Genomic DNA, 57671 nt, shown 5'->3' on the forward strand with positions numbered 1-57671 from the left:
CTTACCGGTCAGCAGTTTAGTTAGATTGTCCTGCGAAATCCGGATCGTGCAATCGGTTTCCTGATCCTGCGTGGTTGCTTGACTATCGGCCAGTACGATAACGCCCGCCTCGCCGCAATCGAACTTGAGCGATCCATCAAAGCTTTTGCCGTTCAGCCCTTTTTGAATTCCGTCGGCGATGTCTTGCAGCATTGAGCGTCCCTTTTTGGTTGACGTATGCGTAAAGATATCCAGGCGAAACTGGCAAGCCTGACCCTACGGGAAGTAGTGTACAAAAAAACCCGGCATCCAAAGGACTGCCGGGTTTTTAAATCGCTTTGGGGATTGCTTACTTCCTCAGCCGCTTGTCGCGCGCGGCCAGCAGTTTCAGGCGCAGCGCGTTTAGCTGGATGAAACCTGCCGCGTCTTTCTGGTCATATGCGCCGGCGTCTTCCTCAAAAGTTACATGCGCCTCGGAATAGAGCGAGTGATCTGACCAACGGCCCACCGTTGAGGCCAGACCTTTGTACAGCCTCACCCGCACGGTGCCGGTGACATGTTCCTGAGACTTGTCGATAGCCGCCTGCAACATTTCGCGTTCGGGTGAGTACCAGAAACCGTTATAGATCAGCTCTGCATATTGCGGCATCAGCTGGTCTTTCAGGTGCATCGCGCCACGGTCCATGGTGATGGACTCGATCCCGCGGTGTGCTTCCAGCAGGATGGTGCCGCCGGGGGTTTCATAGATGCCGCGCGATTTCATACCGACGAAACGGCCTTCGACCAGATCGAGACGTCCAATGCCGTGCTTGCCGCCATATTCATTCAGCTTGGTCAAGATGGTCGCCGGGCTCATCGCCTCGCCATTGATGCTGACCGCGTCGCCTTTTTCAAAGCCGATCTCGATGAATTCGGGCTGATCGGGCGCGTCTTCGGGGTGGACGGTGCGCTGATAGACATAGTCGGGTGCCATATCGGCGGGGTCTTCCAGCACTTTGCCCTCGGATGAGGTGTGCAGCAGGTTTGCGTCGACAGAGAACGGAGCTTCGCCGCGTTTGTCTTTTGCAATCGGAATCTGGTTCTGTTCGGCAAATTCCAACAGCCTGGTGCGGCTGGACAGGTCCCATTCACGCCAGGGCGCAATGACCTTGATGTCGGGGTTCAGCGCGTAAGCTGCCAGCTCGAACCGCACCTGATCGTTGCCCTTGCCGGTTGCGCCGTGAGCGACGGCGTCAGCACCAGTGGCCTCGGCAATCTCGACCAGACGTTTCGAAATCAGAGGCCGCGCGATCGAGGTGCCCAGCAAATACAGACCTTCGTATTGCGCATTGGCACGGAACATCGGGAAGACGAAGTCGCGGACAAATTCCTCGCGGATGTCCTCGATATAGATGTTTTCGGGCTTGATCCCCAGCAGCTCGGCCTTCTGGCGAGCGGGTTCCAGCTCCTCGCCCTGACCTAGATCGGCGGTGAAGGTCACAACCTCACAGCCATACTCGGTCTGCAGCCATTTCAGAATGATCGAGGTATCAAGGCCACCGGAATAGGCCAGAACAACTTTCTTGGGCGCGGACATCTGATTTCCCTTTATGCGTAGAACGACTGGCCCCTAGCGGGTTTTGAACGCGGGGGCAAGTTATGTGCGTTGACCGCGCGTCGGAATTGCAAAGACGCACCCAAAAACGGTGCCTGGACGGGGTAGGATACCTATTTTGAACATACGAGGTCGAACACGTCGTACACATATGTATTCCTTGCCCTTTTAGTCGGGATAGGCCACTGAAACGGGCATGACTGACTTTATGACCCGTGCCCGAACCGCCGAACAGGCGATGCGTACCGTGTTCCCGGCGACACCGTTGCAGCGAAACGCGCATTTGTCCGACCGGTATGGCGCAGACATTTGGCTTAAGCGCGAAGACCTCAGCCCGGTGCGATCCTACAAGATTCGCGGCGCGTTCAATGCGATGCGCAAACAGCAAGGGCAGGAGCTGTTCGTTTGCGCCAGCGCGGGCAATCACGCGCAGGGCGTGGCCTATATGTGCAAGCATCTGGGCGTGAAGGGCGTGATCTTCATGCCGGTGACGACGCCGCAGCAAAAAATCCAGAAAACCCGCATCTTCGGCGGTGACAACATCGAGATTCACCTGACCGGGGACTATTTCGATGACACTCTGGCCGCGGCACAGGCTTGGTGTGCCGCACAGGGCGGGCATTTCCTGTCGCCTTTCGACGATGAGGATGTGATCGAAGGTCAGGCGTCCTTGGCGGTCGAGATCGAAGAACAGTTGGGTCGGGTACCTGACCATGTGCTGCTGCCTGTGGGTGGCGGCGGCATGTCTGCGGGTGTGGCCACATGGTTTGGGGATCGCACCCACTGCCTGTTTGTCGAACCCAAGGGCGGCGCCTGTCTGCATGCGGCGATGGCGGCGGGGCATCCGGTGGCGTTGGATCAGGTGGACAATTTCGTCGATGGCGCAGCAGTTGGAAAGATTGGGACCAAACCATTCGAACTGTTGAAATCACGGCATTTGTCGGATGTGCTGGTCCTGTCTGAAGATCGCATATGTACCACCATGATCGAGATGCTGAATGTCGAGGGTATTGTGTTGGAGCCCGCCGGGGCCCTGGCCATCGAAGCGATTGCAGATGTGCAAAGCTTTATCCGCGGTAAAACCGTGGTGTGCGTGACATCGGGCGGGAACTTCGATTTTGAACGCCTGCCCGAGGTCAAGGAACGCGCGCAGCGCTATTCCGGGGTCAAGAAATACTTCATTTTGCGTCTGCCGCAGCGCCCCGGCGCGTTGAAAGAGTTCCTGAACATCCTCGGCCCCGAGGATGACATTGCCCGGTTTGAATATATGAAGAAATCCGCGCGCAACTTCGGGTCAGTCCTGATCGGGATCGAAACCCGCAAGCCAGAGAATTTTGCACGCCTGTTCGCGCATCTGGATGAGGCCGGGTTTACCTATACTGATATCACCGAAGATGAGACGCTGGCACAGTTCGTGATTTAGGTCAGATTACTGGGCAATTCGGCCTGAAACACAGATTTGGATGCGTCATAAGCGTCTAGGATTTCTGCCAAATCAACCTCTGCCGCTTGTCCGGCAGCGGCGCGTCGCTCGCCATCCTGACAGAGTTTCGAGAACTGATCGAACCCCAGGCTCATGGCGCTGCCTTTCAGGAAATGCAGGTTCTGTTCCAACTCGAGTCGTTCGGTATCGGTATGCAATCGTGCGATCACTTCCTGCACTTCGTCCAAAAAGATTGCGATGACCTCATCAATCTCATCTGCGCCGACCTCGTCGCGCAATTGTCTGACTCGGGGCCAGTGGATCATCGTCATCCTCCTGCATCGGAATAGGGATGACCTTTGCTAACGCAGATCAGGTAAATGTGCGGTTAAGGCCAAAGACCATGGGGCCTTCACGGGATGTTAAACCCCAACCCGATAGGTTTGCGGCGTCCCTGAAGAAGGAAGCCTGGGGTTAAAGGGTGTCAGCACTAAGTCTTGAACAAACCGGTTCTGAACTGGATTTCGGTGCGATCCGAAAGGTGCTGGTCGTGGATGATAGCCGCCTGCAACGGCGCATTCTGGTGGCCTCGCTCAAGAAATGGGGATTCGAGGTGCTTGAGGCCGATAATGGCGAAAAGGCTCTTGAGTTTTGTGCCGAATTTGCACCCGATCTTGTGCTCAGCGATTGGGTCATGCCAGGCATGAGCGGGCTGGAGTTTTGCCGCGCATTTCGGGCGCTCGATTCCGAACATTACAGCTATTTCATTCTTCTAACCTCAAAAAGCGAAAAGCAGGAAGTCGCGCGTGGGCTGGATGCTGGGGCGGATGATTTTCTGATCAAGCCGCTAGAGGCGGATGAACTGCGGGCCCGTATCTCTGCCGGCGCGCGCATACTGGACATGCAGAGAGAGCTTTCTGACAAGAACCGTCTGATCGAATCTGCGTTGGACGAACTTAAACTGGCCCATGATGCGATCGACAAAGACCTGAAACAAGCCCGAAAGATACAGGAGTCATTGGTCCCGGAACTGACGCGAGAGTTTGGAAAATCTCGGGTTAGCCTGTTGTTGAAGCCCTGCGGTCATATTGGCGGCGATCTGGTGGGCATGTTCTCGCCTGGCCAGAACCGGCTGGGGTTCTACAGCATCGATGTCTCGGGCCATGGGATCACGTCGGCGATGATGACCGCGCGGCTTGGCGGGTATCTGTCCAGCCAGCATTTCGATCAGAATGTGGCGCTGGAAAAGCGGATGAACAAGTTCTACGCGCTGTTGCCGCCGCAGCAAGTGGCCGAAACGCTCAATTCACGTTTGATGGTGGACACCGGGATCGAAGAGTATTTCACGATGGTCTATGCCATTGTCGATCTGCGCAGTGGGCATATGAAAATGGTACAGGCCGGACATCCGCACCCGCTGTTGCTGAGGCAGGATGGCAGTACCGAATATCTTGGCGATGGCGGCCTTCCTATCGGATTGATCCCAGACGCGAGTTTTCAGCAGGTTGAAACAACGCTGAACCCGGGTGACCGGCTATTATTGCATTCCGATGGTTTCACAGAATGTCACCTGGCAGGGGGCGGGCTGCTGGAGGAAGAGGGGCTGCGCGAAATGGCGTTGGATTGCGCCTCAGGCCAGGGCGGATCAGAGTTTCTGGATGATATGTTCTGGCGGCTGACTCAGCGCATGCCGCCTAATGAAGGCATGGGCGATGACGTTTCTGCAGTGTTCTTTGAGTATAACGGACTCTAGAGACTGTTCAGGTGCAGGGTTGCAAAGTGACGGTCGCCGTCGTTTCCCAACAGTTCAATCGCATCCGCGCTGTGCATCCAAAGTGCCTCGTGAAAAGCTTCGGTCGGCGGGCCCAATTGCAGGAAAGGGCGGGCGCGGTAAATCAGGCAGATCTTCTCGGCCCATAAATCGTATTCAGGCATATAGGTGAACCGGCGAAACGCACCGATGCGTTTCGGCGTGGCGATGCGCCATCCGGTTTCCTCATACACTTCGCGATGCAGCGCAGTGATGGGCGATTCGCCGGGATCAATGCCACCGCCCGGTAGTTGCAGATCGGGGCCCGGTTCGGTCTGGCAGGTCAAAAGCAGGTGTTTTTCACGCGGAAGTAACGCATACACACCAACCCTGCGCGTATAGGATCGCCCGGGTTCGGGGCTTTCACCAAACCGTCTGATCATGTATGGCCCCTTACAACCAAAACTCTGTGACCTATATGGTGCCGGTATGCCAACCTGTGGCGTGTAAGGAAACCCCATGTCTCTTGGAACAAAAATCGCGTGGGACGATACCGTCCTGCCCTTTCAACTTGATGTGTCGGACATGCGTGGCCGTGTGGCCCGCCTGGACGGGGTGCTGGATGGCATCCTGAAACAGCATGACTATCCCGAACAGGTCGAGGCGCTGGTGGCCGAGATGGCCTTGCTGACCGCATTGATCGGCCAGACCGTTTCGCTGCGCTGGAAGCTGTCGTTGCAGGTTCAATCCAAGGGCGCGGTGCGCATGATCGCGACCGATTACTATGCGCCCACTGTCGAAGGTGAACCGGCGCGTATCCGCGCCTATGCCAGCTTTGATCGGGATCGACTGACCGACAGCGCCCCCTTTGATCAGGTGGGCGACGGGTATTTTGCGATCATGCTCGATCAGGGCGAAGGTACGCAGCCTTATCAGGGTATTACTCCGTTGGACGGAGCGTCGATCAGCGCCTCGGCCGAGGCATATTTTGCCCAGTCCGAGCAGCTGCCGACCCGTTTTTCGCTCAGCTTCGGTAAATCGACCGAACCTGATGTGGGTGAGCATTGGCGCGCCGGTGGGATCATGTTGCAGCACATGCCCAAAGCGTCGCCCTTTGCAGCCTCGGGCGAGGGGACGGGTGAAATCCTCACCGCCAATGATCTGGTCGACGGCGAAGAAGGTGAAAACTGGGGTCGGGTCAACATCCTTCTGGACACGGTTGACGATCTGGAACTGATCGGCCCATCGATTGCGCCGACCGATCTGTTGATCCGCCTGTTTCATGAGGAAAACCCACGCGTTTATGACGCGCAGATGGTACAGTTTGGCTGCACCTGTTCGGAAGAACGCGTTCGTCAAAGCCTCTCGATCTACTCGGCTAGGGACATCGAAAAGATGACGACGCCCGAAGGCAAGGTTACTGCCGATTGTCAGTTCTGCGGGGCGCATTATGTGCTGGATCCTGCGACGGTTGGCTTTGATGCGGAAGACGCCAGCGGTGCATGATCCAACGGATCAGATCGCCGCGGCGTTGCGGCGTCCGGGCCATGGGTCCAGTGACTTTGATCTGAACCCCGAGACCGTGCTTCCCCCCGGGCGCAAATTGCGTCCGGCCGGGGTTCTGGTGCCGATCTTAGTTTCCGGGGATGTGCCACGTTTGATCCTGACAAAGCGGTCATCGGCTTTGAAGCACCATCCTGGCCAGATCGCCTTTCCCGGCGGTAAACAGGATGAAGGGGACGCAGATATCACCGCTGCGGCGCTGCGGGAAGCGCATGAGGAAATCGGCCTGCATCCAGAGTTACCCGAGGTGATCGGCTTTCTGCCCAGCCATGAAACCGTGACCTCATTCGACGTTACACCGGTTGTGGCCATCATCCACCAGGGTTTCGATCCGGTGCCCGAGCCCGGTGAAGTGGATGAGGTTTTCACAGTTCCGCTTGCACATCTGCTAAAGCCCGAGAATTATGTGATCGAGTCGCGCCGGTGGCGTGGCCAGCGGCGAAAGTATTTCGCTGTTCCTTACGGCCCTTATTATATCTGGGGCGCGACGGCTCGCATATTGCGCGGGCTTGCAGCACGGGTAAGTGAATGAAGAAAATCAGTGCGCCTTGGGTTTTGGACCCGGCGACTCAGGCGGTTTGTGCGGCCCTCACCAAAGGCGGGGCGCAGGCCTTGTTCGTGGGCGGATGCGTGCGCAACACCCTTTTGGGCGCGCCCGTCTCGGATATCGACATTGCTACGGATGCGCATCCCGAGCGGGTGATCGAATTGGCCCAAAAGGCTGGTCTTAAGGCGATTCCGACAGGGCTGGAACACGGCACGATCACCATCGTTTGCGATCACATCCCGCATGAAGTCACGACCTTTCGGCGGGATGTGGAAACCGATGGCCGCCGTGCGGTTGTGGCCTTTGCCGACACCGTCGAAGAAGATGCCGCGCGCCGCGATTTCACGATGAACGCGATCTACGCGCAACCCGAAGGCACGGTGCTGGACCCGCTATCCGGAATGCCCGACCTTGAGGCGCGGCGTGTGCGGTTTATCGGAACCGCTGAGAACCGCATACGCGAGGATTATCTGCGTTCGCTGCGCTATTTCCGGTTTCACGCTTGGTACGGCGACGCCGATGCCGGGTTTGATCCGGAAGCATTGGCTGCGATTGCGTCCAATCTGGATGGGCTGACGTCGCTGTCCCGCGAACGGGTTGGGGCTGAGTTGATAAAGTTGTTAGGGGCGCCAGACCCTGCGCCTTCGGTGGCGGCGATGCGCAGCGCGGGTGTTCTGTCGCATCTGTTGCCCGGCTCAGATGACCGTGCCTTGGCCCCGCTGATCGCCATAGAACAGGCCGCCGGAGCAGAGCCCGATCCGGTGCGCAGGCTGGCTGCAATCGCCACGCCCGAGGATGCTGCGACACTGCGCCTGAGTCGAGCGCAGCTGCAACGTCTGACCCGGATGCGGGAGGAGGCGCAAGCCTCGACCAGCGTTGCCGAGCTGGGCTATCGCTATGGGGACCAAGGGGGTTTGCATGAAACTTTGCTGCGCTGCGCCTTCTTTGAAAATCCCTGGTCCGAAAACCTGCGACACGCCCTGCATCAAGGTGCGGCGGCGCGTTTCCCGATCAGTGCCGCCGATCTGATCCCCGACTTCACTGGCCCCGCGTTGGGCAAGAAACTGGCCGAGCTTGAGGCGCGCTGGATCGCGTCTGACTTCACCCTGTCCCGCGAAGATTTGCTGGCCGGTTGAAACGAAGTCTCAAAAGGGGATGACAAACGATTTTGTTTGTGGTTACTTGCGGCAGACTCATGGATGGAGGAATGCGAATGTATTACGGGATCTGGTTCGACTAAAGCCAGGGCACTTTCCCCGTAAAGGGTGGTGTTCAGGCGCCATTCTTCTTCGCATGTCTGTATTTCTGCTCAATCGGAGCACTCTCCATGTTTCGCTATTTCGAAAACCTTGTTGACCCTTTTGTTGCCTATCGTGAGACCGATAAGCCGCCGACGCGGCTGTGGCCGTTCATGCTGGATTACTCACGCCCGTTTTTCCGGGTGTTCTTCTGGGCTGCGCTGATTTCCATCATCGTGGCCGCTGTCGAGATCGGGTTGATCTACTATATGGGTCGCGTCGTCGATCTGTTGGGTGGCACCCCGGCAGAGGTTTGGCAGAACCACGGGACCGAGCTGTTGTTAATGGCAGGTTTTATCCTGCTGCTGCGTCCGCTGCTGCATCTGGTCGATGTCCTGCTACTGAATAATACGATCCTGCCGAACTTTGGTACACTGATCCGCTGGCGGGCGCATAAACATGTGTTGCGCCAATCAGTTGGCTGGTTCGAGAATGACTTTGCAGGCAGGATCGCCAACCGGATTATGCAGACCCCTCCGGCTGCGGGTGAAGTGGTCTTTCAGGTCTTTGACGCGATCTCATTCTCGCTGGCCTATCTGATTGGTGCAGCGATCCTGCTATACGCAGCAGACCCTCGCCTTTTGATCCCTTTGCTGATCTGGTTTGCGCTTTATGCGCTTTTGGTGCGTTGGACAGTGCAGCGTGTTGGTCCGGCATCTCAGGCCGCATCCGATGCACGTTCCACCGTCACGGGTCGGGTTGTCGACAGCTATACCAATATCCACTCGGTCAAGATGTTTGCCCATGGTCGGCAAGAGTTGGACTATGCCCGTGAAGCGATTGAAGAAACGCGTCGGACCTTTCAGGTCGAGATGCGGATATTCACGATTATGGATGCGGTTCTGGTTACCTTGAACGGCTTTCTGATCGTTGGGATTGTTGGTTGGGCAATTGCGCTTTGGATGCAGGGTACCGCTTCGGTTGGCGTTGTTGCGGCTGCTACGGCGCTGACACTGCGTTTGAACGCAATGACCGGCTGGATCATGTGGGCGTTGACCAGCTTCTTCCGTCAGCTTGGCATCGTGGCCGAAGGGATGGAGACGATTGCTCAGCCAATCGATCTGCTGGATGCACCGGCTTCAAAGCCATTGCAGCTGAGTAAGGGCCAGATCGAAATCTGCGATCTGTCGCACCACTACGGTCGTGAAACGGGTGGTCTGGATCACATCAACCTGACCATTCAGCCGGGCGAAAAGATCGGCCTGATTGGGCGGTCTGGTGCCGGTAAATCGACCCTAGTTAAACTGCTTTTGCGGTTTTATGACGTCGAACGAGGAGCGATCCTGATCGATGATCAGAACATTGCCCAGGTCACGCAAGACAGCTTGCGCAGTCATATCGGCATGGTTCAGCAGGACAGCGCGCTGTTGCACCGGTCGGTGCGTGACAACATCCTCTATGGTCGCCCGGATGCGACTGAAGAACAGATGATTGCTGCCGCCAAACAGGCTGAGGCGCATGAATTCATCCTTGACCTGCAAGATCCGCGGGGGCGCACCGGTTATGACGCGCATGTGGGTGAACGGGGCGTGAAACTGTCCGGCGGTCAGCGGCAGCGGGTGACCCTTGCCAGGGTGATTTTGAAGGACGCGCCGATCTTGTTGTTGGATGAGGCGACATCTGCCCTAGATTCCGAGGTTGAAGCGTCCATTCAGGAAACCCTCTACGGCATGATGCAAGGTAAAACCGTGATCGCCATTGCCCACAGGCTCAGCACCATCGCGCAGATGGACCGTATTCTGGTTATGGATGCGGGCCGGATTGTCGAAGAAGGCGCGCATGCTGATCTTCTGGCGCAGGGTGGACTTTACGCCCAGTTCTGGGCGCGGCAATCTGGCGGCTTCATGAACCCGGAGGCCGCTGAATGAGGGTCGCTGACCTCATCAACCCGTTCAAAAACATCGAAACGCCTCCACCACAAACGTTGGGGGCGTTCATTCGCTGGGCGTTGTCCGGTGCTTGGCCCATGCTTTTTGTTGCGGCCTTCTTCTCGGCGGCAGCCGGTACGATGGAGGCGGGAACAGCCTGGATATTGGGCCGGGTTATCGATTTGTCCACGACCAGTGGGCCCGACGGGTTTCTGACCGGCAGTAATTTGTGGATGATCCTGGGTGGCATTGCATTCTTTATGGTGTTGCGGCCTGTATTTTTTGGGTTCTCGGCCTTCTCGAACAACTATGTCGTCATGCCGAATATCCCGCCGCTGGTTCTGGCCAAGCTGAACCGATGGACGCTGGGCCAGTCGGTCACGTATTTCGACGATGATTTTGCGGGACGGATCGCGCAGAAACAGGTTCAGACCGCGAACGCTCTGGCCTCAGTCGTCTCGGAAACGATCAGTGCAATTGTCTTTGCTTTGGCTTCTTTAGTGGGCTCATTGCTTTTGTTAGGGTCTATCCATCCTCTGGTGATGCTGCCCTTTGTTGCCTGGTTGGTGGTCTATTTCATGTTGGTGCGTTGGTATTTGCCGCGTATCCGCAAACGATCAGGTGCACGCGCCGGGGCGCGGGCCATGGTGTCGGGGCAGATTGTTGATACGATCACCAATGTCAAAACGGTCAAACTATTTGCCCATGCCCAGCACGAGGATCAGGCAGCGCGCAACTCGATGGTTGATCTGCGTGAACGTTCGTTGGAGTTCGGGCTTCTTTCGGCCAGCTTTCGCCTCATCCTGATGACTTTGGCCGGGGTGTTGCCCGTGATGCTGATTGGGGCGACGCTGTTGCTTTGGCAAAGTAGTGCCGCGACAACCGGCGATATTGTGGCGGCGGGAGCTGTTTCGGTTCGCATCTCGCAAATGACTGGTTGGGTCAGCTTCACGCTGATGGGGCTCTACGCCAATATTGGCGAGATCGAGAATGGGATGAAAACCCTGGCCAAGCGCGACCGGGTCGAGGATGTAGCGCAGGCCAAAGATCTGGTAGTGACCCATGGTGCGATCACTTTTGACGATGTCAGCTTTGCCTATGGTCGGGAAATCGGCGGCGTTTCCGATCTGGATTTGGCGATCAAACCGGGCGAAAAGCTTGGGATCGTAGGGGCATCCGGGGCGGGCAAATCCACCCTCGTTTCGCTGCTTCTCAGGCTCTACGATGGGGAAAATGGCGTTATTCGCATCGATGGTCAGGATATCTCGCAGGTGACGCAGGACAGTTTGCGCCGCCAGATCGGCATGGTCACGCAGGAAACGGCCATGTTTAATAGATCCGCACGTGAAAACATCTTGTATGGATGCCCAGATGCGTCCGAAGACGAGATGATCGAGGCCGCTGAAAAAGCCGAGGCGCATGAGTTCATCCTTAGTTTGCAAGATGCGCAGGGTCGCAAAGGCTATGACGCGCATCTGGGAGAGCGTGGGGTAAAGCTCAGCGGGGGTCAGCGACAGCGGATCGCGTTGGCCCGTGCCATTTTGAAAGACGCCCCGATCCTGGTGCTGGATGAGGCCACATCGGCCCTGGATTCTGAGGTCGAAGCCTCGATCCAAACTGCGCTGCATCGCGTCATGCAAGGAAAAACCGTTCTGGCCATTGCGCATCGCCTGTCTACGCTGAGCGAGATGGATCGGATCGTTGTGTTGGATCAGGGGCGCATTGTCGAAACCGGTACGCATGACACACTGCTGGACCAGGGCGGTCTGTATGCGCGGTTCTGGCATCGCCAGTCGGGTGGTTTCATTCAGGCAGAAGCCGCCGAATAAGGGTTTTGTTGCGGCCGAACCCCCGTTATCAGGCCCGGTATGACGGAAACCTACTCCATAACCCGGCTTGGCCATCAGGGCGACGGCATCGCCGATGGCCCGGTCTATGCGCCCCGCACCCTTCCGGGTGAGGTCGTTTCGGGTACATTACTGGATCAGTTTCTATCTGATATCCGCGTCGAAACCCCATCTGATCAGCGTGTGAAGGCACCCTGCCGCCACTACAAAGCCTGCGGGGGGTGCCAGCTGCAGCACGCATCTGACGCGTTCGTCGCTGGTTGGAAGGTGGATGTTGTCCGAACTGCATTGTCCGCACAGGGGCTGCAGGCGCAAATGCGCCCGATCCATACCTCGCCCGAGCACTCGCGCCGTCGTGCAACGATTGCGGTGCGGCGCACGAAGAAAGGTACTTTGGCAGGGTTTCACGGGCGTGCATCCGACGTGATCACCGAGATCCCCGATTGCCATCTGCTGGACCCTGCATTGATCGCTGGTATCCCTGTGGCCGAGGCGCTTGCGATGCTGGGCGGCAGCCGCAAGGGCGTTCTGGCCGTGACACTGACCTTGTCCGATGGCGGGCTGGACGTTGCGGTAACGGGTGGCAAATCGCTGGATGGGCCGTTGGAACTGGTCCTTGCGCAAGCGACCGAAAAGCACGGGCTTGCCCGGCTCAGCTGGGATGGCGAGGTTATCGCCATGCGGCAGCCCCCGGTTCAGCGGTTTGGGCAGGCCGCGGTAATACCGCCTCCGGGCGCATTCCTGCAGGCGACGAAGGATGGTGAACAGGCTCTAACACGGGCTGTTTTGGAAGCAACGCAAGGTGCCAAGCGCGTTGTTGATCTGTTCGCGGGCAGCGGGACGTTTTCATTACCACTGGCTCAGACGGCGGAAGTTCACGCAGTTGAGGGCGAAGCCGCGATGACCCAAGCACTGGATCAGGGCTGGCGCAGGGCGATGGGGTTGAAACGCGTCACAACCGAGGCGCGTGATCTGTTTCGCCGCCCATTGATGCCCGATGAACTTAAGACTTTTGATGCGGTCGTGCTGGACCCGCCGCGCGCGGGGGCCGAGGCGCAAGTGGCTGAACTGGCTCAGGCGCTGCGCCCGGTAATCGCTTATGTGTCCTGCAATCCGGTGACCTTCGCGCGCGATGCAAAAATGCTTGTTAACGCAGGCTACACCCTTGAATGGGTACAGGTTGTTGACCAATTTCGGTGGTCGTCACATACGGAACTGGCCGCGCGGTTTGTTTTGAACCCCGCATCCTGAGGAGACAGCGAACATGGGCTTTCAACAGCGATTGCAGCACATCATCGAAACACCCCTGTTCGGGCGTTTCATCACTGGTGTGATCATGTTCAACGCCGTGCTGCTGGGCATGGAGACCTCTCCGACTTTGATGGAAATCGCGGGCCCTCTGATCGTAACGCTGGACAAGCTTTGCCTTGCCATTTTCGTTGCTGAGATTGCGATGAAGCTGGTGGCGACAGGCCGCAATTTCTTCAAAAGCGGCTGGAATCTGTTTGATTTCGTGATCGTGGGGATCGCCTTGGTGCCCAGTGCTGGCAGCTTGTCGGTTCTGCGGGCACTGCGGATCCTGCGGGTGTTGCGCGTCATTTCGGTTGCACCGCGGCTGCGACGGGTGGTCGAAGGCTTTATCTCGGCGCTGCCGGGTATGGCCAGTGTGTTCCTGCTGATGGCGATCCTGTTCTATATCGGCTCGGTAATCTCGACCAAGCTGTTCTCGGAAAGCTTCCCGAACTGGTTCGGTGATCTGGGTTTGTCGGCCTATACATTGTTCCAGATCATGACGCTGGAAAGCTGGTCCATGGGCATCGTCCGCCCGGTGATGGAAGTGTATCCCTACGCCTGGCTGTTCTTTGTCCCGTTCATCATGGTGACCACCTTTGCGGTGGTGAACCTGCTGGTTGGTCTGATCGTGAATTCGATGCAGGATGCCCATCATGCCGAGGACGAAGTTAGAACAGACGCCTACCGTGATGAGGTGCTGGAACGGTTAGAAGCCATCGAACGCCGCTTAATCGAACACTCAAACATCAAAAAGTGATTTCAGTTTTTTGATTTTTTGGCATAATAGCCAAAAAAAACAGAGTAGCAGGCAGTGAAACATGGATCGTCGAGCATTTGGATTGGGTGCGATGGCAACGTTAAGCCTTTCGGCTTGTGCCTCAGCCAGCCCTAGAATTCTATCTTACAACGGGCCCGAAGTGACCTCTTTGGTTGTCAACAAGGGTGCGCGGAAGCTGTATCTTCTGCACAACGAACAGATACTTCGGGAATATGAAGTTGATCTGGGCTTTGCGCCGAGGGGCACCAAAACCCGGCGTGGTGATGGCCGGACACCCGAAGGGACATATCTGATCGACCGCCGCAACCCACGCAGCCGGTATCATCTGTCCTTGGGTATTTCCTATCCAAACTCGGCTGATATCGCCAAGGCCAAAGCTGCCGGGGTCGATCCGGGCGGGGATATCTTTATCCACGGTCAGCCGAACCTGCGGTCTGAATTCAAGCGTGCGAAAAAGACGCCGGATTGGACGGCAGGCTGTATCGCGGTCAAGAATGACGAGATGGAAGAGATCTACGCGATGGTCAATCGGGGTACTTTGATCACCCTGCGGGCCTGACCGGGCGCCATTTGTCAAACCCGAACTGATCAAAGTCGCGCTGGTAGGTTTCGACCGCCAGCGCCTGCAACCTGTCATCACAGATTTGATGCAGAGAAAACGGTGTTTCCCCTGCGCTGTCCTGCGGCGTTGGCGGATTGTCATGACCCATGTTTCGCGCCAGATCGGGTAGGGCGGTTGCCAGCTCATCCTCGCGCAGGATCAGGTCAGGCATGGCGAAGGTCGATATCCCCTCCAGTGCTTGTGCCTGGGTGCACCAGCTTGCATCCACGCGGATTGGGGTTTGGCCTGCAAGGTTGTGGCGCAGAAAGGTCAGGAAGGCGGAAAATGCCTCATAGTGCTGATCTTGGGAGTAATTCTTTTCGCGTACCTGCCCCGGGATTGGCAGCTTGAACCGATTGCGTAACAGGGTGCGGATGTCCTCAAAACACTCCGGCCCTTTGTTCAGGATATGAGTGCAGAACGCACTGTGGGCACGTGCCAGGGGATGGCGTAGCACCGTGAATTTGCGGTGACCGGGCGAAGATCGCATCCAATCGAGGATCGCATCGGGGGTCAGATTTGTGTGCAATGCACCGGCATCCACACCGTCCAGTGCGGCCACCCACTGCTGCACAACCGGATCGACACCACTACGCAGGGGCATGTAAATCAGCGGTGTTTTGGCCGCGATGATGTATCTATCCATCGCAGGATCGCGCTTGGGTTCAAAATTCGGGCTGCGCGTAATGGACAGCAGGTCCAGCCCGGATAGTGCTTTTTGCATTTCGTCCGGGTTGGTGACTTTCGATACAGCTGGTGCCGGGTTTTGTGGTTTCAGTCGGTCATCCAATTGGCCTAGCCTTGACGAAACCCCCAGCCAGGCGGCGAGGCCGTTCAGAATGCTCAGATCGGTCAGGTCTTTGTAATCAATGTAGAACGCGGTCTGACTGGTGCGTTGTATATGGGTGCGCAGACGGGACTGAAACCCATAGTGTTGATCCAGATAGTCAGAGAACTCGGGCCCGTCGAAGACAACTTGGGCCTCAAGCCGTCGTTTGATGTTCTTTAGCTGCCACTGCTTGGTTTCGAGCACGATCTTGAGCGACAGATAGCTGTCCAGCGGATTGCGGGTCAGGATGATTTTGGCACAACGTGGATCGTTCAGGGCCGGTTCCAGCACTCTGGGATCATGGTCCTGAAAATAACGGAAGCCGTTCAACGCATTGGGGTCAGAGCGCATCGCCTCAATCAACTGTGCGGGATCCTTATCCCTTTGTTCCAGAGTTATGCCCAGCACATCCTGCGCTTTGACGCGACCGATGAAATGCGGATTGAAGGCTTCGCCATGGCAGGTGATGCTATCCAGCACGTTCAGATTGGCCTCGAGCAGGTTCGAACCCGTGCGCATGGCGGCCAGTATAACGAAGTAGTCAAACGGTCGGGTCATCGGCCATCACTGAACCAGATAGGGCTTTCGGAACGGTTTGGTCTGGGTTCCAAACACGTCATCCGCAGGGAAATCACCCATCAGTTTCGGGTGCATTCCCTGGTTTTTCAGGTTCTGCAGAAACTGACCAAAGCCGGACAGATCGACCATTGTGGGCGCTTCGGTCAGGTGGCTGGGCATCTGGGTGCCGATTTCATCAATGATGGTTTGTAGCGGTTCCATTGGCGCTTCGACAAAGTCCGACAAGGTCCAGCTGCGCACATTGGCCTTGGTCCAGACCGAGGTCAGAACCTCAATCTGCTTGGTTTCAATCTGTTGCAGGCGTGCGGCCTCGGACCTGATATCGGCGAAGTTCAGGTTTGATCGGAACAGCGGAATCGCCCAGGCACCGGTAATGACCGAGATTTGCGCATTTCGATCCCGTGCCATGAACCAGTTGATGTCTTGGGTGTCGTTCGGCCCGAATTGAAAGCATTGGCGCTCACCGCGTGTATTCCAGACCAGATTCGACAGAAACGCTGTGGGATTGTAATCGCGCAATGTCGCGTCGTCGCTCAACGCACCATTGGTGATGGTCTGGCCCTTGGAAAATTCGGCACGATCAGGGCCAAACAGATGACCATGCACCCGGGCACCCGTCGCGGCCTCTAGCCAGATCTCGAAATCCTCGAATAAATCGGTGAAACCCTGAAACATCGAGTAAGCCGATGAGGTCAGGCCGTTCTCGCTGCCATGTTTGGGAAAGCGGCTTTGCATGTACAGCCCATCGCGACCATGGGTTCGACGCTCGACCGCTTTGGCAAAGACCCGGTCGATCTTGCCGGGGTTGGGCTCTGCCGGTCGCATTGCGCCGGACTGATCTGTGAGAAAGGTTTGATACAAACGATCTGCGCGCCACCAGATCTTGCGTGCCACAAAGCAATCAGAGCGGCGGAGCAATTGCAGGTGGTCGTCATAGAAGATGTGCGGACGCCCCTGATAGTCGAATTTCGACAACGTCAGCGAGCGACTTTCGATATGGGTCGAATAGAGCCGTGCCAAGGTCTGAAAATAGCTTTCATCCGGTATCCAGACATGCCTGAAATAACGATCATAGGTTTTACGTTTCGGGTCCTGAAGAATCGCAGAGAGTGTCTGGCGGGTCAGGCACCACCACTGGCTGCCCATATGGGGCATCAGGCCATCGGGAATTTGGCGGCGCAGCCCCAGGGCGCGCTGCAGCCTGACATAGGTATCGAATAGTTTCCGATGTTTGCGCCAGGAAAACGGAAAACGCAGCGTGAAACGTTCATGATCCAACCCGCCAATGGTCCAGCTGACATCAGCGGTGGTTGCACTTTCAATGAAGTCCACACGGGGGCGATCGGACAGGTAGCTTACAAGCTCCTGCACCGGGCGCAGGGGTAGGCAGGACCCGGAGGACAGAAACACATGCCGCACATCCGGAAACTGTTCCAACATCTGTTCAGAGGCCGCTTGCGTTCCTGCGACGATGCCCCAGCCGCCCCAGTCGCATTTGTGACGTTTGGAAAACGCGATCAGGGGGTCGTCGGCGCAAGAGGCAGCGAATTCCGAATATACGTGGTCCGGGACCTTCAGGTCCACATGGATCACAACGGGACAGCCTGCATCGGTCCAATGCCGCGCCACCTGTTCGGCGCGATCCAGGGCTGTGTGAACCAGCATAACGACGCCCAGAGAGCTCATGCCCAGTTTCCTTTTGACATGAGGCCCAGAATTTCAAGCTGTCGCCAATTGATATAGGTTTCCGAAAAATCGCACCAGAACACCGGCTTTTCATCCAGTTGTTCGGCATAGGCCTTGTATTCGCCTGATCCGCGATAATGCTGCCCGCGCTGCAATTCTTCGCGGGCCTTATCGCCTAGCCTATTGATAAGCTTGGCATGCAGCAGCGCGCCGCTGGTCTTTTCACCGCCCCATTCATCGTAGACTTGGTTCAGGCCTCGTGGCAGCAAGGAATGGGTCGAGCTGACATAGACATAGCGCCGGTCCCATTTCACCAGGGGGATTTTGTTCAATGCCGGCGCCTTTGAGGGATTGTCGCCAAAGAACACACGCGCCCGCGCGCCGCCTTGAATCCAGAGGTTATTGTATTCGGGGTTCTTGGTGATCATGTAGTTGCCCGCATCGAACCAGCGCGCAATCTCGAACGGGTCCTGCCCTTCGTGATAGGGTTCATCCTCGACGGGGCCTTGGGGGTACATATCAATCAGCATGGTGCCGAAACTGCGCACAGCACTGCCATCCAGCCAATCGGTCAGGGCCCGGATCGGGCGGGTATCGCAGAACGGGTAGATAAAGAATTCATCCGGGTCGACGGTCAGAACCCAGTGTTTATGGGCATATTTGCGCAGCAGGTAGTTCGACCAATCCAGCCCAAACCCTGCGCGCTTATAGCTGGTTCTTGTACGCCAGACCGAGACATCCGGCTGTGCCCGAAGGAATTCGAAGCTGCCGTCATCGCTGTCATTGTCGACAAACAGAAAGTGATCGATGCCCAGCTTGCGGTAGTATTCCAGAAAATACGGCAGGCGGATTTTTTCGTTGCGCACAACGCTCATCAACAGGATATCGTTGCGCCGAATAGCGGCGGTGTTGTTGCTGGCGGGTTCAAGCTCGCGTCGACGGCGCAGACAGCGCAAAATACGGCGCTTGCGCCGCAATCTCATCCGATACGAATCCAACAGGCTCACGCGTTTAGCCTACCCTTATTGTGACGCGAGCATTCACCGCCCCTTTTCAAAAAAGGGCCGGGATTATGCTAAGTTATGTCATCTTTGCATATTGCAGGGCAATGGATTTAGAACCGGTTAGCAGAAAACATGACATATATGTGTATGTATTCGTCATGGCTGCCATCCTCCGGCATTCATTAACCCCAATGTTTCGAGCTGTTCCCACCCTTCAAATGGCGCCGATTGCTTTGTCCAAAGGGTTGGGCCATCAATGATCCCATCATAGTACGACCCGAACTGATCGGGGTCGTGAAAGTGCTGGCGGCGCTGTTTTTCGATCTGAGATTTCTCGATGATTTCAGGCAGGAACTTGGTGTGCAGCAAAACGCCAGAAGGTGCCTCCCCGCCGGGCCCGTCATAGGCCGCGTTCAGTTGCCGCGGCAGGGCTGAGTGGCAAGAATTCACATAGGCATAACGTCGGCACCAGCGCACCAGAGGAATCTTGTTGAGTGTTGGTGACCGTTGGCGCGTTTTTGCAAAAAACATGCGCTCACGCGCCCCGCCCTGAACCCAAAGATTACCCATAGGGCTTTGGTGCTGGGCGCGATAGGGGGCTGCGTCGAACCAGTTCAACACGGTTGTTGGGTCGGTTGTTGGGTCATAGCTCTGATCCCCCAGTGCACCTTTTGGATAAAGGTCCAGCATCAGTGCTCCAAAGGCCCGGTGCTGGTTCTGGTCAAGCCATGCGGTCAGATCATGCAGGGTCTGTGTCTCGTGATGGGCGTAGATCAACAGCTCATCCGCATCGACCATCAGGCACCAATGCCCATGGCCGTATCGCATTTGCAGCAAGGTCAGCCAGTCCAGCCCATAGCGAGACGCGCGATAGCTCGCATGGGTTTGCCAGAGCGAGACATCATGCTGATCCAGCAGCAATTCGGTCGAGCGATCGTCGCTGCCATTGTCGACGATCAGAAAGTGATCAACGCCCAACTGCCGATAATGGTGCAGAAACCACGGGATCCGGGTGATTTCATTGCGCAGCGTGGTAACCGCCAGGATGTTGCCGGGTTTGATTTTAGAGGTCTGATTGTTCAGACTGGTCAGTTGATGGCGGCTGCGCCAGGATCGCAGCAACAGGCGGCGACGTTTCCAGCGCAGGCGGTACGCGTCAGCCCATCCAATCCGGGGCAGGGTCTGCGGCGAAGCGCCGCTCAATCCCGCCTCATTGGTCGTAATGTCCGTTCTGATGCCAACGCCAGGCATCGGCAATCATCGTCTCTAACGTTGATCTTTTGGGCTTCCAGCCCAGTTCGGCTTCGGCGCGGACTGAGCCTGAAACCAACTTGGTGCAATCGCCCTCGCGGCGGGCTCCGACCGTGTAAGGCACGGCTCGGTTGGTCACTGCTTTGGAATGCTCGATCACCTCAAGAACCGAAAAGCCCGATCCGGTGCCCAGGTTGAAGACCTGACTGCCCTTGTCCTGTTCCAGCCAGTTCAACCCTAGCACATGGGCGTCGACCAGATCGCAGACGTGGACATAATCGCGGATGCAGGTGCCGTCCGGCGTATCGTAATCCGTGCCGAACACGGTCAGACCGTCCCGTTTGCCGTCGATTGCATCTAGCATCAAAGGTACAAGATGCGTCTCAGGGCGGTGGAACTCGCCCACCTCACCTTCCGGGTCTGCGCCTGCCACATTAAAATAGCGGAAGATCACATGGCGCAGGCCATGGGCGGCCTCGAAATCGCGTAAGATATCTTCGATAGCGCGTTTTGAAGCGCCATAAGCGTTCAGCGGGTGCTGTGATGTGGTCTCATCCAGAACCACATTGTCATGCTCGCCATAGGTGGCACAGGTCGATGAGAACACAAAATCCAGACATCCCGCCGCGACCGCAGCCTCGATCAAGTTCAGGGAGCCGGTCACGTTGTTGGACCAGTATTTGCCCGGTTCCGCCATCGCCTCGCCCACCTGGCTAAGCGCGGCGAAATGCATCACGGCGCCTGGCTGGTATTTGGCGAACACCTCATCCAAACGGGTGCGATCCAGCAGGTCGCCTTGTTCGAACGGCCCGAACTTGACTGCATCCTGCCAGCCTGTGATCAGGTTGTCATAGGTCACGGGAACATACCCCGCCTGCGACAACGCCTTGCAAGCATGGGATCCGATATAGCCAGCGCCACCGGTGACAAGAACAGTTTTCATGTGCGATCCATGGTGTCAGGGTTGGGCGTTCCTACGCCATCTTGAGTTTGGGGTCAGGGGGAAAAGAGGTCACTCCAGCCCCATAGCGGCCATCATCTCTTCGATTTTGGGCACGTCCTCGGGGTTGTTCAGCTCCCAGAATTGGCGACCTTTGGCTTCAACCTCGACACACAGCACTTTGCGCCCATTTTCCATGAAGCGCAGCTGTTCCAGACCTTCCAACTGTTCCAGCGGGCCCGTTGGCCAGCCAGGATAGGCGGCCAGGGCGTCCGGCCGATAGGCATAGACACCCACGTGGTGATAAACCGGAGTTGGCGCATCGCCAGAAAATGTGTCCGAGGTGAAAGGAACGACTTCTTTCGAGAAATACATCGCGCTGTGGTCTTGGGCGAACACCGCCGTGGTGCCGCCAACGCGCCCCTGTTTGCGGTCGTTCAACAGGCTGTTCAGGGCACCGCCGTCACAGCGCAGAACCGGGGTCGCCACGCCGGCATCAGGTGCTGCGCGCAGGCCGGTGATCAGGTCTTCGACAAACCACTGCGGGGTCAGGGGCGCATCACCTTGCAGGTTGACGATGATGTCGTACCCGCCGCCCAGGACCGCATGTGCCTCGGCACAGCGTTCGGTGCCGTTCTGGCAGGTTTCCGACGTCATGACGACCTCGGCCCCGAACCCTTCGGCGGCGGTGCGGATGCGCTCATCGTCGGTGGCCACGACCACCTTGTCCACGCCCGAAACCGAACAGGCGGCGCGCCAGGATCGTTCGATCAGCGTCATCGCCTGACCGGTTGCACCGGTCAGCGGCACCAAAGGTTTGCCGGGATATCGGGTCGAGGCATAGCGGGCCGGGATGGCGATCAGAACAGACATCAGGCGTCTTTCAGCTCTACACCCGGAGCGTAGGCGATGAAGAACGGGTTCGCATAACCGTCCTTGCCATAGGTCAGCGGGGTATGATCGTCGAACCGGACCACCTGACCGCCCGCGCCTGACAGAACTGCATGGCCGGCTGCGGTGTCCCATTCCATGGTGCGACCAACGCGCGGGTAGATATCCGCCTCACCCGTGGCCACCAGGCAGAATTTCAGCGACGATCCCGCGCTTTTGCTGTCCTGCACCTGGTATTTGTTGATGTAGTCATCCGTCGCCTGATCCCGGTGGGATTTTGATGCCACCACCAAAAGCGCGGAATTGTCTGGGTCTGAGACCGAGATCGGCGTGACCTCACCGGGTTGAGCTTTGTCCAATTTGCCGGTTTCTTCCACCGCCTGCCCATCAGCCTGCGTATAGAACATCCGACTGCGCGCCGGAGCATAGACAACGCCGCGTGTGGGAACGCCGTTTTCAACCAACGCAATATTGACGGTGAAATCACCACGGCGGTTGATGAATTCCTTGGTACCATCCAACGGATCAACGATCAGGAAGGTATCCCCTTTGGTCAAATGCGACGCTGCCTGTTCTTCGGTAACCAGCAAGATATCCGGGAAGGCTGCGCGCAGCCCTTTGGAAATCAAGGCGTCGGCGGCTTCGTCCGCCTCGGTCACGGGGCTTTCATCTGATTTGACCTTCACGTCGAAATCATCCGCCTGGTAGATCTCCATGATCTTGTCGCCAGCTTCCAGGGCCAGACGTCGGATGACGGGGATAAGCGCATCGTAGGTCACAAAAATGCTCCGTTTACATGGTTTGTTGATCCAAATCTCTGACGGACTTATGATGCGCCGGTTACCGAACGGCAAGGTATTCGTGCCAGTTTGAGGGCAACAAAACAGGAAAGACCCCTCGCGTGTTTTATTTCAAGCGCAGTCAATCGTTGCTGGGCAGCGCCTTTACCACCGCAGAACTGGTGTTCCACGGCGTGGTGCGCGACGTGCGAACGCAACACTCAAATGCCGTGATCGCGATCTTGATCAACATTGTGCAGATCGTTCTGATGGCGATGGTGTTTTATCTGATTATGTCATTCATGGGTGCACGGGTTGCCAAGATCAGGGGTGAGTTCATCCTGTATCTCTTGTCGGGTATCTTTTTATTCATGGTTCATACCCAGTCGGTGGGTAGTGTTGCGAAACTGGGCGGCAAGAACAATCCGATGATGCAGCACTCGCCGATGAATGCGATGGTCATGATTTTGGCCGCTGCGTTCGGCACGCTTTATAAGCAAATGATGTCAATCTTGGTCATCTTGTTTATCTACAGCGTGGCCGTTGCACCGCTAGAGATACAGCACCCAGGCGGCGCCTTTGGAATGTTGATCCTGGCCTGGTTTACCGGATGTGCCGTGGGCTTGGTTTTCATGGCACTCAAGCCGTGGTTTCCGACAACATCGATGATGCTCAGCAATGTGTACCGACGCATGAATATGGTCTTTTCTGGTAAGATGTTCGTCGCCAACGCGCTGGGCGGGGCAATCCTGATGATGTTTGCCTGGAACCCGTTGTTTCACCTTATTGATCAGTGTCGTGGGTTCGTGTTCCGAAATTATTATCCCCGCAACACAAGCTGGGAATACGCCTTTTGGGTTGGGATCGCGCTGTTGATGATCGGATTGTTAGGCGAGTTCTTTTCCCGCAAACATATGTCCCAAAGCTGGGATGCCCGCCGCTAACGCGCCACGCGCAGGGTCAGGTTGATCCGTCCGCCCTTTGGTAACAAACGGGATGATCCGGGCCTGATCCGATCAATGCCGTGATAGGTCAGCCGGGCCGGGCCGCCCATGATCACCACATCGCCAGAGCTTAACCAAACAGATTCAGTCTTGCCGCCGCGCGTTGCATTGCCGATGCGAAACAGGGCGTCATCCCCCAGCGAGATTGAAAGGACCGGCCAAGAGAAATCCGCCTCGTCCTTGTCCTGATGCAGGCCCATTTTGGCGCTGTTGTCATAGTAATTGATCAGGCAGCAATCGGGTTCACGTTCGGGGCTGACCAGATCGTGCCAGACGGTCAGGATGGGTTCGGGTATCTTGGGCCATTTTCCACCTTTGGGGTGGTGATCCTGATACCGATAGCCTGACCTGTCAGTGACCCAACCCAGCGCCCCGGCCGAGGTCATACGCACCGACATCTCCTTGCCAGACGGTGTCACGGGCCGCACCAGAGGTGCGGCTTTCAGAATCGGGCGCAATGCGTCGATCAGTCGGGTCTGATCGACACCGTCCAGATGCCCCTTCCTGATATCGAACCCCCGCAAAAGCAGCCGTGTCATCCCCGATTCCCCATTCGTTACCAAATCCTTGCCCAAAAAGGCCGCAGATTCCCGAAAACCTGCGATTCTGAGTGCTTGCAGGCCATTGGTCCGGACCTTATATACGCCGGGACGCGCGATGGTGTAGTGCTGTCGCGCACATCAGATCGGGGACAGGATGCCATAACGGGTCCGGCCCTCGGGACATCGCCTTGAAGAGAAAGGGATTGCAAAAATGGGAAAAGTAATCGGGATTGACCTTGGAACCACAAACTCGTGTGTGGCCATCATGGATGGCTCGCAGCCGAAGGTCATCGAAAACGCCGAAGGGGCGCGGACCACGCCCTCGATCGTCGCCTTCACCGAAGAAGAGCGTCTGGTCGGTCAGCCTGCAAAACGTCAGGCGGTCACTAACCCCGACAACACGATCTTTGGCGTCAAGCGCCTGATCGGTCGTCGTGTGGATGATGCCGAAGTCGAAAAAGACAAGAAAATGGTGCCCTATGCCATCGTTGATGGCGGAAATGGCGACGCCTGGGTGGAAGCCCGCGGTGAAAAGTACTCTCCAAGCCAAATCTCGGCCTTCACTCTGGGCAAGATGAAGGAAACTGCCGAGAGCTATCTGGGTGAGGAAGTCACGCAAGCCGTCATCACCGTTCCGGCCTATTTCAATGACGCCCAGCGTCAGGCCACTAAGGACGCCGGCAAGATCGCCGGTCTGGAAGTCCTGCGGATCATCAACGAACCGACAGCTGCCGCGCTCGCCTATGGCCTGGACAAGGAAGAAACCCAAACCATCGCGGTCTATGACCTTGGTGGTGGTACCTTCGACGTGACCATTTTGGAAATCGACGACGGCCTGTTCGAGGTTAAGTCGACCAATGGCGACACCTTCCTGGGTGGTGAAGACTTTGACATGCGGATCGTCAACTACCTGGCGGATGAGTTCAAAAAGGAACACGGTGTCGATCTGTCCAGCGACAAAATGGCCCTGCAGCGTCTGAAAGAAGCCGCTGAGAAAGCCAAGATCGAGCTGTCCTCGACCTCGCAGACCGAGATCAATCAGCCGTTCATATCGATGGGCTCGAATGGTCAGCCACTGCACATGGTCATGAAACTGACCCGTGCCAAGCTGGAATCGCTGGTTGCGGACCTGATCAAGAAGTCGATGAAGCCATGCGCCGCTGCTCTGAAAGATGCTGGTCTGTCGGCTGCTGACGTGGACGAAGTTGTTCTGGTCGGTGGTATGACCCGGATGCCGAAAGTGATCGAAGAGGTCACCAAATTCTTTGGCAAAGAGCCCCACAAAGGCGTGAACCCGGACGAAGTGGTTGCCATGGGCGCTGCCATTCAGGCCGGTGTTCTGCAGGGCGATGTCAAAGATGTGGTTCTGCTGGACGTGACCCCGCTATCGTTGGGCATCGAGACGCTGGGTGGCGTGTTCACTCGTCTGATCGACCGCAATACGACCATTCCGACCAAGAAGTCTCAGGTCTTCTCGACCGCCGAGGACAACCAGAACGCCGTGACCATCCGCGTGTTCCAGGGTGAACGTGAAATGGCCGCGGACAACAAGATCCTGGGTCAATTCAACCTCGAAGACATCCCGCCCGCACCGCGCGGCATGCCCCAGATCGAGGTGACCTTCGACATCGATGCCAACGGCATTGTCTCGGTTTCCGCCAAGGACAAAGGCACTGGAAAAGAGCAGAAGATCACCATCCAGGCCTCGGGTGGTCTGTCGGATGAAGATATCGACAAGATGGTCAAGGACGCCGAAGAGAACGCGGAAGCTGATAAGGAACGCCGCGAGCTGGTCGACGCCAAGAACCAGGCGGAAAGCTTGATCCACTCGACCGAGAAGTCGATGGAAGAGCATGCAGACAAGGTCGACCCGACCACCATCGAAGCCATCGAGTTGGCGATTGCCGCACTGAAGGACGAGCTGGAAACTGAAAATGCTGACAAGATCAAGTCCGGCATCCAGAACGTTACTGAAGCGGCCATGAAGCTAGGTGAAGCCATCTACAAGGCGCAAGCTGAAGAAGGCGAGGACGAGCCTGCCGCGGCAGATGAAGCACCTGCCGATGATGACATCGTCGACGCCGAGTTCGAAGATCTGGACGACGACAAGCGTAAATAACGGGTAACCGGGCCAATTCGGGCCGGTCCGGTCATCGGGCCGGCCCGATTACGTTGAGGCAGAAGGAAACACTGATGTCAAAACGCGACTATTACGATGTGCTCGGCGTGTCCAAGGGCGCATCGGCGGACGAAATTAAAAAGGGTTTTCGCAAGAAAGCCAAGGAATTGCATCCCGACCGCAACAAGGACAACCCGGATGCTGAGGCGCAGTTCAAAGAAGCGAACGAAGCCTATGACGTGCTGAAGGACGCTGAACGCAAAGCCGCTTACGACCGGTTCGGCCATGCTGCCTTTGAAAACGGCATGGGAGGTGGCGGTCGACCTGGCGGTGGCTTTGGACAGGGCGATTTCTCGAACGCATTTTCTGATGTGTTCGACGATCTGTTCGGCGATTTCATGGGTGGCCAGCGGGGTGGCGGCGGTGGCCGACGCGCGGCACGCGGCTCCGACTTGCGTTACAACCTGCGCGTAACGCTGGAAGAGGCCTATGCAGGCCTGCAAAAAACCATCAACGTACCTGCCGCTGTTGCCTGTTCGTCTTGTGACGGAACCGGGGCCGAGGGCGGCGCCGAGCCTGTAACCTGCCCCACCTGTTCCGGCATGGGTAAAGTGCGCGCTCAGCAAGGGTTCTTTACCGTTGAACGCACATGCCCTACCTGTTCCGGCCTGGGTCAGATCATCAAAAACCCGTGTAAGGTCTGTAGCGGCTCAGGCCGGGTGGAAAAAGAACGCGCCCTGTCGGTGAACATCCCCGCTGGTGTCGAAACCGGAACCCGCATTCGTCTGGCGGGTGAAGGCGAGGCTGGCATGCGCGGTGGTCCCCCGGGTGATCTCTATATCTTTGTCGAAGTCTCCGATCACAAATTGTTCGAGCGTGACAGCGTAAACCTCTACTGCCGCGTCCCGGTCAGCATGGCCAAAGCCGCGCTGGGCGGATCGATCGAAGTTCCGACAATTGACGGCGGTCGAGGTCGGGTGCAAATCCCGGCGGGCAGCCAGTCAGGTCGCCAGATGCGCCTGCGTGGCAAGGGCATGCCAGCGCTACGCGGCGGCGGTGTCGGGGACATGTTCATCGAACTGGCGGTGGAGACCCCGGTCAATCTGACAAGCCGCCAGAAAGAGCTTTTGCGTGAGTTTGACGATCTTGGTGAGGATAACCATCCGGAATCAAAAAGCTTTTTCTCATCCGTCAAGTCCTTCTGGGACGGCATGAAAAGCTAAAGCAGAAAATGAGCCGTTCCAAACTGGGGGGCCTTTGTGCATTTAGGGGGCTCTGCCCCCGCCGCCTTGCGGGCGTCTCCCCCGGGATATTTAGAGCCAGATGAAGTTTGGATCCCCTGCTTCATCTGGCCAGAAATATCCCGGAGCGCGAGGCAGAGCCTCGCATGAATTCAACGTCAATTGGTCTTATTTCCTTGTCGGATGTGGACATATGACCCGCCGATTGATGCTTGATTTCTGTGGCCTGCCCTGAGATTGTCCTGATCAACCGTTGGGGTGCCCTGATTGCAGGGCTGAGAGGCGCGCGCGTCAACCCATCGAACCTGATCCGGGCAATACCGGCGGAGGGAACGGTCTAGCGCAAACAGACGTTTTCCATGCCCGGTTGCCCAAGTAAGTGGAGCAACGACGTGGTACCAATTGCTTTGACTATTGCAGGATCCGACAGCGGCGGCGGCGCGGGGATTCAGGCCGATCTCAAGGCGATGTCGGCATTGGGCGTGTTTGGCTCTAGCGTAATCACCGCGGTCACCGCGCAAAACACGCAGGCTGTAACGGCTGTGCATGGTATTCCGCTGGATGTGATCACCGCTCAGATCGACGCCGTGTTGAGCGATTTGGATGTTCGGGCCATCAAGATCGGTATGTTGGCAACGCCCGAGATCATTCGGACTGTTGCTGAAGGGATCGCAGGGTTTGGCGGCCCTGTCGTACTGGACCCAGTAATGGTGGCAAAATCCGGTGATGCTTTGTTGGCGCTAGAGGCGGTTCAGATCTTGCGTGAGGTTCTGCTGCCGCGCGCGACGATCCTGACCCCGAATCTGCCCGAGGCGGCGTGTCTGCTTGATCAGCGCAGCGCGGCTACACCCGCAGAGATGGCTGCTCAGGGCAAAGCGCTGTGCGCGCTGGGTGCGGGGGCGGTTTTGATGAAGGGCGGTCATGGCGAGGGTGATATCTGCCACGATCTGCTGATCGACCAAACGGGTGTGATTGCCGAATTTCAGGCGCCACGGCAAAATACAAAGAACACGCATGGAACTGGCTGCACGCTGTCGTCTTCAATTGCTGCCGGTTTGGCTAAAAGTCTGTCTTTGACCGAGGCAGTGGGCCTGGCGCATGACTATTTGCAGGGTGCGATTGCTCAGGCAGATACACTAAAGATTGGAGCGGGCCACGGTCCGGTGCATCACTTCCACCGGATGTGGTCTGCGTGATGATCTGGTCCGTCATAGGGGCCGGTGTGGCGGGGCTGTCCGTTGCCAGCGAGTTGACCGCACGTGGGGCGAAGGTGCAGGTGTACGATCCCAAAGGCCCGCCCGGCCCGCATGGTTGTTCCTGGTGGGCAGGGGGCATGTTAGCGCCCTGGTGTGAATATGAAAACGCCGAAGAACCGGTTCTGCGACTGGGCCAAGAGGCTATCGCGTGGTGGGCGGATCGTACCGGCGTGAACCGGTGTGGTACGTTAATCGTTGCGAGCACTCGGGATGTGCCTGACTTACGGCGTTTCGCGCGCCGGACGGAGGCATTTTGTGAGGTAGACAAGGCAAAAATAGCCCAATTAGAGCCTGATTTGTATGGATTCAGCAAAGGGTTGTACTTTGAACAAGAGGCGCATCTTGATCCCCGGAAAGCGCTGAGTGATTTATATCAGAACCTGAACGACCGAGGCGTGGTGTTTCATCACAAGCCCGCGCCGGCGCAGCTGGAGAATGCAATTGACTGCCGGGGTCTTCAGGCGCGGGATGCTTTGCCTGATCTACGCGGCGTAAAGGGCGAGATGTTGGTCGTGCGGTGCCCGGATGTGACCTTGACGCGCCCGGTGCGCCTGCTGCATCCACGCATACCGCTTTACATCGTGCCGCGCGGGGACGGCATCTACATGCTGGGCGCAACGATGATCGAAAGCGAAGACAGCAGCCGGATCACCGCCCGGTCGATGCTGGAACTGCTGAGTGCCGCATACGCGCTGAACCCCGCCTTTGGTGAAGCTGAGGTATTGGAAATCGGCGTCGATCTGCGCCCGGCTTTCCCTGATAACCTGCCACGCATTCGGCGTTTGGGCGGGACGATCTATGCCAACGGGCTTTACCGCCACGGCTATTTGCTGGCCCCTGCTCTGGCACAGGGCGTGGCCGATCTGGCGCTTGAGAACAAACATTCGGAGATGGTCGATGAAGATCGTGCTTAATGGCGAGCCACGCGACGTGTGTGCCCAAACCTTATCGGACCTGCTGCAAGAATGCGGATTCTCAGGCCGCGTCGCAACGGCAGTGAATGAGGAATTCGTGCCTTCCAGCCTGCGCATTGCCCATGCTTTGAACGACAATGATCGGGTCGAGATTCTGTCACCCATGCAAGGGGGTTAGGGATGAAACGCTTTTATGGGGTTGGGCTACCCAACCCGTTGATGCTGGGCACTGCGCAGTATCCCAGTCCCGCCATATTGGAACAAGCGTTCCGCAAAAGCGGCGCGGCTGTGGCAACGGTGTCATTGCGGCGTGAATCTGGAGCGGGGCAGACCTTCTGGCAGATGATCCGCGATTTGGGTGTGCTGGTGTTGCCCAACACAGCTGGGTGCCACACGGTGAAAGAGGCGGTAACCACTGCCCACATGGCGCGTGAGGTGTTCGAGACGAAGTGGATCAAGCTTGAGCTGATCGGTCACACTGACAGCCTGCAGCCGGATGTGTTTCAACTTGTCGAAGCCGCGCGTATCCTGACCGAGGACGGGTTCGAGGTCTTCCCTTACACAACCGACGACCTGATCGTGGGTGAACGCTTGCTTGAAGCCGGGTGCGAGGTTCTGATGCCCTGGGGCGCGCCGATTGGATCGGGGCGCGGGCTGAACAACGAATATGCCCTGCGTGCGATGCGTTCGGAGTTTCCAGATGTGCCGCTTGTTATCGACGCTGGGATCGGTTTGCCCAGCCATGCCGCGCATGCGATGGAGCTGGGCTATGACGCAGTTCTTTTGAACACCGCCGTGGCGCGGGCCGGTGATCCTGTTCAGATGGCGCGGGCCATGATGCGCGCGGTCGAGGCAGGGCAACTGGCTCATCAGGCCGACCCGATCGAGGCGCGGGACATGGCCGAACCCTCAACCCCCGTTGTTGGAAAGGCGTTTCTATCATGAGCCTTGACCGATTTTATCCCATCTTTGATCACTCGAACTGGCTGCAGCGCATGCTGCCTTTGGGCGTCAAGCTGGTACAGCTGCGTATAAAGGATCAGCCGGACGATGTCGTGCGCGCTCAGATTGCGGCATCGCGTGATCTTTGCCGTGATCATGGTGCGGTTCTGGTGGTGAACGACTATTGGCAGGCCGCGATAGATGCGGGCTGCGATTGGATCCACTTGGGGCAGGAAGATCTGGACGACGCCGACTTGAAAGCGATCCGCAAAGCGGGTCTAAAGCTGGGCGTTTCGACCCATGACGACGATGAGTTGGAGCGTGTCCTGCGCATGGACCCTGACTATGTGGCACTCGGCCCGGTGTACCCCACGATCCTGAAAAAGATGAAGTGGGAGCAGCAGGGCTTGCCGCGCGTCACCGAGTGGAAGGCCCGTGTGGGCGATATCCCTCTGGTCGGGATCGGCGGTATGAGCGTCGAACGCGCGCCCGGCGTGCTTGAGGCGGGTGCCGACATTGTCTCGGTCGTTACTGACATCACCCTGAATGCCGACCCCGAGGTGCGGGTGCGCCAGTGGATCGAGGCCACCAGATGAGCCGCTATTCCCGTCAGATGATCCTGCCTGAGGTCGGCGCCGAAGGTCAGGCACGCCTGTCTGCGGCGCGGGTTTTGGTGGTTGGGGCGGGGGGGCTGGCGGCTCCGGTTCTGCCGCTGTTGGCCGGAGCAGGTGTCGGGCACCTGACAATTCTGGACCCAGACAGTGTCACCCTGTCGAACCTTCACCGGCAGACATTGTTTGCCGAGGCGGATTGTGGTCGGCCAAAGGCCCGGGTTGCGGCGGATCGGTGTCGTGCGCTGAACTCTGAGATCGGAATTGACGCCAAGAAACAGGCTCTAACAAGTGGAAATGCCGCTGAAATCATCGCCAGGGCAGATGTAATCCTGGACTGCGCAGACAGCTATGCCGCCAGCTATACCCTGTCGGACGCCTGTCTGGCGCAGGGAAAGCCGCTGATCAGCGCGTCGGTTCTGGGCTTGTCCGGCTATGTCGGCGGGTTCTGCGGTGGCGGGCCTTCGCTGCGGGCTGTGTTTCCGGATGCGCCGGACAGCGGGGCCAGCTGCGCCACGGCGGGTGTCCTGGGTCCCGTCGTTGGGATGATCGGCGCGATGCAGGCGCAGATGGCGCTGGGGGTGATTTTGGGGGTTGAACCCTCGCCCCTGGGTCAGTTGGTACAGTTTAATGCCCGGTCTCTGCGCAGCACCGGTTTCCGCTTTGACGATGCGCCTGAACCTGAAAAATTCTTCCCCTTTCTGGCGCCCTCGCAACTGGAACAGGACGATCTGATTGTCGAACTGCGCAATCAGAATGAAGCGCCCGAGCCCATACACGCTCAGGCCCGCCGACTGACGGACGAGCAACTAAAAACTGAGTCTAATAAAGGCCAAAGATTAGCTCTGTGCTGTGCAACCGGCCTGCGCGCCTGGCGCGCAGCTGAACAGATTGAACCGGATTGGTCGGGCGAGATTGTCCTCGTCGCGGCCTCAACCATGTGAGTGAAAAGGAAACGCGAGACATGAAGAAACTGATCGCTGCTATTGCCTTGCTGGCCGCAGCGCCCGCCTGGGCCGAGGATAAGATGACCGTTCTGCTGGACTGGTTCGTAAACCCCGACCACGGGCCTATCATTGTGGCGCAGGAAAACGGCTATTTCGCCGAGCAGGGGCTGGAGGTTGAGATCGTTCCGCCTGCCGACCCCTCAGCCCCCCCGCGTCTGGTGGCGGCAGGTCAGGCCGAACTGGCCGTATCTTATCAGCCGCAGCTGCACCTGCAGATCCACGAAGGCCTGCCGCTAAAGCGCGTCGGTACGCTGGTTGCCACCCCTTTGAACTGCCTGCTGGTGCTTGAAGACGGACCGATAAAGTCGCCAGCTGATCTGAAAGGAAAGAAGATCGGTTTCTCGGTTGCCGGTGTGGAAGAAGCAGTGTTGACCACCGTTCTGGGAAAATATGGCGTTGCGCTTGATGAAGTAGAGCTGATCAACGTGAACTTTTCACTCTCGCCGTCATTGATGACCGGTCAGGTGGACGCCGTCATTGGTGCCTATCGCAATTTCGAGCTGAACCAGATGGAAATCGAAGGTGTCCCTGGCACCTGTTTTTATATCGAGGAAGAGGGTGTGCCACCCTATGATGAGCTGATTTATGTCGCCAATCCCGACACGATGGATGCCGACAAGATCGCGCGTTTCCTGGCCGCGACCGAAAAGGCGACGCAATACATCGTCAACAACCCGGAAAAAAGCTGGGAGATCTTTGCCGCCACTTCGCCCGAACTGCAGGATGAGTTGAACGCGCGCGCTTGGGTTGACACGCTGCCCCGCTTTGCATTGCGCCCTGCCGGTTTTGACGCGGGTCGTTATGCGCGGTTCGAGCAGTTCCTGAAGGACAGCGGCATGATCGACAGCGTCAACCCGGTCAGCGAGATCACAATCGACGTGACCGCCCAATGAGAGTTTATGGCAACGCCTTTGCGCTGATGCGCGATGCGGCGCAAGGGCCGTGGCGGGAGTACACCCGCCATGCCTTCGTCGAGGGCCTGAAGGACGGGACGCTACCGCGTGACGCGTTCTTGCACTATCTGCGACAGGACTATGTGTTTCTCACCCATTTCTCGCGTGCCTGGGCATTGGCTGTGGTCAAGGCGCAGACGCATGAGGAAATGCAGGTGGCCGTCGCAACGGTAAACGGGCTGATGCATGAAGAGATGATGCTGCATGTTGGCGTTTGTGAAGCCGCAGGTATTTCCCGCGAGGACCTGATGGCGACGTCTGAGCGGCCTGAAAACCTCGCCTATACCCGCTTTGTGCTCGAATCCGGCTATTCAGGCGATTATCTGAACCTGCTGGCCGCGCTGTTGCCCTGCGTCATTGGCTATGCCGAGATCGGTGTGCGTTTGGCACAAGAGGCAACATCCGAGGCCTATCGCCCCTGGATCGATACCTATGCAGGTGATCAGTATCAAAGCTACTGTCATGACATCGGCGCGCTGATGGATGGCGCTTTGGTTCGGCGCCTGGGCCCGGACTATGCCGCGCTGCCGGTCTGGGCTGACCTCTGCAAGACCTTTGAGATGGCAACGCAGCTTGAGGTTAATTTCTGGCAAATGGGCCTGACGCCATGACGCCAGCCCCCGATCTGACCATCAGCGGTACGGCCTCCATCGACGGCGCGCCTTTGTTCGCGCCGTTGAGCCTGACCCTTGGGGCCGGGGCGTGGACTTGTCTGCTGGGCGGATCGGGCGTGGGCAAAACCACCGTTCTGCGGCTGATTGCCGGACTGGAAACCGGGGCCGTGTTCACTGGTCAGATCATCGCAGGCGACGGACAGCCGGTGCCGGATCGTGTCGCCTATATGGCGCAAGACGATTTGCTGCTGCCTTGGGCGAACGTCGCGCAGAACGTGTCATTGGGGGCAAGGTTGCGGGGTGAGAAACCCGATCTACATCGCCGTGACGGTCTGATTGAACGGATGCGTTTGCAGGATCATATGACCAAGAAACCATCCGAACTGTCCGGCGGCCAGCGCCAGCGCGTGGCCTTGGCCCGCACGTTGATGGAAGATCGTCCTATCGTACTTTTGGATGAGCCTTTCTCGGCCCTCGACGCCCGCACCCGCGCCGATATGCAGGATCTGGCCGCTGAGGTGTTGCAGGGGCGCACCGTTCTGCTTGTCACTCATGATCCGGCGGAGGCCGCGCGTCTGGGCCAAACGATCACCGTTATGACGCAGGATGGTCTGACTCCCTGCGCACCACCCCAGGCCCCGGCGCCGCGTCATGTTGACGACCTTGAGACGCTGGAAACCCAAGGAGCGTTGCTCAAGCTGTTGAGAGAGGCATCATGAAATACCTCTCTGCCCTTGCAGCAACAGTGTTCGCGGTGGCGATCTGGCAAGCCATCGTCTCGATCACCGGCCTGCCGAAATTCATCTTGCCTGGCCCTGCGATTGTGGCCGAGACCTGGTGGCAGAACCGATGGTTGATTGCCGAACACACCTGGATCACTGCTATCGAGGTGATGATTGGTCTGGCGTGCGGCACACTTCTGGGCGTGGTCACTGCGCTACAACTGGCCAATTCCCGCGCCGCACGTGTGCTGGTGCAGCCGATGCTGGTGTTCACGCAGGCGTTGCCGGTCTTTGCGCTGGCCCCGTTGCTGACGCTGTGGCTGGGCTATGGCCTTTGGTCCAAGGTCGCGATGGCGGTGCTGATCATCTATTTCCCGATTACCTCGTCTTTCTTTGACGGGTTGATGCGCACGCCGTCCGGGTATCTGGACCTTGCGCGCACCATGCAGGCCAGCAAACGATCTGTGCTCTGGCATATTCGAATACCGGCGGCGTTGCCTTCGCTGGCATCAGGGATGCGGTTGGCGGCGGTCTATGCACCGATCGGGGCGGTGATCGGTGAATGGGTCGGGTCGTCACAAGGCTTGGGCTATCTGATGCTGTTGGCCAATGGCCGCGCTAAGACCGATCTGATGTTTGCCGCAATGCTGACGCTAGGCGTGTTTTCGATTGTTCTGCACATGGTCGTCCGCCGCGCCACGGCGCGTATGGCGGGTGAGATGCGTTAACCATTCAGAAACCGATTCTGCGCCAAGGTGGGGCCCATGACCCAGGACGCCTTTGCCGAAGCCCCCATGCTGTTCGATACGGACGAAGCGCCAGCGCAGCCGCTGCCGACGGGTCGGTTACCCTCCTACATCAAAGACCATCGCAAGCGGCTGCGCGAACGGTTCATGGCGGGTGGTTCTGCCGCGATGCCGGATTATGAACTACTGGAATTGGTTCTGTTCCGATCCATCCCCCGACAAGACGTGAAACCTTTGGCACGGGCGCTGATGGATACGTTTGGGGATTTCAACCGCGTCCTGACCGCGCCCGAAGAACGGCTGCGGCAGATCAAGGGTGTTGGGGATACGGTGATCACCGACCTGAAAATCCTTGAGGCGTGCGCCCATCGTATGGCCCGCGCGCGGGTGATGCAGCGGCATGTGATCTCAGGCTGGGAAGCGCTGCTGGATTATTGCCATACCACCATGGCTCATCGGGAAACCGAACAGTTTCGCGTCTTCTATCTGGATCGCAAAAACGTGCTGATCGCAGATGAGGAACAAGCCAAAGGCACCGTCGATCACGTACCGGTCTATCCGCGCGAGGTGGCGAAGCGCGCGCTGGAACTGAATGCCTCGGCGCTGATCTTGGTGCATAACCACCCGTCAGGCGACCCGACACCATCAAAATCCGATATCGATATGACCAACCGCATTCAAGATGCCTGCACTGCGCTGGGCCTGACCCTGCATGACCATCTCATCATCGGAAAGTCGACCGAGTTGAGTTTTCGGTCCGAGGGATACCTCTAGCTGGTCACTCGACCCAGATTTCAACACGGCGGTTCACCTTGCGGCCCCATTCGGTGTCGTCGCAGGCCATGGGCATCGCCTCGCCGAACCCGTCGACGGCGATCTCGATACTGTCGGGTATCTCGGTCTCAACAGCCCCGAGAACCGAGTTCCGAACGGTTTGCGCACGCCGCAGGGCGATCCGGGCATTGGTGCTGGCGGGTCCATCCCCGTCACTGAATCCGACAAACAGCACCTTGCGGGGGTTCAGCGTTCCGGTTTCAAGCGCCTGAGCAAGATATTGGATATTCGAGCGTGATTGGGCGTCGGGCCGCGATGACCCGGGTTCGAACCGAACCGACAGCGACAGACGCGCCATCGGGCGCAAGGTTTCGACCATGCGCTGAACCTCTTCCAACCCAACCTCGACCCCGCCGGACATAATGGCGTTGGAAAGCCGGTCGCCCTGCAGACCAATCCGCGTTCTTTCCGGTGTCTGGTCGACAAACCCGGCCTGCCTAATAGCCAATTGGGCATCAGCACCCAAGCTATAGGCCAGCAATTGACGTGCGATCCGCGGGAGGCGGCGCTCGGGCAGGTAGAGGAACATCGGCAGTGTCAGCGGATAATCCTCGGTCTTGATGGCGTCGCGTGATGCGGCGAGCGCATGCCCGCACCCACCGGTCAAAGGCAATGCGCGTGTGGTATCGGCCGAGGCATGACTGGCAATCCCGATGGCAAACGCGTCTCGCGCGACGGCCTGTACCAGATCGCCATTGCGCCCGTGGCGTATCGCATCGGAGGACAGGGCCGCTCCTGCCGGGGCCAACAGCTGATCTTCAACCGCTTGGGCCAAACCAGATCCCGCATCCGGCATATGCAGCGCAATTGGTGCATCGGGGCCGCCCAGATCCGCCCAATTCGTAACGTCACCGGACAAAACACGTGCCAGATCGGCGGGTGAAATCTGACGGGTAGTGTTGTCCTGGGCAACGACCGGGACCATGGCGTCCAAGGCAATTACCCGCGATCTGCGAGGGCGGGTCAGATCGCCCAGCCCGGCCTCTGCCGCCGCGGTCTGTTCGGCATCGCGGATTTCGCGCAGGGCCATGACGATGTCGGCGTCATTTGCGATCAGATCGGCAAACCCTTGATCCGTGTTTCCAACGCGAAAGAACAATCGCGCCAGTGGCGCTGTTCGCCCGGTCTGAAACAGTTCATAGGCAAAGCTGCGTTCATCCACCCGTTTCGGTGTTGCGGTCAGCCCCTCCTGCCGCGCAAAACCAATGATCAGGGCGGGCAGCACGGTTTCGGCCATGACCGACGAGCCTGAGAACCAAACCTCGGCCACGAAATCTGTCAGATTGGGGCAGGCTGGACCGTCGCAGGTGACGCCTGAGCCATCAACTGTCAGCTCTCCGAATTGTGTATCGACGCGGTAGAATTCACCATCAAAACCCAGTAGATCGCCCGTGATTTCGACTTGGCCGTCATGCGAAGTGAGCGTGATGTCCTGCGCCGCAGCACCTGTTCCAAGTGTTGCTGAAATCAGCGCGGCCACTGCCACACGGTAAAATGTCATCAGAGAGTCGAGCCTGCCTACGGGTTACTTTGCCGCGATTGTCAGGTCTTGGAGCAGATTATTCAACACCAGAAACTCGCCCAATTGTGAGCAGTCCGGTACAGTCAGGCTCAGATCACGTGACCGTAGGCCTGTGTTGGCCCGCAGTTCGATGGACTGGACGTTCAGGGTATGACCGCAATTATTTTCGGTCACTTCCGCTTCGACAGTCAGGTCGATGGTTCCCGATTGCTGGGACTGGCCCGCCGGGAAAGAATACACTTCGATGTTTTGCGCATCTGTCAGGCCCGAATGGCCCAGGCTGACAACACTGCCAGCGCCTGCTGTGGCGCTGTTCGACCAGACGTGCCCCTCGCCACCATAACTGGCTCCGAATTCTAACGCGTGAATTTGCAACGCTTTGTCGCCCTTCCACTGCAGCGCCACACGATCATATTCCTGCAGATCAGGCACATGGGTCGTGGCGACGGTCCCGGTTTGATCCGGGAATGAGATCAGAAAGATCGCATATTCAGACAGCGCCGGGATGGTTACGCTCAGCGTGCCCCTTTTATCGGTGACCTGCGTCAGGGTCAGGCCGCTGTGGTGGATGCTGATCCGCTCATTGCCGCGGCACGGAGATTTGATTGTCAGGCGGGCCTGCGCGCCGGGTACGGCAACAGCGCGGGCGCTTAGGTTGCAGGCTTTCTGTGCTGGCTTTTTTCGGGGTTCGACACGGGTCGTTTTTGGTGCAACCGCCACGTCGTCAGTGTCAGTGTCAGATGCGGTTGCCGAGGCCGAGGTCAGCACGATGCTATCCAACCCTGCCAGAACCGACGTTTGATTTGTTTGTGTAGCCGCAGCAATTTGGTTCTGCGCATCGCTTGGCTGCGCAGCTGTTCCATATTGCATCAAGTAACCAATGCCCAAGGCACAGGCGATTGTGCCGCACATGGTCACGTAGTTTCTTACAACAAACAACACACCCTCCCCAGTTGAAGGAGCGAGTCGCACACTGACCCTGAATCGAGGCTTATTTGTGTCCTCGAAACGGACTCATTGTGATCAAGGTGTCGATGACGTCAGGTTAACCGACCGTGGCAATGTTTGAACTTCTTGCCCGATCCGCAAGGGCAAGGGTCATTGCGCGACGGGTTCCCCCATGTTGACGGATCAGTTTCGTCAAAGCCGGGCAGTGCGTCACCCGATGCGGCGGCTTCGGCTTTGGCCTCGGCTCGGTCAGTTGCCTGATCCACCGCCGCTTGCGTCTGAGCCTGCTGTGCCGCCATCTGCGCCAGCATCTCTTTCTGCTCTTCCTCGGTCAGCGGACGTACGCGTGACAGTTGCTGTGTCACGGTTTCGCGTAAGCTGTCCAACATGCCTTCGAACAGCTGGAAGCTTTCGGTTTTGTATTCGTTCAGCGGATCGCGCTGGGCGTAGCCCCGGAATCCAACAACCGAGCGCAGATGTTCCAGCGTGAGCAGATGCTCGCGCCATTTGCTGTCGATGGTTTGCAGCAGCACCTGCTTTTCGATGTTGCGCATGTTTTCTGGGCCAAAGGCCACAGCCTTCTGCGCCATCATTTCGTCGGCGGACTTGATCAGACGTTCGCGCACCTGTTCATCATCCACGCCTTCTTCGGCGGCCCAGTCCTGAACCGGTGCGTCGATGGTCAGCTTGTCTTTGATTGCCTCATGCAGACCCTCGGTATCCCACTGATCCGCATAGGATTTCGGCGGCATATATTCGTCGATCAGATCGTCGATCACCTGCTCGCGCATATCCGAGACGATCTCGGACAGGTCGTCTGCCGACATGATCTCGCGCCGTTGGCTAAAGACCACTTTCCGTTGATCGTTCATCACATCGTCGAATTTCAGAACGTTTTTGCGCATGTCAAAGTTGCGGCCTTCGACCTTGGATTGCGCGCGCTCAAGCGACTTGTTCACCCAAGGGTGTACAATCGCTTCGCCTTCTTTCATGCCCAGTGTGGTCAGAACCTTGTCCAGCCGTTCTGAGCCAAAGATGCGCATCAGATCGTCTTCGAGGCTTAGGTAGAATACGGTGCGGCCCGGGTCACCCTGACGGCCCGAACGACCACGCAGCTGGTTGTCAATCCGGCGGCTTTCGTGGCGCTCGGATGCCATGACATATAGACCGCCAGCATCCAGAACCTTTTGTTTTTCTTCTGCGTGTTTGGCCTCTTCTGCCGTGCGTAGTTCGGCCGGGTCGGTTTCAGGGTTCTCGGCCAGAGCCTGAAGAACCTTCATTTCCACGTTGCCGCCCAGCTGAATGTCGGTGCCACGACCGGCCATGTTGGTGGCGATGGTCACCGCCCCATAGCGGCCCGCATCTGCCACGATCTGCGCTTCTTGCTCGTGCTGGCGGGCGTTCAGAACGTTGTGTTCGATCTTTTCCTTACTCAGCATCTGGCTAAGAACTTCGGATTTCTCAATCGAAGTGGTGCCGATCAGAACAGGCTGACCTTTTGCGCTGGCCTCTTTGGCTTCTTTTATGATCGCGCCGTATTTTTCCATTGCGGTGCGATAGACCTGATCGTCTTCATCCAGACGTGCAATTGGCTTGTTGGTCGGCACTTCGACCACGCCCAAACCGTAGATTTCAGCGAATTCCTCAGCCTCGGTCAGCGCTGTACCGGTCATGCCGCCCAGCTTGCCATACAGGCGAAAGTAGTTCTGGAAGGTCACACTGGCCAGCGTCACGTTTTCGGGCTGGATCGGTGCACCTTCCTTGGCTTCGATGGCCTGGTGCAGACCTTCTGACAGGCGGCGACCCGGCATCATCCGGCCGGTGAATTCGTCGATCAGAACGACATTGCCATCGCGGACGATGTAATCCTTGTCGCGCTGGAACAGCTTATGCGCGCGCAGGCCCTGGTTCACGTGGTGCACCACTGTCGTGCTTTCAGGATCATACAGGGAATGCCCTTCGGGGATCAGACCTGCCTCGATCAGTTGCTGTTCAAGGAATTCGTTGCCTTCATCGGTGAAGGTCACGTTGCGGGACTTTTCGTCCAGCGTGAAATGCTCATCGCTCAGCGACGGGATCAGTGCGTCAATCGCAGTATACAGATCCGAGCGATCCTGTGACGGCCCCGAAATGATCAGCGGTGTCCGCGCCTCATCAATCAGGATCGAATCCACCTCATCCACAATCGCGAAATTGTGGTGTTTCTGGTAAATCTCACCCAGATCGGCCTTCATGTTGTCACGCAGGTAGTCGAAACCCAGCTCATTGTTTGTGGCGTATGTCACGTCACAGGCATAGGCGGCTTTTTTGTCTGCATCAGGCTGGCCCGACCAGATCACACCGGTTGTCATACCCAGCGCGGCAAACACCTTGCCCATCCATTCCGCGTCCCGCTTGGCGAGATATTCGTTGACGGTGACGATATGCACACCCTTGCCGGTCAAAGCGTTCAGATAGGCGGGGAAAGTGGCAACAAGCGTCTTACCCTCACCCGTTTTCATTTCCGAGATATTGCCCTGATGCAGGAAGGCGCCGCCCATCAACTGCACGTCAAAGGCGCGCAAACCCAGCGCCCGGCGCGCGCCTTCACGGACATTGGCAAAGGCTTCGGGCAGCATCGCATCCAGACTTTCACCGTCCAGCGCGCGTTTGCGTAGTTCCTCGGTCTTTTCCTTTAGACCATCGTCAGAGAGTTTCTCGAACTCGGGCTCCAGTGCATTGATCTGTGCGATCAGCGGGCGGGTCGCCTTGATCTTGCGGTCGTTCGGTGTTCCGAACACCTTTTTGGCGAGCGTTCCGAGTCCCAGCATGTTCACTCCAGCGGATCTGTTCTTGTCTTGGTTGCGACAGGCTTGCCCACCTTGCGCTCAACCCATAGATACGGGGGGTGAAAGGCGGCCCTGTCCAAGGCTTCAAAGCGATGTAAGCGGCAGGTTCTGAAGTGTCAACGCCGCGCCCTGTCGCGGCAAAGAAATAGGAAGATTCCATGCCCAAAGGCCTCACTTTTCTGCCATCGCTGGCTCTGGCTGCCATGATGGCGCTGCCGTTGGCCGCCGAAACCAAGTCTGACGCCAGCACCGTATTGGCACGGGTCAACGGCGATGAGATCACTTTGGGTCACATCATCGCCACTGTCGCGGCGCTGCCGCCGCAATATCAGCAGATCGAAGATGACGTTCTGTATGATTTCGTGCTTGAGCAATTGATCCAACAGCAGTTGCTGGGTCAGCAACAGCAAGAGCTGACATCGCAGAACGCGCTGACACTGGACAACGAAAAACGGTCCTTGCTGGCGGTGCAGACCGTCAGCGCCCTGACCGACTCAGTTGTAACGGACGAGGCCATACAGGCCGCCTATGACGCGCAATATGCCGAGTTCGAAGGTGAAGACGAGTTCGATGCCAGCCACATTCTGGTCGAGAGCGAAGACGAAGCCAAAACCATCAAGGCACAGCTGGATGACGGTGCGGATTTCGCCGAGATGGCGCGCGAACATTCCACCGGGCCGTCCGGTCCGAATGGCGGATCGCTGGGCTGGTTCGGCAAGGGTCAAATGGTGCCAGAATTCGAAAACGCTGTCGTTGGTCTGGCAAAGGGTCAAATCTCGGACCCGGTTCAAACCCAATTTGGCTGGCATCTGGTGATTTTGAACGACAAACGCAAATCAGAAGCGCCCGCACTGGATGCGGTTCGGGATGAACTGGCCGAGACCCTGCAGCAGGACGCGATCCAAGCGCGGATTGATGAGCTGACCCAGCAAGCGCAGATCGAACGCGCACCGCTGGAAGGGGCGGGCCCCGAGATCATCCGCCAACTGGACCTGATTCAGGAGTAATCTTCGTGGCCACGATCACCAAGGTTTCGCCGCTGGCCCCTGCTGGTTTCCCTGACCTGCCTTCAATCGACGGGGTGCGGTTCGCCACCGTTGAGGCCGGGGTGCGGTATCAGGGTCGAACCGACGTTATGCTGGCCGTTCTGGACCCCGGCACCTCGGTCGCCGGGGTGTTCACCCGATCCGCCACCCGCGCGGCGCCTGTGCTGGATTGTCAGGACAAGATCGGCGGGCCTTGCGATGGCCCGGCGGCGATCCTGGTGAACTCGGGCAACGCCAACGCCTTTACTGGTCACTATGGCCAGACATCGGTCGCCGAAGTCACGCTGGCCGTGTCCAAAGCGACCGGAGTACCGGTTGAGCGGGTCTTTACCTCATCCACCGGTGTGATTGGTGAGCCTTTGCCCCATGACAAGATCGTTGCGCAGCTTGAGGCGTTGAAATCAGGCCTCAGCCGTCATGCGATCGAAGATGCGGCGCGCGCCATCATGACCACGGATACTTTCCCAAAAGGGGCGAGTGCGCAGGTCGAGATTGATGGTAAGACAGTCTCTATTGCGGGGATCGCGAAGGGGTCAGGCATGATCGCGCCGGATATGGCGACGATGCTGGTCTATATCTTCACCGACGCGCAGGTAGACCAATCCGCGTTGCAAGCGATGCTGGGGGCGCAGACAGACCGGACGTTTAACTGCATTACCGTCGATAGCGATACCTCAACCTCGGATAGCCTGCTTTTATGCGCCACCGGGGCCTCTGGCGTTGATGCCACTGGAAATGCTGCATTTGCCGAAGCGCTTGAAACGGTGATGCTGGACCTCGCGCAGCAGGTTGTGCGCGACGGCGAAGGGGCCACGAAATTTGTGGAAATCCGCGTGACCGGTGCGGCCACCGATGCCGATGCCAAGATCCACGGGCTGGCCATCGCCAACTCGCCTCTTGTCAAAACGGCGATTGCGGGTGAGGACCCGAACTGGGGCCGCGTGGTTATGGCCATCGGCAAATCCGGTGCCGCCGCCGACCGCGACCGCCTAAGAATCTCGTTCGGAGATATCCTTGTGGCCGAAAAAGGCTGGGTTAGTCCCGATTATCGCGAAGAAGACGTGGCCGCGTACATGAAAGGTCAGGACCTTGTGATCGCTGTCGATCTGGGGCTGGGTGAGGGGCAATCCACTGTTTGGACTTGCGATCTGACCCATGGCTATATCGAGATCAACGCGGATTATCGCTCGTGAAAACGGTTCTGGTATCCGCTGTCGCCCTGATCGACATTGAAGGCCGCGTCCTGCTGGCCCAACGCCCCGCGGGCAAATCCATGGCCGGTCTGTGGGAATTCCCCGGCGGCAAAATCGAACCCGGCGAAACCCCCGAGGCCGCCTTGATCCGCGAGTTGGAAGAGGAGCTGGGCATCAATACCTGGACCTCATGCCTCGCGCCGCTGACCTTCGCCAGCCACAGCTATGACGATTTCCATTTGCTTATGCCGCTGTTTGCCTGCCGCAAATGGGAGGGGATTCCGCAGTCTAAGGAAGGTCAGGCTTTGAAATGGGTGCGCGCGAACGATCTGCGGAATTACCCGATGCCTGCGGCGGATGTACCCCTGATCCCGATTTTGCGGGATTGGTTGTAGTTGCGGGTTGGTGACAGGGTTGTGGCTATTTGTCCGATTTATGGACAGAACGGGCTTACGCTGCGTTCGCTCCAGAATCCGCTCTAGTTTGAAGTTTTGACCGCGTCCATAATAGCGCGGGCCAGATTTGGCACACCTAATTTCAGACGAGCAAACGAGAAATTGGATATGGAAGATATCGCAGTGTCTATAGGGGCTGGGTCTGTCGGATGTTTGGGATATGGTTTATCCTTCTACGCGTTTGTCGTAGCCATACTAATCGCGTTTTTCTCGTTTCAGCGGAAATTTAAGCAGAAAGCGGCTGTGACTGGCGCTAGCCCAAAACCCGGTAAGATACCGCTCTCCCGAGAAGATCGTCCGTTTGTTTATAAGTTTCTCACGCTCGTGGGCTTTGGTTTTGCGATGTGGTCTACAGCGGCCTATTTTGAAAGTCATGGGATACGCGCGGGTTGGTTTGACGAGCAGACTGAATGTCCTTCTTTGTGGCCCACACCGCGTAGTTTAGGCGATGTTGACCTCTAGACGCGCTGCGTTCGCGTTCTCGATTATTGCAGTCGATTTATCAGTCTTTGATTTAGGGGCCTATATACTTACCTAGCCGCCGAGAGGAAATTCGTCGCTTTGTGCTCATCGCTTCCTTTACCACAACACCTATGCGGCACCGTCTTCGTGCCTGAGTGCAGATGCCCGAGCATAACCCGGGCACCCTGTTTTCAAACCGAAAACCCTACATATTGGGAAAGTAATCCTCGCACTCGCCATCGCGATAGACATCCGCCGTGCAGCAATGCAGACCGCCGCCAAAGGCGTAGGCGTCGCGCAGCTCGACTTCGACTACTTCCATGCCCAGCTTGTCCATCTGCTCGGCCTGATAGACCTCGGACTTCTCGACACAGACGGTTTTCGGGTCCAGCACCAGCACGTTCATCGACAGCCAGGTCGAGGAATAGCAGAGCGGCGGCGGCGTGTTGTGGGCAGGTTGGGCGGCGTCCACGATCTCCCATCCGTTTTTCTCGAACATGCCGCGCTGGTCTTCGGGCAGGCGTCGTTGTGGGTTGTTCAGGATCAGGCCGGGGCGCAGCGGTGTGAAGGTGGCATCGATATGGATCGGGTAGGGATCGCCGGGGAAGTTCACCGTGTGGACGCGGTGATCGGGGAAGTGACGGCGTAGCCATTCGATGCCCTTGAGGTTCGTCGTAAATCCATGCTGCACCACCAGATCACGGCCAAACCGCAGCACGTCGGCGGCGTCGAACAGCGGCTCTTCTTCGGTGGTGACAAAGAACTTCTCAGCCGCCCATTGCAGGCGCTTTTCGACGCCGATTTTCTCGCTCAGATAATCGGGATGGTAGTCCGCATCGGTCAGGCGCGGCTTGGGTGCGGCCTCGTGCCGGAAACTGGGGTCTTCATCCCAATATTGTTGCATCAGCGGGCGATAGTTCAGGTATTCGAACCAGCGGCAGCGATAGGACATTGTCGCTTCGAGGATTTCGTGTCCAACGGTCAACAGCACATCGCGCGGCGGCATGCAGCCAAACTGACTGTCGGTGTGAAAATCCGGTGTGGTGGCCGGTTGCGAATGGTCGATGGACGTGGGGCGATCCACGCGGATTCCGCGGTTGCGAAGTTGATCGGCGAAAGTGTCGAGCAGCTCATTGGCCCGGTCGATCGTTTCCTGCGGACGGCGGCCCCACTGGCCACGCATGTCGCTGTCTTCCGGCACTTTGGCGTCCAGCGCAGGTTCTTCGGGTGGAATGTGGCAATCATCTGCGCGGCCCACGATGACGTGGCGCAGGGTGTCCCATTCGTTCCAGCTTTTGACTTCGGTTTTGTCTGGCGACCAGGCCATGATTGCCTCCTGCTGTGGCAGAGATCGGGGCGGGGCCCTCAATCCCGTGATTGAAAGTCCCGGCGTACAGGATGTGGGGTGAACACGAGTGGTATCCGGCGACGCCATCGCCAGACTGTGTGTCAGCCCCCATAGCATTGCCGACACGTCTTGAAAAGAAGGGGTTTTGAGGTTGGGGCGGTTCGCGGCGCCCTCCTGTTACAATTCGTAAGAATTGAGAAAACATCAGGCAAAACTTGACGCTGATCGAGCCTCTTGTCCTCAACTGAGGCCGCAGCGATCAGGGTCAGGGTTTGTTACGTCGTTCGCTATCGTCGTGCCAATTGACGAGGCAAATTTTCACGGACGATCAATGGATGACCCTCAAAATCTGCTAATAGGTGGACATTAAGAGTGGACAAAAGACTATCCAGGCGCTCTCACGCCGCGAAAAAAGCCGATTGTGAAAGCCTTCAGAGTCAGACCGCAATCTTTTCAGTGCAGCGGCAGCTTGTTGTGGTTCGGGTTCTTAAACAGCAATACGCCATCCGTTTCGATCCGTGGACTCCCTTGGATCAACTTATGAATAAGTGGGCGATCCATCTCAAGCTTCCATCCTTTTGACAGGAAAAATTCCTGCAAGGCGCCTTCAAGATAACGAGAGTGCGCTCCTATAAACACACGCTTTACAAGTCTTTCTATGCTTTCGAAATTGTTCTGCGCAAAGTCCAGCTCTGATCCCTGAATGTCGATATGCAGCAAATCGACGGCTTTGCCATCTGAGAGATTCTCGAGCGTATAACAATCCAGCTCGGTATAGTTGCCTTCGGCACGGTGTTTGGCCAGGACCTCATCGTTCGGATAGAAAATCGGTTCTGCACCATATTTTTCGTGCCCGCTTGGAAGTTTCGGGAAAAGGGCAATCCCTTCCTTACTGGCAGCAACTCCGTTGACCAGACGGTATTCGCTGGGATTGAAGCCGTTCAACTGAAACGTTCGCTCGGCATTCGCAAGATGAGAACCGTCACCTTCAATACCGATCAGATCAACGGTCAAGCCTCTCTTTTTTGCAACGAAACCCATGTTGTTCAACCAGCAGGCCCAACCACATCCAAGCTCGATTATTCTGTAAGTGCCAGAGGCCTCTTTCACGGACAGAAGTGCCGCCGCCCACTCTGCGATGTCAGCATGCCAGTTTCCCGGATCAGGGATCGCCTCGACCGAACCTGCCATCGGTTCCAGAATGCTGGGCATCACGCGAGGTTCAATCCTGACGCCAAGGAAGTTGGTTATCAACCCGTCACTTGCTTGTGGGTCAGGTTCGGCAAAATCACGGATCAGGTCCATGGCTGGGAACTCGCAGGTGTAATTATACAGCGGATGCCCGGCACCGGCGTGGTATACCTGAGTTTGCGTTTTAGGGCAAAAATGCCGTCTAATGTATCGCCGTAGTCCCAAGCTTCTGTCCTGAAGTAATTTGAAGGCCACCTCATATTGATCGGATAGCCAGTATTGTCTAGCGCTTCTCGATAAAAAGGGGTTGGTTGTCGCGCTGTGGGATTTTCTGAGCAGTGTTCCGGGTTGGTCCCGAATTCCGTTCGTGGTGTAGTGGCGTAAGTGTTAACTTGTTTCAGCGGCCTTTGAGTGGATGAGTTTTTTCACGAAGGTTCCAGGTGCTCGCGCTAAAACCGAACCAGCCCCTGGTTGGTCCGTACAATGACACGACTTACACATCTTGAGGAATTCTCACCGTCCAATGCCTGTTACAATTCGTAAGAATTGAGAAAACATCAGGCAAAACTTGACGTTGATCTTTCCCGCGTCCCTTATCGGGGCATCGGCATTCGGGGCATGGCCCCGGCCTGTCGTTTCCGACCTCGGGGAGGGGTCGGTTGGGGAGGAGAGAAAGATTGGCTCAGACGCAGTCGGGCGCTGAAGGGATGCAGTCTCTTCCGGCGCTGCTACACCGCAATATGACCCAGTTCGGGGATGCCCCGGCCTATCGGGAAAAGGAATTCGGGATCTGGCAATGCTGGACCTGGGCAGAAGCTGCCAAGGAGATCCGCTCCATTGCGCTAGGGTTTCTGGAGTTGGGCATTGAGAAGGGCGATCATATCGCTGTCATAGGCCGTAACCGCCCGGCGCATTACTGGTCGATGGTGGCCGCTCAGATGGTGGGCGCAGTTCCGGTGCCTTTGTATCAGGATTCAGTCGCCGAAGAGATGGCCTATGTGCTGGAACATTGCGGCGCGAAATATGTGGTCTGTGGCGATCAGGAGCAGGTCGATAAGGTCGTCGAGATTCAGGAAAACCTGCATCAGGTCAAACACATCCTCTATACCGACAAGCGCGGAATGCGGAAGTATGACCACTCCCAGATGAACGCGCTTGAGGACATCATGGCCGAGGGCAGCGCCGGTCACGCGCGGTTTGATGCCGAGTTAGACAAGCGCATTGCGGCGATCACCTATGACGACACTTGCGTTATGCTCTATACCTCGGGCACCACGGGCAAACCCAAGGGTGTGGTGCTCTCGAACCGCAATGTCATTGAAAGCGCCAAGAACTCGGCAGAGTTCGATCATCTGACTCGGAACGAAGACATTCTTTCTTATCTGCCAATGGCTTGGGTTGGGGATTTCATTTTCTCGATTGGTCAGGCCTATTGGTGCGGCTTCTGCGTGAACTGCCCGGAAAGCGCAGATACGATGATGACGGACCTGCGCGAGATAGGGCCGACCTATTTCTTCGCCCCGCCGCGCGTGTTCGAAAGCCAGCTGACCAATGTGATGATCCGGATGGAGGATGCGGGCAAGCTGAAGCGCAATATGTTCCATCACTTCATGGCGCATGCCAAGAAGGTCGGTGGCCTGTTGCTGGACGGCAAGCCGGTGGGCTTTGGCGACAAGCTGAAATACGCGCTGGGCAATATGCTGGTCTATGGGCCGCTCAAGGATACGCTGGGCTATGGCCGCTTCCGCGTGGGCTACACGGCGGGTGAGGCGATCGGGCCGGAAATATTTGATTTCTATCGCTCTTTGGGCATCAACCTGAAACAGCTTTATGGTCAGACCGAGGCGACCGTGTTCATCACGGTCCAGCCGGATGGTGAAGTGCGTGCTGATACGGTTGGTGTTCCGGCCCCGGATGTCGAGCTTAAGATCGGCGACAATGGCGAGATCTATTATCGCTCGCCCGGTGTGTTTGTTGAGTACTACAACAACCCCGATTCCACCGCCTCGACCAAGGATGCTGAAGGCTGGGTCGCCACCGGCGACGCCGGGTTCATCGAGGAAAACTCGGGTCACCTGCGGATCATCGACCGTGCCAAGGATGTGGGCAAGATGGCCGATGGGGCGATGTTCGCCCCAAAATATGTCGAGAACAAGTTGAAGTTCTATCCCGATATTCTTGAGGTCGTGCTGTTCGGCAACGGCAAGGATCGCTGCGTTGCCTTTATCAATATCGACCTGACGGCGGTCGGAAACTGGGCCGAGCGCAACAACGTGGCTTATGCGTCATACCAGGAACTGGCAGGCCATCCACGTGTGTTGGAGACGATCAAATCCCATGTGGAAGAGGTGAACAAGTCGGTCGCGGCAGATGAGATGTTGTCGGGCTGTCAGGTGCATCGTTTTGTGGTTCTGCACAAGGAGCTGGATGCTGATGATGGCGAAATGACCCGGACCCGCAAGGTGCGCCGCGGCTTTGTCGAGGACAAATTCCACGACATTATTGCCGCGCTTTATGACGGGTCCCCGAGCGTCTCGACGACAACCGAAGTGACCTATGAGGATGGGCGCAAGGGGTCGATTTCTGCGACGCTTGAGATCGTTGATGCGCCGGTTGTGCCGGTCACGCAGCACAAGGTTGCGGCGGAATGATGGGCCGTTCGAGCGCCGCTCGACCTGCGGTCATCGCCCCGCCCGCCGTCCCGTTTTCGCGTAGGTCTGGGAGAGGCTGATGCTGGATCATTCCGAAGGATATGTCACCGAAGACGGCCGTAAGATCGGCGGTGTGGTGATGGAGATGAAGAACATCACCCTGCGATTTGGCGGCGTGGTGGCGATCAAGGATATCTCGTTCGATATTCGCGAGGGTGAGATCCGCGCCATTATCGGGCCGAACGGAGCGGGTAAGTCCTCGATGCTGAACGTGATCTCGGGGTTCTATGTCCCGCAGGAAGGGGAGGTTTGGTTCCACGGCTCCAAGCGCCCTCCGATGCGGCCGTTTGAGGTAGCGCAGCAGGGGATTGCGCGGACCTTCCAGAACATCGCCTTGTTCGAAGGCATGAGCGTTCTGGACAACGTCATGACCGGGCGCCTGAGCTTTATGAAGACCAATATCCTTCAACAGGCGTGGTGGAAGGGGAAGGCCGAAGCCGAAGAGACCGAGAATCGTGAGGCGGTTGAGCGGATCATCGACTTCCTCGAGATTCAGCACATCCGCAAAACGCCGGTTTCGCGCCTGCCCTACGGGCTGAAAAAGCGGGTCGAACTGGCGCGTGCCTTGGCGGCGGAGCCAAAGCTGCTGCTTCTGGATGAACCCATGGCGGGCATGAACGTCGAAGAGAAAGAGGATATGAGCCGCTTCATCCTCGATGTGAATGACGAATTTGGCACCACCATTGCTCTGATCGAGCACGACATGGGCGTGGTGATGGACCTGAGCGATCGGGTCGTCGTGATGGATTACGGCAAGAAGATCGGCGATGGCACACCGGATGAGGTGCGCAACAACCAAGAGGTTATCGACGCCTATCTGGGGGTCAGCCATGACTAAGCTGCTCCAGCTTCTAGAATCGCATGTACTGAAGCGATTTACGACAGCGCTGTCATTGATGATACCGCCCAGCATAAGTGGTGCCGAAACTTACGCTGAGTACGCTTCGTACCAGACTGCAATCGAAGAGATTTGTGCGCCGCAAATTGAGCGTGGAGACATCTCTATTCGCGCGCTTCTTCAGAAGCTTGAGGGCCCACAATACCAGCAGTTACGTGAGGTCTTGAAATACACATTAGGAAGTGATTCTGTCCAAGATGCTGAGCTATATGCGTTCTGGTTATCGAGCGGTATAGCTCCTGTTTTTGTCGCTTCTCCCATGACGTACGAATGCCGTTTGGTCGCGTTAGATTCCAGAGGTATGAGAAGTTTCGAGGAGCTTTGGGCTCAACAATTCTTGGACGAAACTAGCACTTACCGAGGTTATCGGGCGGTACGCGGAGGCAAAGGCCTATTGCAGAAGTATCGCGATGAGTCGACAGCGTGGGCGGTTCGACCGTTCGAAGACCAGTTCATCAAAGTGACCGGATGGTATGGTGATCTACGCGGGTTCGAAAAACCTGATCTCGGAATTCTACAGATATCGATGACGAAAATCGACAAGACCGAACAAGCTTGCCGGTTGTGGCCTGAGGAGTGCAACTGATGCCTGAACAACTCGTATTTGCGATGGAGGTCATCCTCAACGGTCTGATGGCCGGGGTGCTTTATGCTCTGGTCGCGCTGGGCTTTGTGCTAATCTACAAGGCCTCGGGGATTTTCAATTATGCCCAAGGGGTTATGGCCCTGTTTGCGGCGATGACGCTGGTTGGGATCATGAAGGGTCAGGTGCCGTTTGCGCACCTGATCAACGCTACATTCGGCACGCATATCCACTACTTTGGCTGGAATGTGCCTGCGCTGTTGGCGATCATCCTGACGATGGGTGTGATGGTGTTGCTGGCCTGGGCGGTGCAGCGCTTCGTCATGCGCCATCTGGTCGGGCAGGAGCCGATCATTCTGTTCATGGCCACCATCGGGCTAGCCTATTTCCTTGAGGGCGTGGCCGATCTGATGTGGGGGTCTGAGATCAAGACGCTGGATGTGGGCCTGCCGCAAGGCATCAACCTATGGATCGACGAGACGACCTTTAACATCTTCGATTATGGCTTCTTCATCGACAACCTGGACATCGTGGCGACGATCATCGCGGCGCTACTGGTGGCAGCTCTGGTCGCGTTCAGCCAATACACCAAGCAAGGTCGCGCCATGCGCGCGGTGGCCGATGACCATCAGGCGGCGCTGTCCGTGGGAATCTCGCTGAACTTCATCTGGATCATGGTCTGGTCAGTCGCCGGGTTCGTCGCTCTGGTCGCGGGGATTATGTGGGGCACCAAGTCAGGTGTACAATTCTCGCTGTCGCTGATCGCGCTCAAGGCGCTGCCGGTGCTGATGCTGGGCGGGTTTACATCGATCCCCGGCGCGATTGTCGGCGGGCTGATCATCGGGGTGGGCGAGAAGCTGTTCGAGTTTGCCATCGGACCGCTGGTCGGCGGCGCAACCGAGAACTGGTTTGCTTACGTGCTGGCGCTGATCTTCCTCGTGTTCCGACCTCAGGGCCTGTTCGGCGAGAAGATCATCGAAAGGGTTTAGCCATGCACAAGCTGATCGCCATCATCAACGTCATCGCATGGGCCGGGTTCTGGGCGTTTGGGTATATCGCCGTTACCTCGGATGATCTGAGCGACAGTCAACTGGTCGTGGCGGCGATCCTGGCTTTTGCCGGGCTGGTCACCGGCATCATGGCTTACATGAAACTGGTCCGCGCGTCCGAGGCGAGCGGATATGCCAAAGGATCCAATCAACTGGATGCTGCTGCCCGGGGTCGGGCACAGGAACAATGGGGAAAGTGACGCATGTTCTATCGTGAGGCCGGGGATTTCAAAACCTCGTACATTGCTGACAGCCAAACCTTCCCGATCAAGTTTGACCGGTATCGCTACTATGTCGTGCTGGCGGTGGCGTTTGGCATCATTCCGTTCATCATCAATGATTACTGGGCGAACGCCTTGCTGCTGCCTTTCCTGATCTATGCGATTGCCGCGATTGGGTTGAACATTCTGGTTGGCTATTGCGGACAGGTTAGTCTGGGTACTGGCGGCTTCATGGCCGTGGGGGCCTATGCCTGCTATAAATTGATGACGGCGTTCCCCGATGTCAGCATGTTCATCCATGTTCTGCTGGCAGGTGGCATAACCGCGATTGTTGGCGTGCTGTTTGGCCTGCCTTCGCTGCGGATCAAAGGATTCTATCTTGCCGTGGCCACGCTGGCGGCGCAGTTCTTTCTGGTTTGGCTGTTCAACCGGGTGCCGTGGTTCTACAACTACTCGGCCTCGGGTCAGATCAATGCGCCAGAGCGCGATGTATTTGGCATTATCATCACCGGGCCTAATGCGCCCGCATGGGCGACATATCTGTTCTGCCTGATCTTCCTGACCGTCTGTGCAATCATTGCCCGCAACCTGACGCGAGGCACCACGGGCCGGACATGGATGGCGATCCGGGATATGGATATCGCGGCCGAGATCATTGGGGTGAACCCGCTCAAGGCGAAGCTAACTGCCTTTGCGGTCAGCTCATTCTTCGTGGGCGTGGCCGGAGCGCTGTTCTTTGCCGTCTATCTGGGTGCGGTTGAGGTCGGTGAAGTCTTTGGCATTCAGAAATCGTTCTTGGTGCTGTTTATGGTCATCATCGGTGGATTGGGTTCGATCTTCGGATCCTTTGCCGGGGCCGCGTTCCTGGTGTTGCTGCCGGTTGTTCTGAAGCTGGTTGGCGTCGATTTGCTGGGCTGGCCCACGGATATCGTGGCGCATCTCAATCTGGTGATCGTTGGTGCTTTGATCATCATGTTCCTGATCCTCGAACCGCATGGGCTGGCACAGCTGTGGCGCGTCGCGAAAGAGAAACTCAGACTCTGGCCGTTCCCGCACTAAGGGCCGGCCCAATCAAAAGACGGGCAGCTCAAGCCCGAAACCCAACATCGGACTAACCAAGGGAGGAGACACCCGATGAACAAGAAACTGGCAACTCTAGCGCTGGGCGCTGTGATGGCCGCAGGTCCGGTTATGGCCGACCTCGTGTTCCCGTCACTCAGCTATCGGACGGGACCTTATGCGGCGGGCGGTATCCCGTTTGCGGATGGCTATGCTGACTACTTTACCCTGCTGAATGAACGTGACGGTGGGATCGGCGGTGTTCCGGCCCGCGTTCTGGAATGTGAGACCGGCTATAACACCGAAAAAGGTGTGGAATGCTATGAATCCACCAAAGGCGAGGGCGCTTTGGTGTATCAGCCGCTGTCGACCGGCATCACCTATCAGCTGATCCCGAAAGTGACCGCAGATGGCATTCCGCTGCATACGATGGGTTATGGCCGGACTTCGGCCGCGAACGGCAAAGTATTCAGCCATGTGTTCAACTATCCGGCCAACTACTGGAACGGTGCGTCGGGCGCGATCAACTATCTGCTGGATCAGAATGGCGGAGATCTGGGTGGCAAGAAAATCGCTCTGGTCTATCACAACTCTGCTTATGGCAAAGAGCCAATCCGCACGCTGGAAACACTGGCCGAAAAGCATGGCTATGACCTGACCCTGCTGCCGGTGGATCATCCGGGGCAAGAGCAGAAATCTCAGTGGCTGCAAATCCGCCGTGAGAAGCCCGACTATGTGATCATGTGGGGCTGGGGCGTGATGAACCAGGTTGCCGTGCAGGAGGCTGCCAACATCCGCTTCCCGATGGAGAATTTCATCGGCGTCTGGTGGTCCGGTGCGGAATTCGATGTGCAGCCTGCGGGTGACAAAGCCACCGGTTATAAGGCGCTGACCTTCACCGGTCTGGGTGATGACTACCCTGTCTATGACGATCTGCAGAAATACGTTGTCGATTCTGGTAAAGCCGCTGGCGCGGGTGATCAGTTGGGCACGGTGCAGTATAACCGTGGTCTCTACGCCGCGATGCTGGCTGCCGAAGCGGTGAAAACTGCACAGGACATGCATGGCACTGCAGAAATCGACGCATCGATGATGCGCGATGGCATGGAAGCGCTGGAGATGACCAACGCCAAGATGGAAGCGCTGGGCATGTCTGGTTTCGGCCCCGAGTTTTCGGTCAGCTGTGAAAATCACGGCGGCCCCGGCCTTGTCGGCGTCGTTCAGTGGGATGCAGCAGCAGGCACGTGGAATTCGGTTCAGGATTTCAAACCGACCGATGCCGACGTGATCAATGCGCTGATCGAAGAAGATTCGGGCGCATACGCGGCTGAAAACAACATCTCGCAGCGCTGCGAGTAAGAAACTGAGCGCGCGCCCCGGGTTTTCCGGGGCGCCCCAGACAAACGGAGCGGCGGGTTGCTTGCCGCTCCTCACGAACCGCCCTTATTGGGCAGGCATGAGGATACGCGCTGATGCTGGATGCGGCACAAACCACTGACGTACAGGCGGAAACCCTGCTTGAGGTCAACAATATCGAGGTGATCTACAACCATGTGATCCTTGTGCTGAAAGGGGTCAGCCTGACTGTGCCCAAGGGCGGAATTACGGCTTTGCTGGGCGGCAATGGTGCGGGCAAAACCACGACACTGAAGGCGATTTCGAACCTGCTGCATTCCGAACGTGGCGAGGTGACCAAAGGCACGATCAAGTATCGCGGCCAAAGCGTGCACGAAAGCGACCCTGCCGATCTGGTTGAAAAGGGCGTTATCCAGGTGATGGAAGGCCGTCACTGTTTTGAACACCTGACAGTCGAAGAAAACCTGCTGACCGGTGCCTATACCCGCAAGGATGGAAATGCCGCGATCCAGCAGGATCTGGAACTTGTTTACAATTATTTTCCACGCCTGAAAGAGCGTCGCCGGTCGCAGGCCGGCTATACCTCGGGCGGGGAACAGCAGATGGTCGCGATGGGCCGAGCTTTGATGTCGCGACCCGAGACCATCCTGCTGGACGAACCTTCGATGGGTCTGGCTCCTCAGCTGGTCGAAGAGATTTTCGGCATTGTGAAAGACTTGAACGAGAAAGAAGGCGTATCCTTCCTGCTGGCCGAACAGAACACCAATGTGGCACTGCGCTTTGCGCATTACGGCTACATTCTGGAATCCGGTCGCGTTGTGATGGATGGTCCAGCGGCTGAGCTGCGTGAAAACCCCGATGTGAAAGAGTTCTACCTCGGCATGTCCGAGGACGGCCGCAAGAGCTTTCGTGACGTGCGGTCCTATCGCCGCCGCAAGCGGTGGTTGTGATCTGATGGAGGATATGGCGATGACCTATTTCGACACACTCGAAACGCGCTCTGCCGATCAGCGCGCCTTGGATCAGGCCGCAGCTTTGCGGGCGCAGCTTGTGCAGGTGGCCTCCGCACCCGGGTTTGCAGAGCATCTCGCCGAAATAGACACTAATAAGGTCAAATCCGCCGAAGATTTGCCCCTGTTACCGGTTCTACGCAAGTCAGACCTGACCCGCGCCCAGGCCGCCCATTCGCCATTCGGCGGGTTCACCGTGAAGCCAGCGCATCAGTTCCATCACGTGTTCCAGTCGCCGGGGCCAATCTATGAGCCCGGTAACACAGATCAGGATTGGTGGCGCATGGGTCGCTTCCTGAATGCGGTTGGTATCGGCGCGGGTGATATCGTTCAGAACTGCTTTGGCTATCATCTGACACCGGCTGGAATGATCTTTGAAAGCGGTGCACGCGCGGTTGGTGCCGCCGTCCTGCCCGCCGGAACTGGCCAGACCGAACTACAGGTCACCGCCGCGCGTGACATCGGATGCACCGCTTATGCGGGCACCCCTGACTACCTGAAGGTCATCCTGGACAAGGCCGATGCGATGGGGGTCGCGCTTAAGTTCTCCAAAGCAGCCGTGGGTGGAGGGGCACTGTTCCCGTCACTGCGTCAGGACTATGCAGATCGCGGGATTTCCTGCCTGCAATGCTATGCCACAGCAGATCTGGGCAATGTTGCCTATGAAAGCGCCGCGATGGAGGGGATGATCATCGACGAGCATGTGATCATCGAGATTGTGACCCCCGGAACTGGCATTCCTGTGTCCGTGGGTGAGGTGGGTGAGGTGGTCGTGACCTCTTTGAACCCCGACTATCCCTTGATCCGCTTTGCCACTGGGGATCTGTCGGCCCTGATGCCGGGTGTCTCGCCCTGTGGACGGACCAATATGCGGATCAAAGGCTGGATGGGCCGTGCCGATCAGACCACCAAGATCAAGGGGATGTTTGTTCGCCCTGAACAGGTCGCCGCTTTGGTCGAAAAGCATGACGAGATCGTCAAGGCCCGCGTAATCGCTGCTCGGCAGGGAGAGATGGACACCATGACCGTTCAGATTGAAAGCCCCGGCGGCGATGACATGGCCTATGCCAAATCAGTGGCCGAAGTGCTGAAGCTGAAAGGCGCGATCGAGGTGGTCGCCCCCGGTTCCCTTCCGAAAGACGGCTTGGTGATCGAGGATCAGCGGGTTTATGAGTAAGGTCTGCGGCAGTTTGTGCCGCAGAATTGTAACCCACACACTGGCGTTTCCGAGCGTTTTGGTCGATTAAAGGCGAAGTCTTCGGCATCTACGCAGCAAGGCAATGGCTCAGATCGACTATTCTGAAAACGGATCGCGAAACCGCGGCGTGCGCGGGACCCGGCTATTGGCCGGGCTGGCCTATGTCGTGGCTGGTGCGTGCCTGTTGCCGATGATCGCGGTTGTTCTGGCTGCGCTGACCGGTGGCACCGATGCAATAGCGCATTTGGCCGAGACCGTGTTGCCCAGGTACACAGTCACCACGATTATTCTGGTCATATTGGTGGCCATCGGCACATTCTGTATCGGAACCGGCGCCGCCTGGCTGGTGACAATGACTCGGTTTCCCGGTGTACGATTGCTGGAAATCGCGCTGGTATTGCCCCTGGCTTTCCCGGCCTATGTTCTGGCCTATGCTTATACCTTTGTTCTGGACCATCCAGGCATTGTGCAGGCTACCCTGCGCGATGTGATGGGGTGGGGCCCGCGCGATTACTGGTTCCCCGAGATCCGCTCGACCGAGGGTGCGGCGGCGATGCTGATCCTTGTACTTTATCCTTATGTCTACCT

At 57.5% G+C, this 57671-nt stretch carries 54 protein-coding genes and 1 riboswitch (2 of these 55 cut by a window edge); of the genes, 37 read left to right on the plus strand and 17 right to left on the minus strand.

Annotated elements, in window-relative coordinates; all coding sequences use genetic code 11:
* Both AC2FGE_RS17020 and AC2FGE_RS17025 read right to left on the minus strand, forming a co-directional pair.
* Positions 1 to 228 carry the 5' portion of an SCP2 sterol-binding domain-containing protein gene (locus AC2FGE_RS17020; protein WP_496820506.1) on the minus strand. It extends 90 nt beyond the left edge of the window, so only the first 228 of its 318 coding nucleotides appear in the window; it begins with the start codon at positions 226 to 228; its stop codon lies off the left edge, out of view.
* 100 nt (positions 229 to 328) lie between these two features.
* Entirely contained in the window at positions 329 to 1555 is a 1227-nt protein-coding gene (locus tag AC2FGE_RS17025) for an argininosuccinate synthase (RefSeq protein ID WP_496820438.1), read from the minus strand.
* Positions 1556 to 1769: 214 nt separating this feature from the next.
* Between AC2FGE_RS17025 and ilvA the strand changes: the two genes are divergently transcribed.
* Positions 1770 to 2996, plus strand: coding sequence for a threonine ammonia-lyase IlvA (gene ilvA / locus AC2FGE_RS17030; protein ID WP_496820440.1), 1227 nt, complete (start codon positions 1770 to 1772; stop codon positions 2994 to 2996).
* On the opposite strand, the gene AC2FGE_RS17035 is transcribed toward ilvA, so the two are convergent.
* On the minus strand, positions 2993 to 3322 hold the full coding sequence (locus AC2FGE_RS17035) for an Hpt domain-containing protein (RefSeq protein WP_496820441.1): 330 nt from the start codon (positions 3320 to 3322) through the stop codon (positions 2993 to 2995). The genes ilvA and AC2FGE_RS17035 overlap by 4 nt on opposite strands.
* Positions 3323 to 3477: 155 nt before the next feature.
* Between AC2FGE_RS17035 and AC2FGE_RS17040 the strand changes: the two genes are divergently transcribed.
* On the plus strand, positions 3478 to 4749 hold the full coding sequence (locus AC2FGE_RS17040; RefSeq protein ID WP_496820442.1) for a PP2C family protein-serine/threonine phosphatase: 1272 nt from the start codon (positions 3478 to 3480) through the stop codon (positions 4747 to 4749).
* Here the strand turns inward: AC2FGE_RS17040 and AC2FGE_RS17045 are convergent.
* The gene (locus AC2FGE_RS17045; protein ID WP_496820443.1) at positions 4746 to 5189 is read right to left on the minus strand and encodes an NUDIX hydrolase; all 444 of its coding nucleotides are present in this window, start codon (positions 5187 to 5189) and stop codon (positions 4746 to 4748) included. The two genes, AC2FGE_RS17040 and AC2FGE_RS17045, sit on opposite strands and share 4 nt — an antisense overlap.
* 76 nt (positions 5190 to 5265) lie before the next feature.
* Here AC2FGE_RS17045 and hslO point away from each other — a divergent pair, with 76 nt between their 5' ends.
* The 8 genes from hslO (at position 5266) to AC2FGE_RS17085 (ending at position 14499) form a co-directional block, all read left to right on the plus strand.
* On the plus strand, positions 5266 to 6252 hold the full coding sequence (gene hslO, locus AC2FGE_RS17050; protein ID WP_496820444.1) for an Hsp33 family molecular chaperone HslO: 987 nt from the start codon (positions 5266 to 5268) through the stop codon (positions 6250 to 6252).
* The gene (locus AC2FGE_RS17055) at positions 6227 to 6841 is read left to right on the plus strand and encodes a CoA pyrophosphatase (RefSeq protein WP_496820445.1); all 615 of its coding nucleotides are present in this window, start codon (positions 6227 to 6229) and stop codon (positions 6839 to 6841) included. The genes hslO and AC2FGE_RS17055 overlap by 26 nt, the downstream gene beginning before the upstream one ends.
* Entirely contained in the window at positions 6838 to 7992 is a 1155-nt protein-coding gene (locus AC2FGE_RS17060; RefSeq protein WP_496820446.1) for a CCA tRNA nucleotidyltransferase, read from the plus strand. Before AC2FGE_RS17055 ends, AC2FGE_RS17060 begins: the two co-directional genes overlap by 4 nt.
* A 191-nt stretch (positions 7993 to 8183) precedes the next feature.
* Positions 8184 to 10022 (plus strand): ABC transporter ATP-binding protein, encoded by a 1839-nt coding sequence (locus AC2FGE_RS17065; protein ID WP_496820447.1) that lies wholly within the window; start codon positions 8184 to 8186, stop codon positions 10020 to 10022.
* The gene (locus tag AC2FGE_RS17070; protein ID WP_496820448.1) at positions 10019 to 11851 is read left to right on the plus strand and encodes an ABC transporter ATP-binding protein; all 1833 of its coding nucleotides are present in this window, start codon (positions 10019 to 10021) and stop codon (positions 11849 to 11851) included. The genes AC2FGE_RS17065 and AC2FGE_RS17070 overlap by 4 nt, the downstream gene beginning before the upstream one ends.
* 39 nt (positions 11852 to 11890) lie before the next feature.
* The gene (locus tag AC2FGE_RS17075; RefSeq protein WP_496820449.1) at positions 11891 to 13120 is read left to right on the plus strand and encodes a class I SAM-dependent RNA methyltransferase; all 1230 of its coding nucleotides are present in this window, start codon (positions 11891 to 11893) and stop codon (positions 13118 to 13120) included.
* A gap of 13 nt (positions 13121 to 13133) precedes the next feature.
* A complete protein-coding gene (locus AC2FGE_RS17080; RefSeq protein ID WP_496820450.1) occupies positions 13134 to 13919 on the plus strand; it encodes an ion transporter in 786 nt (261 codons plus the stop codon).
* Positions 13920 to 13980: 61 nt separating this feature from the next.
* Positions 13981 to 14499, plus strand: a complete 519-nt coding sequence (locus tag AC2FGE_RS17085; RefSeq protein ID WP_496820451.1) for a L,D-transpeptidase family protein — start codon at positions 13981 to 13983, stop codon at positions 14497 to 14499.
* Here AC2FGE_RS17085 and AC2FGE_RS17090 read toward each other — a convergent pair.
* The 7 genes from AC2FGE_RS17090 to cysQ form a co-directional block, all read right to left on the minus strand.
* Positions 14483 to 15928 carry a sulfotransferase family 2 domain-containing protein gene (locus tag AC2FGE_RS17090; protein WP_496820452.1) on the minus strand — a complete coding sequence of 482 codons (1446 nt, stop codon included), beginning with the start codon at positions 15926 to 15928 and terminating at the stop codon, positions 14483 to 14485. The two genes, AC2FGE_RS17085 and AC2FGE_RS17090, sit on opposite strands and share 17 nt — an antisense overlap.
* Before the next feature lie 6 nt (positions 15929 to 15934).
* Positions 15935 to 17635 carry a DUF5927 domain-containing protein gene (locus tag AC2FGE_RS17095; RefSeq protein WP_496820453.1) on the minus strand — a complete coding sequence of 567 codons (1701 nt, stop codon included), beginning with the start codon at positions 17633 to 17635 and terminating at the stop codon, positions 15935 to 15937.
* Positions 17632 to 18618: a glycosyltransferase family 2 protein gene (locus AC2FGE_RS17100; protein WP_496820455.1), complete on the minus strand. Its 987-nt coding sequence runs from the start codon at positions 18616 to 18618 to the stop codon at positions 17632 to 17634. Before AC2FGE_RS17100 ends, AC2FGE_RS17095 begins: the two co-directional genes overlap by 4 nt.
* 177 nt (positions 18619 to 18795) lie before the next feature.
* A complete protein-coding gene (locus AC2FGE_RS17105) occupies positions 18796 to 19842 on the minus strand; it encodes a glycosyltransferase family 2 protein (RefSeq protein ID WP_496820456.1) in 1047 nt (348 codons plus the stop codon).
* Positions 19843 to 19849: 7 nt separating this feature from the next.
* Positions 19850 to 20833, minus strand: coding sequence for a UDP-glucose 4-epimerase GalE (gene galE / locus AC2FGE_RS17110; protein ID WP_496820457.1), 984 nt, complete (start codon positions 20831 to 20833; stop codon positions 19850 to 19852).
* A gap of 69 nt (positions 20834 to 20902) precedes the next feature.
* On the minus strand, positions 20903 to 21703 hold the full coding sequence (locus AC2FGE_RS17115; RefSeq protein ID WP_496820458.1) for a 3-deoxy-manno-octulosonate cytidylyltransferase family protein: 801 nt from the start codon (positions 21701 to 21703) through the stop codon (positions 20903 to 20905).
* A complete protein-coding gene (cysQ, locus tag AC2FGE_RS17120) occupies positions 21703 to 22500 on the minus strand; it encodes a 3'(2'),5'-bisphosphate nucleotidase CysQ (RefSeq protein WP_496820460.1) in 798 nt (265 codons plus the stop codon). Before cysQ ends, AC2FGE_RS17115 begins: the two co-directional genes overlap by 1 nt.
* A 122-nt stretch (positions 22501 to 22622) precedes the next feature.
* Here cysQ and AC2FGE_RS17125 point away from each other — a divergent pair, with 122 nt between their 5' ends.
* Entirely contained in the window at positions 22623 to 23444 is an 822-nt protein-coding gene (locus AC2FGE_RS17125) for an ABC transporter permease (RefSeq protein WP_496820461.1), read from the plus strand.
* On the opposite strand, the gene AC2FGE_RS17130 is transcribed toward AC2FGE_RS17125, so the two are convergent.
* Positions 23441 to 24043 carry an alpha-ketoglutarate-dependent dioxygenase AlkB family protein gene (locus AC2FGE_RS17130; protein ID WP_496820462.1) on the minus strand — a complete coding sequence of 201 codons (603 nt, stop codon included), beginning with the start codon at positions 24041 to 24043 and terminating at the stop codon, positions 23441 to 23443. The genes AC2FGE_RS17125 and AC2FGE_RS17130 overlap by 4 nt on opposite strands.
* Positions 24044 to 24257: 214 nt before the next feature.
* Here AC2FGE_RS17130 and dnaK point away from each other — a divergent pair, with 214 nt between their 5' ends.
* The 13 genes from dnaK to radC all read left to right on the plus strand — a co-directional run bounded on the left by dnaK (position 24258) and on the right by radC (position 35945).
* Positions 24258 to 26165 (plus strand): molecular chaperone DnaK, encoded by a 1908-nt coding sequence (gene dnaK / locus AC2FGE_RS17135; protein ID WP_496820464.1) that lies wholly within the window; start codon positions 24258 to 24260, stop codon positions 26163 to 26165.
* A 74-nt stretch (positions 26166 to 26239) separates the two neighbouring features.
* Positions 26240 to 27388, plus strand: coding sequence for a molecular chaperone DnaJ (gene dnaJ, locus AC2FGE_RS17140; protein WP_496820465.1), 1149 nt, complete (start codon positions 26240 to 26242; stop codon positions 27386 to 27388).
* 262 nt (positions 27389 to 27650) lie between these two features.
* A riboswitch (TPP riboswitch) is annotated at positions 27651 to 27755 on the plus strand.
* 43 nt (positions 27756 to 27798) lie between these two features.
* The gene (gene thiD, locus AC2FGE_RS17145) at positions 27799 to 28602 is read left to right on the plus strand and encodes a bifunctional hydroxymethylpyrimidine kinase/phosphomethylpyrimidine kinase (protein ID WP_496820466.1); all 804 of its coding nucleotides are present in this window, start codon (positions 27799 to 27801) and stop codon (positions 28600 to 28602) included.
* Positions 28599 to 29576, plus strand: coding sequence for an FAD-dependent oxidoreductase (locus AC2FGE_RS17150; protein WP_496820467.1), 978 nt, complete (start codon positions 28599 to 28601; stop codon positions 29574 to 29576). The genes thiD and AC2FGE_RS17150 overlap by 4 nt, the downstream gene beginning before the upstream one ends.
* Positions 29560 to 29754, plus strand: coding sequence for a sulfur carrier protein ThiS (thiS, locus tag AC2FGE_RS17155; RefSeq protein ID WP_496820468.1), 195 nt, complete (start codon positions 29560 to 29562; stop codon positions 29752 to 29754). Before AC2FGE_RS17150 ends, thiS begins: the two co-directional genes overlap by 17 nt.
* A 2-nt stretch (positions 29755 to 29756) precedes the next feature.
* The gene (locus AC2FGE_RS17160) at positions 29757 to 30521 is read left to right on the plus strand and encodes a thiazole synthase (protein ID WP_496820470.1); all 765 of its coding nucleotides are present in this window, start codon (positions 29757 to 29759) and stop codon (positions 30519 to 30521) included.
* Positions 30518 to 31114 (plus strand): thiamine phosphate synthase, encoded by a 597-nt coding sequence (locus tag AC2FGE_RS17165; protein WP_496820471.1) that lies wholly within the window; start codon positions 30518 to 30520, stop codon positions 31112 to 31114. The genes AC2FGE_RS17160 and AC2FGE_RS17165 overlap by 4 nt, the downstream gene beginning before the upstream one ends.
* On the plus strand, positions 31111 to 32073 hold the full coding sequence (locus AC2FGE_RS17170) for a HesA/MoeB/ThiF family protein (protein ID WP_496820472.1): 963 nt from the start codon (positions 31111 to 31113) through the stop codon (positions 32071 to 32073). The genes AC2FGE_RS17165 and AC2FGE_RS17170 overlap by 4 nt, the downstream gene beginning before the upstream one ends.
* Before the next feature lie 20 nt (positions 32074 to 32093).
* A complete protein-coding gene (locus tag AC2FGE_RS17175; RefSeq protein WP_496820473.1) occupies positions 32094 to 33029 on the plus strand; it encodes an ABC transporter substrate-binding protein in 936 nt (311 codons plus the stop codon).
* Positions 33026 to 33700 (plus strand): thiaminase II, encoded by a 675-nt coding sequence (gene tenA, locus AC2FGE_RS17180; RefSeq protein ID WP_496820474.1) that lies wholly within the window; start codon positions 33026 to 33028, stop codon positions 33698 to 33700. Before AC2FGE_RS17175 ends, tenA begins: the two co-directional genes overlap by 4 nt.
* Positions 33697 to 34422 (plus strand): ABC transporter ATP-binding protein, encoded by a 726-nt coding sequence (locus AC2FGE_RS17185; RefSeq protein ID WP_496820475.1) that lies wholly within the window; start codon positions 33697 to 33699, stop codon positions 34420 to 34422. Before tenA ends, AC2FGE_RS17185 begins: the two co-directional genes overlap by 4 nt.
* Complete coding sequence (locus AC2FGE_RS17190) at positions 34419 to 35153, plus strand: ABC transporter permease (protein WP_496820476.1); 735 nt, start codon at positions 34419 to 34421, stop codon at positions 35151 to 35153. Before AC2FGE_RS17185 ends, AC2FGE_RS17190 begins: the two co-directional genes overlap by 4 nt.
* A 36-nt stretch (positions 35154 to 35189) precedes the next feature.
* Positions 35190 to 35945: a RadC family protein gene (gene radC / locus AC2FGE_RS17195; RefSeq protein ID WP_496820477.1), complete on the plus strand. Its 756-nt coding sequence runs from the start codon at positions 35190 to 35192 to the stop codon at positions 35943 to 35945.
* A gap of 4 nt (positions 35946 to 35949) precedes the next feature.
* On the opposite strand, the gene AC2FGE_RS17200 is transcribed toward radC, so the two are convergent.
* The 3 genes from AC2FGE_RS17200 to secA form a co-directional block, all read right to left on the minus strand.
* A complete protein-coding gene (locus AC2FGE_RS17200; RefSeq protein WP_496820478.1) occupies positions 35950 to 37506 on the minus strand; it encodes a phosphate ABC transporter substrate-binding/OmpA family protein in 1557 nt (518 codons plus the stop codon).
* 24 nt (positions 37507 to 37530) lie between these two features.
* Positions 37531 to 38466: a hypothetical protein gene (locus AC2FGE_RS17205; protein ID WP_496820480.1), complete on the minus strand. Its 936-nt coding sequence runs from the start codon at positions 38464 to 38466 to the stop codon at positions 37531 to 37533.
* A gap of 101 nt (positions 38467 to 38567) precedes the next feature.
* A complete protein-coding gene (secA, locus tag AC2FGE_RS17210; RefSeq protein ID WP_496820481.1) occupies positions 38568 to 41285 on the minus strand; it encodes a preprotein translocase subunit SecA in 2718 nt (905 codons plus the stop codon).
* Between the two features lie 176 nt (positions 41286 to 41461).
* Here secA and AC2FGE_RS17215 point away from each other — a divergent pair, with 176 nt between their 5' ends.
* Genes AC2FGE_RS17215 through mutT form a run of 3 tightly spaced genes read left to right on the plus strand, consistent with a single transcriptional unit; the run spans position 41462 to position 43937 of the window.
* Positions 41462 to 42310, plus strand: coding sequence for a peptidylprolyl isomerase (locus AC2FGE_RS17215; RefSeq protein ID WP_496820482.1), 849 nt, complete (start codon positions 41462 to 41464; stop codon positions 42308 to 42310).
* Positions 42311 to 42315: 5 nt separating this feature from the next.
* Positions 42316 to 43542, plus strand: a complete 1227-nt coding sequence (gene argJ / locus AC2FGE_RS17220; protein WP_496820484.1) for a bifunctional glutamate N-acetyltransferase/amino-acid acetyltransferase ArgJ — start codon at positions 42316 to 42318, stop codon at positions 43540 to 43542.
* Positions 43539 to 43937 carry an 8-oxo-dGTP diphosphatase MutT gene (mutT, locus tag AC2FGE_RS17225; RefSeq protein WP_496820485.1) on the plus strand — a complete coding sequence of 133 codons (399 nt, stop codon included), beginning with the start codon at positions 43539 to 43541 and terminating at the stop codon, positions 43935 to 43937. The genes argJ and mutT overlap by 4 nt, the downstream gene beginning before the upstream one ends.
* Before the next feature lie 727 nt (positions 43938 to 44664).
* On the opposite strand, the gene AC2FGE_RS17230 is transcribed toward mutT, so the two are convergent.
* Both AC2FGE_RS17230 and AC2FGE_RS17235 read right to left on the minus strand, forming a co-directional pair.
* A complete protein-coding gene (locus tag AC2FGE_RS17230; protein WP_496820486.1) occupies positions 44665 to 45786 on the minus strand; it encodes a serine/threonine protein kinase in 1122 nt (373 codons plus the stop codon).
* Positions 45787 to 46260: 474 nt separating this feature from the next.
* A complete protein-coding gene (locus tag AC2FGE_RS17235; protein WP_496820487.1) occupies positions 46261 to 47112 on the minus strand; it encodes a class I SAM-dependent methyltransferase in 852 nt (283 codons plus the stop codon).
* A gap of 593 nt (positions 47113 to 47705) precedes the next feature.
* On the opposite strand from AC2FGE_RS17235, the gene AC2FGE_RS17240 reads away from it, so the two are divergent.
* The 10 genes from AC2FGE_RS17240 to AC2FGE_RS17285 form a co-directional block, all read left to right on the plus strand.
* Positions 47706 to 49649 carry an AMP-binding protein gene (locus AC2FGE_RS17240; RefSeq protein ID WP_496820507.1) on the plus strand — a complete coding sequence of 648 codons (1944 nt, stop codon included), beginning with the start codon at positions 47706 to 47708 and terminating at the stop codon, positions 49647 to 49649.
* Between the two features lie 79 nt (positions 49650 to 49728).
* Positions 49729 to 50547 carry an ABC transporter ATP-binding protein gene (locus tag AC2FGE_RS17245; protein ID WP_496820488.1) on the plus strand — a complete coding sequence of 273 codons (819 nt, stop codon included), beginning with the start codon at positions 49729 to 49731 and terminating at the stop codon, positions 50545 to 50547.
* Positions 50540 to 51193: a hypothetical protein gene (locus tag AC2FGE_RS17250; RefSeq protein WP_496820489.1), complete on the plus strand. Its 654-nt coding sequence runs from the start codon at positions 50540 to 50542 to the stop codon at positions 51191 to 51193. Before AC2FGE_RS17245 ends, AC2FGE_RS17250 begins: the two co-directional genes overlap by 8 nt.
* On the plus strand, positions 51193 to 52179 hold the full coding sequence (locus tag AC2FGE_RS17255; RefSeq protein WP_496820490.1) for a branched-chain amino acid ABC transporter permease: 987 nt from the start codon (positions 51193 to 51195) through the stop codon (positions 52177 to 52179). Before AC2FGE_RS17250 ends, AC2FGE_RS17255 begins: the two co-directional genes overlap by 1 nt.
* A 2-nt stretch (positions 52180 to 52181) precedes the next feature.
* Positions 52182 to 52439, plus strand: coding sequence for a hypothetical protein (locus AC2FGE_RS17260; protein ID WP_480550537.1), 258 nt, complete (start codon positions 52182 to 52184; stop codon positions 52437 to 52439).
* A 3-nt stretch (positions 52440 to 52442) separates the two neighbouring features.
* Positions 52443 to 53519, plus strand: a complete 1077-nt coding sequence (locus tag AC2FGE_RS17265; RefSeq protein ID WP_480550539.1) for a branched-chain amino acid ABC transporter permease — start codon at positions 52443 to 52445, stop codon at positions 53517 to 53519.
* Between the two features lie 75 nt (positions 53520 to 53594).
* Positions 53595 to 54878 carry an ABC transporter substrate-binding protein gene (locus tag AC2FGE_RS17270; protein ID WP_480550541.1) on the plus strand — a complete coding sequence of 428 codons (1284 nt, stop codon included), beginning with the start codon at positions 53595 to 53597 and terminating at the stop codon, positions 54876 to 54878.
* A gap of 113 nt (positions 54879 to 54991) precedes the next feature.
* A complete protein-coding gene (locus AC2FGE_RS17275) occupies positions 54992 to 55825 on the plus strand; it encodes an ABC transporter ATP-binding protein (protein WP_480550543.1) in 834 nt (277 codons plus the stop codon).
* Between the two features lie 19 nt (positions 55826 to 55844).
* On the plus strand, positions 55845 to 57062 hold the full coding sequence (locus tag AC2FGE_RS17280; RefSeq protein WP_496820508.1) for a phenylacetate--CoA ligase family protein: 1218 nt from the start codon (positions 55845 to 55847) through the stop codon (positions 57060 to 57062).
* Positions 57063 to 57165: 103 nt separating this feature from the next.
* Positions 57166 to 57671, plus strand: the 5' end (the start) of a protein-coding gene (locus tag AC2FGE_RS17285) for an ABC transporter permease (RefSeq protein ID WP_496820492.1). It continues 1159 nt past the right edge of the window; the window shows 506 of its 1665 coding nt (coding positions 1–506); its start codon is at positions 57166 to 57168; its stop codon lies off the right edge, out of view.

Source organism: Ruegeria sp. YTSA075 (assembly GCF_059610245.1).

Coding starts and splice junctions, on each gene's coding strand:
- AC2FGE_RS17280 (WP_496820508.1), top strand. CDS start 55,845: ATGACCTATTTCGACACACTCGAAACGCGCTCTGCCGATCAGCGCGCC.
- AC2FGE_RS17045 (WP_496820443.1), bottom strand. CDS start 5,189: ATGATCAGACGGTTTGGTGAAAGCCCCGAACCCGGGCGATCCTATACG.
- AC2FGE_RS17130 (WP_496820462.1), bottom strand. CDS start 24,043: ATGACACGGCTGCTTTTGCGGGGGTTCGATATCAGGAAGGGGCATCTG.
- AC2FGE_RS17255 (WP_496820490.1), top strand. CDS start 51,193: ATGCCTGAACAACTCGTATTTGCGATGGAGGTCATCCTCAACGGTCTG.
- AC2FGE_RS17070 (WP_496820448.1), top strand. CDS start 10,019: ATGAGGGTCGCTGACCTCATCAACCCGTTCAAAAACATCGAAACGCCT.
- dnaK (WP_496820464.1), top strand. CDS start 24,258: ATGGGAAAAGTAATCGGGATTGACCTTGGAACCACAAACTCGTGTGTG.
- AC2FGE_RS17215 (WP_496820482.1), top strand. CDS start 41,462: ATGCCCAAAGGCCTCACTTTTCTGCCATCGCTGGCTCTGGCTGCCATG.
- AC2FGE_RS17230 (WP_496820486.1), bottom strand. CDS start 45,786: ATGGCCTGGTCGCCAGACAAAACCGAAGTCAAAAGCTGGAACGAATGG.
- hslO (WP_496820444.1), top strand. CDS start 5,266: ATGTCTCTTGGAACAAAAATCGCGTGGGACGATACCGTCCTGCCCTTT.
- AC2FGE_RS17185 (WP_496820475.1), top strand. CDS start 33,697: ATGACGCCAGCCCCCGATCTGACCATCAGCGGTACGGCCTCCATCGAC.
- AC2FGE_RS17165 (WP_496820471.1), top strand. CDS start 30,518: ATGAGCCTTGACCGATTTTATCCCATCTTTGATCACTCGAACTGGCTG.
- AC2FGE_RS17100 (WP_496820455.1), bottom strand. CDS start 18,618: ATGAGATTGCGGCGCAAGCGCCGTATTTTGCGCTGTCTGCGCCGTCGA.
- AC2FGE_RS17095 (WP_496820453.1), bottom strand. CDS start 17,635: ATGAGCTCTCTGGGCGTCGTTATGCTGGTTCACACAGCCCTGGATCGC.
- AC2FGE_RS17160 (WP_496820470.1), top strand. CDS start 29,757: ATGAAACGCTTTTATGGGGTTGGGCTACCCAACCCGTTGATGCTGGGC.
- AC2FGE_RS17170 (WP_496820472.1), top strand. CDS start 31,111: ATGAGCCGCTATTCCCGTCAGATGATCCTGCCTGAGGTCGGCGCCGAA.
- AC2FGE_RS17085 (WP_496820451.1), top strand. CDS start 13,981: ATGGATCGTCGAGCATTTGGATTGGGTGCGATGGCAACGTTAAGCCTT.
- AC2FGE_RS17075 (WP_496820449.1), top strand. CDS start 11,891: ATGACGGAAACCTACTCCATAACCCGGCTTGGCCATCAGGGCGACGGC.
- AC2FGE_RS17025 (WP_496820438.1), bottom strand. CDS start 1,555: ATGTCCGCGCCCAAGAAAGTTGTTCTGGCCTATTCCGGTGGCCTTGAT.
- AC2FGE_RS17245 (WP_496820488.1), top strand. CDS start 49,729: ATGCTGGATCATTCCGAAGGATATGTCACCGAAGACGGCCGTAAGATC.
- AC2FGE_RS17055 (WP_496820445.1), top strand. CDS start 6,227: ATGCGGAAGACGCCAGCGGTGCATGATCCAACGGATCAGATCGCCGCG.
- AC2FGE_RS17175 (WP_496820473.1), top strand. CDS start 32,094: ATGAAGAAACTGATCGCTGCTATTGCCTTGCTGGCCGCAGCGCCCGCC.
- AC2FGE_RS17065 (WP_496820447.1), top strand. CDS start 8,184: ATGTTTCGCTATTTCGAAAACCTTGTTGACCCTTTTGTTGCCTATCGT.
- AC2FGE_RS17270 (WP_480550541.1), top strand. CDS start 53,595: ATGAACAAGAAACTGGCAACTCTAGCGCTGGGCGCTGTGATGGCCGCA.
- tenA (WP_496820474.1), top strand. CDS start 33,026: ATGAGAGTTTATGGCAACGCCTTTGCGCTGATGCGCGATGCGGCGCAA.
- AC2FGE_RS17250 (WP_496820489.1), top strand. CDS start 50,540: ATGACTAAGCTGCTCCAGCTTCTAGAATCGCATGTACTGAAGCGATTT.
- AC2FGE_RS17080 (WP_496820450.1), top strand. CDS start 13,134: ATGGGCTTTCAACAGCGATTGCAGCACATCATCGAAACACCCCTGTTC.
- AC2FGE_RS17265 (WP_480550539.1), top strand. CDS start 52,443: ATGTTCTATCGTGAGGCCGGGGATTTCAAAACCTCGTACATTGCTGAC.
- AC2FGE_RS17035 (WP_496820441.1), bottom strand. CDS start 3,322: ATGATCCACTGGCCCCGAGTCAGACAATTGCGCGACGAGGTCGGCGCA.
- AC2FGE_RS17240 (WP_496820507.1), top strand. CDS start 47,706: ATGCAGTCTCTTCCGGCGCTGCTACACCGCAATATGACCCAGTTCGGG.
- AC2FGE_RS17275 (WP_480550543.1), top strand. CDS start 54,992: ATGCTGGATGCGGCACAAACCACTGACGTACAGGCGGAAACCCTGCTT.
- secA (WP_496820481.1), bottom strand. CDS start 41,285: ATGCTGGGACTCGGAACGCTCGCCAAAAAGGTGTTCGGAACACCGAAC.
- AC2FGE_RS17200 (WP_496820478.1), bottom strand. CDS start 37,506: ATGACATTTTACCGTGTGGCAGTGGCCGCGCTGATTTCAGCAACACTT.
- galE (WP_496820457.1), bottom strand. CDS start 20,833: ATGAAAACTGTTCTTGTCACCGGTGGCGCTGGCTATATCGGATCCCAT.
- dnaJ (WP_496820465.1), top strand. CDS start 26,240: ATGTCAAAACGCGACTATTACGATGTGCTCGGCGTGTCCAAGGGCGCA.
- thiS (WP_496820468.1), top strand. CDS start 29,560: ATGAAGATCGTGCTTAATGGCGAGCCACGCGACGTGTGTGCCCAAACC.
- AC2FGE_RS17115 (WP_496820458.1), bottom strand. CDS start 21,703: ATGTCTGTTCTGATCGCCATCCCGGCCCGCTATGCCTCGACCCGATAT.
- ilvA (WP_496820440.1), top strand. CDS start 1,770: ATGACTGACTTTATGACCCGTGCCCGAACCGCCGAACAGGCGATGCGT.
- radC (WP_496820477.1), top strand. CDS start 35,190: ATGACCCAGGACGCCTTTGCCGAAGCCCCCATGCTGTTCGATACGGAC.
- AC2FGE_RS17090 (WP_496820452.1), bottom strand. CDS start 15,928: ATGACCCGACCGTTTGACTACTTCGTTATACTGGCCGCCATGCGCACG.
- AC2FGE_RS17060 (WP_496820446.1), top strand. CDS start 6,838: ATGAAGAAAATCAGTGCGCCTTGGGTTTTGGACCCGGCGACTCAGGCG.
- AC2FGE_RS17235 (WP_496820487.1), bottom strand. CDS start 47,112: ATGGACCTGATCCGTGATTTTGCCGAACCTGACCCACAAGCAAGTGAC.
- AC2FGE_RS17260 (WP_480550537.1), top strand. CDS start 52,182: ATGCACAAGCTGATCGCCATCATCAACGTCATCGCATGGGCCGGGTTC.
- AC2FGE_RS17190 (WP_496820476.1), top strand. CDS start 34,419: ATGAAATACCTCTCTGCCCTTGCAGCAACAGTGTTCGCGGTGGCGATC.